The sequence below is a fragment of the Streptomyces sp. NPDC059443 genome, assembly GCF_042750105.1.
Taxonomy (GTDB): Bacteria; Actinomycetota; Actinomycetes; order Streptomycetales; family Streptomycetaceae; genus Streptomyces.
Genome location: NZ_JBHYVM010000027.1, coordinates 57,672 through 112,031, shown reverse-complemented (window position 1 = coordinate 112,031; position 54,360 = coordinate 57,672). Strand labels below are relative to the sequence as shown.

At 71.1% G+C, this 54,360-nt stretch carries 60 protein-coding genes and 1 tRNA gene (2 of these 61 running past the window's edge); 24 read left to right on the top strand and 37 right to left on the bottom strand.

Annotated features, from left to right (window positions below):
• On the bottom strand, positions 1-459 hold the 5' portion of the coding sequence (locus ACFXDJ_RS24825) for a hypothetical protein (protein ID WP_384653546.1). Its footprint begins 318 nt before the window's first position; only the first 459 of its 777 coding nucleotides appear in the window; its start codon is at positions 457-459; its stop codon lies off the left edge, out of view.
• Between the two features lie 515 nt (positions 460-974).
• Positions 975-2,030, bottom strand: coding sequence for an ROK family protein (locus ACFXDJ_RS24820; protein ID WP_384653544.1), 1,056 nt, complete (start codon positions 2,028-2,030; stop codon positions 975-977).
• A gap of 97 nt (positions 2,031-2,127) precedes the next feature.
• Between ACFXDJ_RS24820 and ACFXDJ_RS24815 the strand changes: the two genes are divergently transcribed.
• Positions 2,128-3,225 carry a Gfo/Idh/MocA family oxidoreductase gene (locus ACFXDJ_RS24815; RefSeq protein WP_384653542.1) on the top strand — a complete coding sequence of 366 codons (1,098 nt, stop codon included), beginning with the start codon at positions 2,128-2,130 and terminating at the stop codon, positions 3,223-3,225.
• Positions 3,226-3,459: 234 nt separating this feature from the next.
• On the opposite strand, the gene ACFXDJ_RS24810 is transcribed toward ACFXDJ_RS24815, so the two are convergent.
• From ACFXDJ_RS24810 to ACFXDJ_RS24785, 6 genes are all read right to left on the bottom strand, one after another.
• A complete protein-coding gene (locus ACFXDJ_RS24810; protein WP_384653540.1) occupies positions 3,460-4,317 on the bottom strand; it encodes a fumarylacetoacetate hydrolase family protein in 858 nt (285 codons plus the stop codon).
• Positions 4,318-4,439: 122 nt separating this feature from the next.
• On the bottom strand, positions 4,440-5,189 hold the full coding sequence (locus ACFXDJ_RS24805) for a YidC/Oxa1 family membrane protein insertase (protein ID WP_384653538.1): 750 nt from the start codon (positions 5,187-5,189) through the stop codon (positions 4,440-4,442).
• 124 nt (positions 5,190-5,313) lie between these two features.
• Complete coding sequence (locus tag ACFXDJ_RS24800) at positions 5,314-5,637, bottom strand: DUF6412 domain-containing protein (RefSeq protein WP_384653567.1); 324 nt, start codon at positions 5,635-5,637, stop codon at positions 5,314-5,316.
• Between the two features lie 97 nt (positions 5,638-5,734).
• Positions 5,735-7,264, bottom strand: a complete 1,530-nt coding sequence (locus ACFXDJ_RS24795) for a sodium:solute symporter (RefSeq protein ID WP_384653565.1) — start codon at positions 7,262-7,264, stop codon at positions 5,735-5,737.
• Positions 7,265-7,302: 38 nt separating this feature from the next.
• Positions 7,303-7,500, bottom strand: a complete 198-nt coding sequence (locus ACFXDJ_RS24790; protein WP_384653536.1) for a DUF3311 domain-containing protein — start codon at positions 7,498-7,500, stop codon at positions 7,303-7,305.
• Positions 7,501-7,532: 32 nt separating this feature from the next.
• Complete coding sequence (locus ACFXDJ_RS24785) at positions 7,533-8,378, bottom strand: class E sortase (protein ID WP_384653534.1); 846 nt, start codon at positions 8,376-8,378, stop codon at positions 7,533-7,535.
• A gap of 56 nt (positions 8,379-8,434) precedes the next feature.
• On the opposite strand from ACFXDJ_RS24785, the gene ACFXDJ_RS24780 reads away from it, so the two are divergent.
• Positions 8,435-9,439, top strand: coding sequence for an SEC-C metal-binding domain-containing protein (locus ACFXDJ_RS24780; RefSeq protein WP_384653532.1), 1,005 nt, complete (start codon positions 8,435-8,437; stop codon positions 9,437-9,439).
• Positions 9,440-9,496: 57 nt separating this feature from the next.
• Here the strand turns inward: ACFXDJ_RS24780 and ACFXDJ_RS24775 are convergent, their stop codons facing one another.
• Together ACFXDJ_RS24775 and ACFXDJ_RS24770 are read right to left on the bottom strand one after the other, a co-directional pair.
• Entirely contained in the window at positions 9,497-10,552 is a 1,056-nt protein-coding gene (locus tag ACFXDJ_RS24775) for a hypothetical protein (RefSeq protein WP_384653530.1), read from the bottom strand.
• Positions 10,553-10,635: 83 nt separating this feature from the next.
• Positions 10,636-11,178: a GNAT family N-acetyltransferase gene (locus ACFXDJ_RS24770; RefSeq protein ID WP_384653528.1), complete on the bottom strand. Its 543-nt coding sequence runs from the start codon at positions 11,176-11,178 to the stop codon at positions 10,636-10,638.
• Between the two features lie 223 nt (positions 11,179-11,401).
• Here ACFXDJ_RS24770 and ACFXDJ_RS24765 point away from each other — a divergent pair, with 223 nt between their 5' ends.
• Both ACFXDJ_RS24765 and ACFXDJ_RS24760 read left to right on the top strand, forming a co-directional pair.
• Positions 11,402-11,578, top strand: coding sequence for a hypothetical protein (locus tag ACFXDJ_RS24765; RefSeq protein ID WP_384653526.1), 177 nt, complete (start codon positions 11,402-11,404; stop codon positions 11,576-11,578).
• A 75-nt stretch (positions 11,579-11,653) separates the two neighbouring features.
• A complete protein-coding gene (locus ACFXDJ_RS24760) occupies positions 11,654-11,953 on the top strand; it encodes a hypothetical protein (RefSeq protein ID WP_384850294.1) in 300 nt (99 codons plus the stop codon).
• Between the two features lie 58 nt (positions 11,954-12,011).
• Here the strand turns inward: ACFXDJ_RS24760 and ACFXDJ_RS24755 are convergent, their stop codons facing one another.
• The 5 genes from ACFXDJ_RS24755 to ACFXDJ_RS24735 all read right to left on the bottom strand — a co-directional run bounded on the left by ACFXDJ_RS24755 (position 12,012) and on the right by ACFXDJ_RS24735 (position 17,055).
• The gene (locus tag ACFXDJ_RS24755) at positions 12,012-13,319 is read right to left on the bottom strand and encodes a DUF445 domain-containing protein (RefSeq protein WP_384653522.1); all 1,308 of its coding nucleotides are present in this window, start codon (positions 13,317-13,319) and stop codon (positions 12,012-12,014) included.
• Between the two features lie 139 nt (positions 13,320-13,458).
• Complete coding sequence (locus tag ACFXDJ_RS24750; RefSeq protein WP_384653520.1) at positions 13,459-14,184, bottom strand: DUF1707 domain-containing protein; 726 nt, start codon at positions 14,182-14,184, stop codon at positions 13,459-13,461.
• A 74-nt stretch (positions 14,185-14,258) separates the two neighbouring features.
• On the bottom strand, positions 14,259-15,269 hold the full coding sequence (locus ACFXDJ_RS24745) for an ATP-binding cassette domain-containing protein (protein WP_384653518.1): 1,011 nt from the start codon (positions 15,267-15,269) through the stop codon (positions 14,259-14,261).
• 12 nt (positions 15,270-15,281) lie between these two features.
• Entirely contained in the window at positions 15,282-16,052 is a 771-nt protein-coding gene (locus tag ACFXDJ_RS24740) for an ABC transporter permease (RefSeq protein WP_384653564.1), read from the bottom strand.
• Between the two features lie 163 nt (positions 16,053-16,215).
• On the bottom strand, positions 16,216-17,055 hold the full coding sequence (locus tag ACFXDJ_RS24735; protein ID WP_384653516.1) for an ABC transporter permease: 840 nt from the start codon (positions 17,053-17,055) through the stop codon (positions 16,216-16,218).
• Between the two features lie 185 nt (positions 17,056-17,240).
• Here ACFXDJ_RS24735 and ACFXDJ_RS24730 point away from each other — a divergent pair, with 185 nt between their 5' ends.
• A complete protein-coding gene (locus ACFXDJ_RS24730) occupies positions 17,241-19,772 on the top strand; it encodes a transglycosylase domain-containing protein (protein ID WP_384653514.1) in 2,532 nt (843 codons plus the stop codon).
• Positions 19,773-19,832: 60 nt separating this feature from the next.
• On the opposite strand, the gene ACFXDJ_RS24725 is transcribed toward ACFXDJ_RS24730, so the two are convergent.
• The 3 genes from ACFXDJ_RS24725 to ACFXDJ_RS24715 form a co-directional block, all read right to left on the bottom strand.
• Positions 19,833-20,153 (bottom strand): DMT family transporter, encoded by a 321-nt coding sequence (locus tag ACFXDJ_RS24725; protein WP_384655923.1) that lies wholly within the window; start codon positions 20,151-20,153, stop codon positions 19,833-19,835.
• Between the two features lie 180 nt (positions 20,154-20,333).
• Positions 20,334-20,678: a GroES family chaperonin gene (locus tag ACFXDJ_RS24720; RefSeq protein ID WP_384655926.1), complete on the bottom strand. Its 345-nt coding sequence runs from the start codon at positions 20,676-20,678 to the stop codon at positions 20,334-20,336.
• A gap of 70 nt (positions 20,679-20,748) precedes the next feature.
• Positions 20,749-21,066, bottom strand: coding sequence for a DUF3618 domain-containing protein (locus tag ACFXDJ_RS24715; protein WP_384655980.1), 318 nt, complete (start codon positions 21,064-21,066; stop codon positions 20,749-20,751).
• Positions 21,067-21,190: 124 nt separating this feature from the next.
• On the opposite strand from ACFXDJ_RS24715, the gene bcp reads away from it, so the two are divergent.
• The 3 genes from bcp (at position 21,191) to ACFXDJ_RS24700 (ending at position 22,188) form a co-directional block, all read left to right on the top strand.
• Positions 21,191-21,658 carry a thioredoxin-dependent thiol peroxidase gene (gene bcp, locus ACFXDJ_RS24710; RefSeq protein ID WP_384655929.1) on the top strand — a complete coding sequence of 156 codons (468 nt, stop codon included), beginning with the start codon at positions 21,191-21,193 and terminating at the stop codon, positions 21,656-21,658.
• Positions 21,659-21,891: 233 nt separating this feature from the next.
• On the top strand, positions 21,892-22,056 hold the full coding sequence (locus ACFXDJ_RS24705; protein WP_384850304.1) for an HNH endonuclease: 165 nt from the start codon (positions 21,892-21,894) through the stop codon (positions 22,054-22,056).
• A 48-nt stretch (positions 22,057-22,104) separates the two neighbouring features.
• A tRNA-Leu gene (locus ACFXDJ_RS24700) sits at positions 22,105-22,188 on the top strand.
• A gap of 63 nt (positions 22,189-22,251) precedes the next feature.
• On the opposite strand, the gene rdgB is transcribed toward ACFXDJ_RS24700, so the two are convergent.
• The 4 genes from rdgB to ACFXDJ_RS24680 all read right to left on the bottom strand — a co-directional run bounded on the left by rdgB (position 22,252) and on the right by ACFXDJ_RS24680 (position 24,627).
• Positions 22,252-22,896, bottom strand: a complete 645-nt coding sequence (gene rdgB / locus ACFXDJ_RS24695) for an RdgB/HAM1 family non-canonical purine NTP pyrophosphatase (protein WP_384655932.1) — start codon at positions 22,894-22,896, stop codon at positions 22,252-22,254.
• Positions 22,897-22,971: 75 nt separating this feature from the next.
• The gene (locus tag ACFXDJ_RS24690) at positions 22,972-23,358 is read right to left on the bottom strand and encodes a hypothetical protein (protein ID WP_384655935.1); all 387 of its coding nucleotides are present in this window, start codon (positions 23,356-23,358) and stop codon (positions 22,972-22,974) included.
• 108 nt (positions 23,359-23,466) lie between these two features.
• Positions 23,467-24,198, bottom strand: coding sequence for a ribonuclease PH (gene rph, locus ACFXDJ_RS24685; RefSeq protein ID WP_384655938.1), 732 nt, complete (start codon positions 24,196-24,198; stop codon positions 23,467-23,469).
• Positions 24,199-24,327: 129 nt separating this feature from the next.
• Positions 24,328-24,627 (bottom strand): glucose PTS transporter subunit EIIB, encoded by a 300-nt coding sequence (locus ACFXDJ_RS24680; RefSeq protein ID WP_384850301.1) that lies wholly within the window; start codon positions 24,625-24,627, stop codon positions 24,328-24,330.
• Positions 24,628-24,839: 212 nt separating this feature from the next.
• On the opposite strand from ACFXDJ_RS24680, the gene ACFXDJ_RS24675 reads away from it, so the two are divergent.
• The 5 genes from ACFXDJ_RS24675 to ACFXDJ_RS24655 all read left to right on the top strand — a co-directional run bounded on the left by ACFXDJ_RS24675 (position 24,840) and on the right by ACFXDJ_RS24655 (position 31,689).
• Positions 24,840-26,141, top strand: coding sequence for a PTS transporter subunit EIIC (locus ACFXDJ_RS24675; protein WP_384655941.1), 1,302 nt, complete (start codon positions 24,840-24,842; stop codon positions 26,139-26,141).
• A 365-nt stretch (positions 26,142-26,506) separates the two neighbouring features.
• A complete protein-coding gene (locus ACFXDJ_RS24670) occupies positions 26,507-27,775 on the top strand; it encodes a PTS transporter subunit EIIC (RefSeq protein WP_384655943.1) in 1,269 nt (422 codons plus the stop codon).
• A gap of 191 nt (positions 27,776-27,966) precedes the next feature.
• Positions 27,967-28,176 carry a hypothetical protein gene (locus ACFXDJ_RS24665; protein ID WP_384655946.1) on the top strand — a complete coding sequence of 70 codons (210 nt, stop codon included), beginning with the start codon at positions 27,967-27,969 and terminating at the stop codon, positions 28,174-28,176.
• 73 nt (positions 28,177-28,249) lie between these two features.
• Entirely contained in the window at positions 28,250-30,370 is a 2,121-nt protein-coding gene (locus ACFXDJ_RS24660) for a peptidase domain-containing ABC transporter (protein WP_384655949.1), read from the top strand.
• The gene (locus tag ACFXDJ_RS24655; protein WP_384655951.1) at positions 30,367-31,689 is read left to right on the top strand and encodes a glycosyltransferase; all 1,323 of its coding nucleotides are present in this window, start codon (positions 30,367-30,369) and stop codon (positions 31,687-31,689) included. Before ACFXDJ_RS24660 ends, ACFXDJ_RS24655 begins: the two co-directional genes overlap by 4 nt.
• Here the strand turns inward: ACFXDJ_RS24655 and ACFXDJ_RS24650 are convergent.
• Entirely contained in the window at positions 31,677-32,429 is a 753-nt protein-coding gene (locus ACFXDJ_RS24650) for an MBL fold metallo-hydrolase (protein ID WP_384655954.1), read from the bottom strand. The genes ACFXDJ_RS24655 and ACFXDJ_RS24650 overlap by 13 nt on opposite strands.
• 239 nt (positions 32,430-32,668) lie before the next feature.
• Here ACFXDJ_RS24650 and ACFXDJ_RS24645 point away from each other — a divergent pair, with 239 nt between their 5' ends.
• Positions 32,669-33,064, top strand: coding sequence for a hypothetical protein (locus ACFXDJ_RS24645; RefSeq protein ID WP_384655956.1), 396 nt, complete (start codon positions 32,669-32,671; stop codon positions 33,062-33,064).
• Complete coding sequence (locus tag ACFXDJ_RS24640) at positions 33,028-33,396, top strand: DUF488 domain-containing protein (protein WP_384655959.1); 369 nt, start codon at positions 33,028-33,030, stop codon at positions 33,394-33,396. The genes ACFXDJ_RS24645 and ACFXDJ_RS24640 overlap by 37 nt, the downstream gene beginning before the upstream one ends.
• Positions 33,397-33,568: 172 nt before the next feature.
• Here the strand turns inward: ACFXDJ_RS24640 and ACFXDJ_RS24635 are convergent, their stop codons facing one another.
• From ACFXDJ_RS24635 to clpS, 7 genes are all read right to left on the bottom strand, one after another.
• A complete protein-coding gene (locus tag ACFXDJ_RS24635; protein ID WP_384655962.1) occupies positions 33,569-34,519 on the bottom strand; it encodes a PLP-dependent cysteine synthase family protein in 951 nt (316 codons plus the stop codon).
• Complete coding sequence (locus ACFXDJ_RS24630) at positions 34,519-34,806, bottom strand: MoaD/ThiS family protein (protein WP_384655965.1); 288 nt, start codon at positions 34,804-34,806, stop codon at positions 34,519-34,521. Before ACFXDJ_RS24630 ends, ACFXDJ_RS24635 begins: the two co-directional genes overlap by 1 nt.
• Before the next feature lie 100 nt (positions 34,807-34,906).
• Positions 34,907-35,014, bottom strand: coding sequence for a putative leader peptide (locus tag ACFXDJ_RS24625; RefSeq protein WP_311736929.1), 108 nt, complete (start codon positions 35,012-35,014; stop codon positions 34,907-34,909).
• An 88-nt stretch (positions 35,015-35,102) separates the two neighbouring features.
• The gene (locus ACFXDJ_RS24620; protein ID WP_384655969.1) at positions 35,103-35,525 is read right to left on the bottom strand and encodes a Mov34/MPN/PAD-1 family protein; all 423 of its coding nucleotides are present in this window, start codon (positions 35,523-35,525) and stop codon (positions 35,103-35,105) included.
• A 145-nt stretch (positions 35,526-35,670) separates the two neighbouring features.
• Positions 35,671-37,119, bottom strand: coding sequence for an amino acid permease (locus tag ACFXDJ_RS24615; protein WP_384655972.1), 1,449 nt, complete (start codon positions 37,117-37,119; stop codon positions 35,671-35,673).
• A 341-nt stretch (positions 37,120-37,460) separates the two neighbouring features.
• On the bottom strand, positions 37,461-38,075 hold the full coding sequence (locus tag ACFXDJ_RS24610; protein ID WP_384655974.1) for a DUF2017 domain-containing protein: 615 nt from the start codon (positions 38,073-38,075) through the stop codon (positions 37,461-37,463).
• Positions 38,075-38,389 carry an ATP-dependent Clp protease adapter ClpS gene (clpS, locus tag ACFXDJ_RS24605; protein WP_330296593.1) on the bottom strand — a complete coding sequence of 105 codons (315 nt, stop codon included), beginning with the start codon at positions 38,387-38,389 and terminating at the stop codon, positions 38,075-38,077. Before clpS ends, ACFXDJ_RS24610 begins: the two co-directional genes overlap by 1 nt.
• Positions 38,390-38,470: 81 nt before the next feature.
• On the opposite strand from clpS, the gene ACFXDJ_RS24600 reads away from it, so the two are divergent.
• Both ACFXDJ_RS24600 and ACFXDJ_RS24595 read left to right on the top strand, forming a co-directional pair.
• Complete coding sequence (locus ACFXDJ_RS24600) at positions 38,471-39,799, top strand: nicotinate phosphoribosyltransferase (protein WP_384655977.1); 1,329 nt, start codon at positions 38,471-38,473, stop codon at positions 39,797-39,799.
• Positions 39,800-39,960: 161 nt separating this feature from the next.
• On the top strand, positions 39,961-40,560 hold the full coding sequence (locus tag ACFXDJ_RS24595) for a nicotinamidase (protein WP_384651732.1): 600 nt from the start codon (positions 39,961-39,963) through the stop codon (positions 40,558-40,560).
• A gap of 21 nt (positions 40,561-40,581) precedes the next feature.
• Here ACFXDJ_RS24595 and ACFXDJ_RS24590 read toward each other — a convergent pair whose 3' ends face one another.
• Both ACFXDJ_RS24590 and ACFXDJ_RS24585 read right to left on the bottom strand, forming a co-directional pair.
• Entirely contained in the window at positions 40,582-40,881 is a 300-nt protein-coding gene (locus tag ACFXDJ_RS24590) for a hypothetical protein (protein ID WP_330296596.1), read from the bottom strand.
• Positions 40,882-40,993: 112 nt separating this feature from the next.
• Positions 40,994-43,345, bottom strand: coding sequence for an immune inhibitor A domain-containing protein (locus ACFXDJ_RS24585; protein WP_384651786.1), 2,352 nt, complete (start codon positions 43,343-43,345; stop codon positions 40,994-40,996).
• Between the two features lie 439 nt (positions 43,346-43,784).
• Between ACFXDJ_RS24585 and ACFXDJ_RS24580 the strand changes: the two genes are divergently transcribed.
• Complete coding sequence (locus ACFXDJ_RS24580; RefSeq protein WP_384651734.1) at positions 43,785-44,078, top strand: hypothetical protein; 294 nt, start codon at positions 43,785-43,787, stop codon at positions 44,076-44,078.
• A gap of 117 nt (positions 44,079-44,195) precedes the next feature.
• On the opposite strand, the gene ACFXDJ_RS24575 is transcribed toward ACFXDJ_RS24580, so the two are convergent.
• Together ACFXDJ_RS24575 and ACFXDJ_RS24570 are read right to left on the bottom strand one after the other, a co-directional pair.
• The gene (locus ACFXDJ_RS24575) at positions 44,196-44,942 is read right to left on the bottom strand and encodes an RDD family protein (protein WP_384651736.1); all 747 of its coding nucleotides are present in this window, start codon (positions 44,940-44,942) and stop codon (positions 44,196-44,198) included.
• 167 nt (positions 44,943-45,109) lie between these two features.
• Entirely contained in the window at positions 45,110-46,228 is a 1,119-nt protein-coding gene (locus ACFXDJ_RS24570; RefSeq protein ID WP_384850291.1) for an RDD family protein, read from the bottom strand.
• 278 nt (positions 46,229-46,506) lie between these two features.
• Here ACFXDJ_RS24570 and ACFXDJ_RS24565 point away from each other — a divergent pair, with 278 nt between their 5' ends.
• The gene (locus ACFXDJ_RS24565) at positions 46,507-46,983 is read left to right on the top strand and encodes an SsgA family sporulation/cell division regulator (RefSeq protein ID WP_384651740.1); all 477 of its coding nucleotides are present in this window, start codon (positions 46,507-46,509) and stop codon (positions 46,981-46,983) included.
• A 56-nt stretch (positions 46,984-47,039) separates the two neighbouring features.
• Here ACFXDJ_RS24565 and ACFXDJ_RS24560 read toward each other — a convergent pair whose 3' ends face one another.
• Positions 47,040-48,446, bottom strand: coding sequence for an FAD-binding oxidoreductase (locus ACFXDJ_RS24560; protein WP_384651742.1), 1,407 nt, complete (start codon positions 48,444-48,446; stop codon positions 47,040-47,042).
• 96 nt (positions 48,447-48,542) lie between these two features.
• Between ACFXDJ_RS24560 and ACFXDJ_RS24555 the strand changes: the two genes are divergently transcribed.
• A complete protein-coding gene (locus ACFXDJ_RS24555; protein WP_384651743.1) occupies positions 48,543-50,147 on the top strand; it encodes a tetratricopeptide repeat protein in 1,605 nt (534 codons plus the stop codon).
• A gap of 44 nt (positions 50,148-50,191) precedes the next feature.
• On the opposite strand, the gene hppD is transcribed toward ACFXDJ_RS24555, so the two are convergent.
• A complete protein-coding gene (hppD, locus tag ACFXDJ_RS24550) occupies positions 50,192-51,343 on the bottom strand; it encodes a 4-hydroxyphenylpyruvate dioxygenase (RefSeq protein ID WP_384651745.1) in 1,152 nt (383 codons plus the stop codon).
• A gap of 122 nt (positions 51,344-51,465) precedes the next feature.
• Between hppD and ACFXDJ_RS24545 the strand changes: the two genes are divergently transcribed.
• The 4 genes from ACFXDJ_RS24545 to ACFXDJ_RS24530 all read left to right on the top strand — a co-directional run bounded on the left by ACFXDJ_RS24545 (position 51,466) and on the right by ACFXDJ_RS24530 (position 54,250).
• Positions 51,466-51,936, top strand: a complete 471-nt coding sequence (locus tag ACFXDJ_RS24545) for an Lrp/AsnC family transcriptional regulator (protein ID WP_384651747.1) — start codon at positions 51,466-51,468, stop codon at positions 51,934-51,936.
• 104 nt (positions 51,937-52,040) lie between these two features.
• On the top strand, positions 52,041-52,661 hold the full coding sequence (locus ACFXDJ_RS24540) for an ArsR/SmtB family transcription factor (RefSeq protein ID WP_384651749.1): 621 nt from the start codon (positions 52,041-52,043) through the stop codon (positions 52,659-52,661).
• 36 nt (positions 52,662-52,697) lie between these two features.
• Positions 52,698-52,961, top strand: a complete 264-nt coding sequence (locus tag ACFXDJ_RS24535; protein WP_384651751.1) for a hypothetical protein — start codon at positions 52,698-52,700, stop codon at positions 52,959-52,961.
• The gene (locus tag ACFXDJ_RS24530) at positions 52,958-54,250 is read left to right on the top strand and encodes an MFS transporter (protein WP_384651752.1); all 1,293 of its coding nucleotides are present in this window, start codon (positions 52,958-52,960) and stop codon (positions 54,248-54,250) included. The genes ACFXDJ_RS24535 and ACFXDJ_RS24530 overlap by 4 nt, the downstream gene beginning before the upstream one ends.
• Here ACFXDJ_RS24530 and ACFXDJ_RS24525 read toward each other — a convergent pair.
• Positions 54,180-54,360 carry the 3' end of a S16 family serine protease gene (locus ACFXDJ_RS24525; RefSeq protein WP_384651754.1) on the bottom strand. It continues 617 nt past the right edge of the window, so 181 of the gene's 798 nt are visible here — the last part of the coding sequence; its start codon lies beyond the right edge, outside the window; the stop codon is at positions 54,180-54,182. The two genes, ACFXDJ_RS24530 and ACFXDJ_RS24525, sit on opposite strands and share 71 nt — an antisense overlap.

Sequence of the window (54,360 nt, the reverse complement as noted above, 5' to 3'; positions counted from 1 at the left end):
TCCGCCGGGGCCGACGGTGAATCCGGAGAAGGCGTTGCCGCCGTCGAAGACGGCGATGACCTCGTCCCGGTCGGTGTGCTCCAGGCTGACGGGGAAGGTGCCGGCGGTCGTGCCGGGGGCGTCGAACTCCATCCGGAAATGGGCCGGTCGCAGGGCGCGGGCCTTGTCGGTGAACACGACGACGGGGTGGATGGCCGTGCACTCGCCGCCGGTGGTGTTGGTGAGGTCGAGGTACCAGGTCTGCGCGTCGCCGCCGGTGCGGTACACGGCCGGGCCGCCGCGGATGCGCGCGCCGATGGGGAACTGCGTGCTCTTCCCGTCGCCGCAGCTGGCCTCGACGCGCGAGGGCAGCGCGGGGGCGGGCCGGGCCCCACCGCCGGTGCCGACGTCCGAGGCCGCGGTGGGGGCGGTGACGGCGACGAGGACGGCGGACAGGGCAAGGGCTTTGCGCAGTCGCATGGAAGACCCTCGCTACTCACCGACGGACGGATGGACGGACGGACGGGTGGACGAACAGGACGCTAATCGGACGAGGCGACAATCACCCCGGCCCTGCCCGCACCCTCCCACGCCCCTACAACCCCCTGTCCGCCGCCGCGCGCGCCCCCTCCCGCTTTCCCCCCATTCGGCGGACACCCGACACCCGGAACGGAGCCAAAGCGACACGGGCGGCGCGTGCGGGGCGGGGGCTGGGGCGGAGCCGGGCCGGGGGGCGGGCGTAGCCCAGCCCGACGGATCCGGGCGCGGCCCGGACTGGCGGGGCTGGGGCTTCGGGCGCAGCCCGGGCCAGTGTCTGGGCGCAGCCCAGCCCTACGGGTCCGGGCGCAGCCCAGGACGGCGGGACGGGGCGCAGCCCGGGCTGGCGGGTCCGGGCAGAGCCCGGGGAACGGTGGAAGGGTGGGTAGGGGACACGCCCCGCAGGGCCGACCAGCCGCAGCCGGCCGGCACCGGCACCGGCACCGGCACCGGCCGACTCAGCCCCCGCGCCCGAACAGCGGCGCCAGCACCAGCTCCGCAGCCCCCTCCGCCACGCCGACCTGCGCGAGGTCCACCCTCACGCCCCCGGCCCCGGCAACGGACCGCGCAGCCACCACCCCCCGGACCCCGTCGAGGAACACGCCCGGCGCAGCCGCGACCACCCGTCCCCCCAGCAGCACCCGGTCCACATCGAGCAGCGCCACCAGGTTCGCCGCCGCCTCACCCACGATCCGCGCCGCCTCCTCCAGCCGGCCGCCCGCCACCGCGTCCAGGCACAGCACCTCCGCGCACCCGTACCCCCCGCACCGGCACGGCGGGCCGTCCAGCCGCAGCACCTGGTGCCCGAACTCCCCCGCCGCCGAACGCCGTCCCCGGTACACCTCGCCGCCTCCGAGCAGCCGGAGCCCGGCCCCGAGTCCGGTGCCGACGTGCACGTAGGCCACCGCTTCTCCGAAAGCCGCCCCCGCCACCCCCGCGTTCGTGTCCTTGTCCACCCGCACCGGGACCCCGAGCCGCCCCTCCAGCGCCTCCCGCAACGGGAACCCCTCCCATTCCGGGAACCCCGTCACCCGCCCCAGCACCCCGGTCCGCCAGTCCAGCGGCCCCGGCGCGGCCACGCCGACGCCGAGGACCGGCCGGTCGACCCCGACGCCCTCACCGCGTACCCGCGCGACCGCCCGTACGGCCTCCTCCACCACCGCCTCCGGACCGGCCCCGAAGTCCAGCGGGCTCCGGCCGTCGGCGACGACGCGGCCCGCGAGGTCCACCCGTACCGCCGTGAGCTCGTCGCGGTCCAGATGCACCCCGACCGCGTACCGCGCCTCCCGGACCAGCCTCAGCAGCGTGCGCGGCTTGCCGCCCGTGGACGCCTCGCGCCCCGCGTCGGCCACCAGGCCCGATTCCCGGAGCCGCGCCGTGATCTTGCCGACGGCCTGCGGGGTGAGTCCCGTACGGTCGGCGAGGTCGCCGCGGCCGAGCCCGGCGGGGCCGGCTCCGCGCAGGAGGTCCAGTACCAGCGCGTCGTTGTGCCCGCGCAGCACTGGCAGATTCACGCCGCTCCCATTGCTCCTGTTACCCCTGTTACCCCTGTCCACCTGCCCATTGTCCACCCTCCTTGCACTTACGAAACACTGTTGCCAAAGTATTGGCATGAACGACACCACCCCAGCCACCCCCGCCACCCCTCTCCGCGTCGGACTCGTCGGCTACGGACTGGCCGGTTCCGTCTTCCACGCCCCGCTCGTCTCCGCGACCGACGGCCTCGTCCTCGACACCGTCGTCACCTCCGACCCGGGCCGCGCGGCCCAGGCGCGCGAGGCCTACCCGGACGTCCGCATCGCCGCCACCGCCACCGAGCTGCTCGGACAGAGCCCCGCCCCCGGCCTCGTCGTCATCGCCTCCCCGAACAAGACGCACGTCCCGCTCGCCACCGCCGCCCTCACCGCCGGCATCCCGGTGGTCGTGGACAAGCCGCTCGCCGCCACCGCCGCCGAGGCCCGCGAGCTGGCCGCGCTCGCCGACCGGACCGGGACCTTCCTGTCGGTCTTCCAGAACCGCCGCTGGGACAACGACTTCCTCACCCTGCGCCGCCTCCTCGCCGACGGCGAACTCGGCGAGATCCAGCGCTTCGAGTCCCGTTTCGAGCGCTGGCGCCCGCAGCTCAAGGGCGGCTGGCGGGAGTCCGGCGCCCCGGAGGAGATCGGCGGGCTGCTGTACGACCTCGGCAGCCATGTCGTGGACCAGGCACTGGTGCTGTTCGGCCCGGCGGTACGGGTCTACGCGGAGGCCGACGTCCGCCGCCCCGGCGCCGAGGCGGACGACGACACCTTCATCGCGCTCACCCACGCGAGCGGGGTCCGCTCCCACCTGTACGTCAGCGCCACCACCGCCCAGCTGGGGCCGCGGTTCCGCGTGCTCGGTTCCCGCGCGGGCTACGTCAAGTACGGCCTGGACCCCCAGGAGGGCGCCCTGCGCGAAGGTCTGCGCCCCGGCGACCCCGACCGGCCGTGGGGCGAGGAGCCCGAGCACCTGTGGGGCCGGCTGGGATCCGGAGAGTCGCCCCTGACCGGCGGCGGGATCCCGGTCACCACCACACCGGGCGACTACCCGGCGTACTACGCGGCGGTAGCCGCGGCGCTGCGCGACGGCGGCCCTGCCCCGGTCACGGCCCTGGAGGCCGCGCACTGCCTGGACGTACTGGAGGCGGCGCGCAGGTCTTCGCGGGACGGGGTGACCGTCGACCTGTGATTCGCGCATGTGAAGGACATGGCCGCCGAGGAAGAGGCCGACAGCCGGACGACGGCAGGGGCGACGGCGAAAACGAGGGCGCGGGCGAGGACGGCGGCGCGGCCACCAAGCCGATCGCGGGCGCGGGGCTGGTGCCGGCCAGCCGGCGTCGCCGGATGGCGTCCGGGGTCTGACGGGAAAGGGGCGGCGCCGTCGACGACGGCACCGCCCCTCCTGTGGAGCTACCCGCTGGAGCTACGCGCTCTTGAACTCCTGGCGCTGACGGCCGAGACCCTCGATCTCCACCTCGACCACGTCACCGGCCCGCAGGAACGGCTTCGGCTCCGGCTGGCCCGCGGCCACACCGGCCGGGGTGCCGGTGACGAGGACGTCGCCCGGGTACAGGGTCATGAACTGGCTGACGTAGCGGACGACCTCGCCGACCGGGAAGATCTGGTCCGAGGTGTGGCCGTCCTGCTTGAGCTCGCCGTTGACCCACAGCTTCACGTCCAGGACCTGCGGGTCCGGGATCTCGTCGGCGGTGACCAGCCAGGGGCCGAGCGGCGTGAAGGTCTCGCAGTTCTTGCCCTTGTCCCAGGTACCGCCGCGCTCGATCTGGAACGCGCGCTCCGTCACATCGTTGACCAGCACGTACCCGCCGACGTGCGCGAGGCCCTCCTCGGCGGAGGCCAGGTAGCGGGCGGTGCTGCCGATGACGACGCCGAGCTCGGCCTCCCAGTCGGTCTTGACGCTCTCGCGCGGGATCAGCACGGTGTCGTCGGGGCCGACCACGGTGTCGGGGGCCTTGAGGAACAGGATCGGCTCGGCCGGCGCCTCGGCGCCGACCTCGGCCGCGTGCCCGTGGTAGTTCAGGCCGATGCCCACGACCTTGCCTATGCGGCCGACCGCGGACCCGATGCGCAGGCCTTCGGCGTCGAGCAAGGGGAGGTCCCCGGCCGCGGCCGCTTCCCGTACTCGCGACAGCGCGGAGTCGTCGGCGAGCAGGGCGCCGTCCACATCCGTGATCAGGCCGGACAGGTCCCGCAGGGTCCCGTCCTGGTCGAGCAGCGCGGGGCGCTCCGACCCGACGGGTCCTACACGCAGCAGCTTCATGGGCATTCTCCCGTGGTCGTGGGTGGTCGACCCATGGGCATGCCCCGGGCCGGACGATGGGTTGCGGCCATCGGAGGATTGGTCGATCCTCCAAGAAGTCCGCCCAATCCGCAAGACCCTGTTCACAGACTGGAACGGACCCCTCCGGCGAGCTCCCGTCCGGCACGCCCGGCACGCTCCTTGCGGTACTGGAGCCAGGCCCGCTCGGCCACCGACCAGGCGGTCGTGGTGACCAGGTACAGCCCGGCGGCCAGCGGCACCACGGCAGCCGTGATCAGCGTCCCGAACGACAGCAGGGGCAGTACGCCGCCCAGCTTGCGCATGACCTCCTGCTGCTCGGCACTCACCCCGGCGACCGCCCCGCCGGCCCCGGCGACCGCACCCTTGCCCTTGCCCTTGCCCTTGCCCGCGCCCTCGGCGGCGGCCACCGCTGTCGCTGCCGCGGCCGCCGTCAGCGCCGCGGCCCTGCGTCCGCGCACCGCGCTCCACGCGGCCACCACCGCGATGGCCGCGAACAGCCCGAGGAACACCAGCCCCCGCGCCCCGAACACGCCGCCGTCCCCGAGCGCGTCGCCCCACCGGTCCCCCAGGGGCGCGGCGAGCAGCCGGTGACCGAGCAGCTCGTTGGCGGCCCCGCCGATCTGCGCCGAGGAGAAGGCCCGGTACATCACGAAGAACACCGGCAGCTGGAGCAGCACCGGCAGGCAGCCGGCCACCGGGGTCGCCCCGCGGAAGGCGGCCCGGCTGAGCGGGTGCAGCGCGAGCCGCACGAGCACGGTGAACAGCACGATCGCGGCAGCGGTCGCGGAATCGGCCAGCACCGGCTCCAGGAGCCGGCCCAGCAGGGCTACAAGATGGGTGAATACGGACACGTGGGCCCTCCGAGGGGTCTCGTCGAACGTCGAAAGAGGTGCATTTCGGCGTGACGACCCGCGAGGGGCGACAACGGTGAAGTGATCAGTGACCAGCGATCAGTGATCGGAAGGAGCTGCGCCCCTACGCGGCCGTCGGGACGAGACGGCCGGGTGCCCTGGGCCGCGACCGGCCCGAGGCGTCGGGATCGCGCTGCGGCAGGAACGCCGTGCGCTGCTCGCGATCACGGATCGCGGTGCGTATTCGGTTCGGCGGCACGGCCCGGACCAGCCGGGCGGCCAGAGCCGAGGCGCCCACGGCCAGGGTGGCGGTGAGGACGACCACCACCGCTCCGAGCCCGCCCTCAGCGGCGAACAGCCCGAGGAACCCACCGAGCAGCACGAGCGGCAGCAACACGGACAACAGCCGGGCGGGCAGCGAAGGAGCCTGGGGCAGCGGGAACGGCATGCTGCGGCGACGGCGAAGACTGCTGCGCCCTGCCATGCGCCCCCCTCCCACTCCCGCGCACGAACTCCCGTACGACGTCCGGTACTCGAAAACGATACTAACCTCGGCCGCCCACAACCCGCAGGGGCTGTGGATCACGGGCGAGCACCTCCTCGTCCGGCCGCCCGTCCTCCGTCTCCCCCGCAACCCCCGCGCCTCCCGCGCCTCCCGGCCCGAGCCAGGCCACCATCAGCGCCACCGCCAGGTTCACGCCGAGCGCGACCATGCCCGCGTTCACGCCCCACACCGGGTCGTTGCCCGTGAAGACCAGCCCACAGACCACCCCGACCCCCGCGACCAGCCCACCCACCGCCGCGGTCAGCGTGAACCTGCGCCACACCAGCCCCAGCAGCAGCATCGGTACCAGTTGCGCCATGCCCTCGTAGGAGATGAGCGAGAGCCTCACCAGCGTGTTCGGCGCGGTGTACGTCATGACCAGCGCGATCGTCCCGGCCGCCACCACCACCAGCTGCGAGGCGAGCTTCTGCCGCTCGCCCGAGCTCCAGCGCGGCACGAGCGAGAGCACGCTCCGCCCCCACATCGTGCCGATGACCAGCATGAACACCGCCATCGGCACGATCGAAGACAGCGCTGCCGCCACCCCGATCACACCCACCGCCCACGCCGGCAGCGAGTCCACGACCAGCTTGAACAGCGCGAGGTTCGAATCGGCGCCCGCCAGCCCCGGTACGACGAACAGCGCGGCCATGCCCAGCAGCATCGGCACGAAGAGCAGCACGTTGTAGGCGGGCAGCAGGATCGCGTTGCGGCGCAGCGCGTCGGCGTTCCGCGCACCCAGGTAACCGGCCACGGTGGTCGGGAAGATGACCACGGTCAGCGCGTTCAGCACCGAGGTGGACGCGAACCACGCCACCCCCAGCTTCCCGCGCCCGACCTCGCCGCCCCCGCCGCTCCCGCCGCTCCCGGCTCCGGGAAGCGTCAGCCACTGCGGCCGCTGCGCCGCCAGCCGGTCGAAGAGTTCCCCGTAGCCGCCGAAATAGTGGAGGGGCACGTACACCGCGAGGAAGGCGAGCGTGCCGATGACCAGCACGTCCTTGAGCACCGACACCCACGCGCTGCCGCGCAGTCCGCTGACGACGACGAAGCCGGTGGTGACGGCGAAGGCGATGAAGTAGGCCCACTCCAGGGACACCGTCCCGTACGTCACCGTCGAGACCACCACGCCCATTCCGGTGATCTGGAGCTGGATGTAGGGGAGCAGGAAGACGGTGGCGAGGATCGCGACGGCCGCGCCCAGCCAGGGGCGCCCGTAACGGTGGGCCACCATGTCGGTGATGCCGACGAGGCCGTGGCGGCGCGCGTAGTCCCACAGCACGGGCCCGACGACGTACCCGATCGCGTACCCGCAGGACATGTACGCGACCACGTACATCACGGGGGCGCCGTAGTTGTAGCCCCAGCCGGCCGCGCCGAGGTAACTGAAGCTCGTATACCCCTCCCCCGCCATCAGAACCCAGATGAAGACGGTCCCCAGCGAGCGTCCGCCCACCGACCACTCGGCGAGCCCGCCGCCGCCCCCGCCCCGCCCGCGCACCGCGAGCAGTCCCAGCGCGACGGTCGCCACCATGAACACGGCGAAGACGGAGGTCGCGACGGCCGCCGCGCTCACCGGTGATCACCGCGCCAGGTCAGCCAGACGGCGAGCGGGGTCACCAGGGTCGACCCGATGAACCAGAGGAGCAGGAACGGTACGCCGCCGGGCGCCGGCTCCACCCGGTTCACGAAGGGCAGCGCCCCGACGAACATCACGAACGGCACGGCGAGCCACAGCAACTGAGGACGTTTCACCCATTTCACACGCACCGCCCCACACTAAGGCGCACGCGCCGTGCTCATCAGCGCTTGAGCGTCCCCCACACCACGAGCCGGTACTTGGAGGTGTACTCGGGCGTGCAGGTGGTGAGCGTGATGTACGCACCGGGCTCGCTGTAGCCGGCCTCCGGATCCACGGTGCTGCGCGGGACGGGCGCGATCACCCCGGTGTCGTGCTCGGTCGTCTGACTCAGCGTCTTCCCCACGAGGTACACGTACCGGCGCCCCTTCACATCGACGATCAGCTCGTCGCCGGCCTTCAGCCGGTTGATGTAACGGAAGGGCTCCCCGTGCGTATTGCGGTGCCCTGCGAGCGCGAAGTTCCCCTCCGCCCCGGGCTGCGCGGTCCCCACGTAGTGGCCGGCGTACCCCTTGTCCAGGACGGACCGCTTGTCGACCCCCTGGGCGACGGGCACGACGACGCCGAGGCGCGGGATGCGCAGGACCCCGTACGCGCCCTCCTGCGGCGGCGACTTGCCGACGGAGCCGGACCCGGAACCCGAGCCTGGACCGGACCCGGACCCGGAGGCGCGGGCCGTCGCCGTCCCGTCGCTCCCCTCCGAGGCGGCGGAATCCTCTCCGGGGGCGGCCACGGGGTCGGACCCCGGATCGTCGGACGTGCCGGTGGCCCCGGAGTCCGCCCCAGGGGCACCCCACTCCCCCTCCAACTCCGCGACCCGCTCGTGCGCGGCGGTCAGGGCCTGCCGGTTGGTCCACCACACCTGGTGCACCACCAGCAACAACACCACCATGCCTACCGTGACGGCCAGTTCACCCGCCGCCCACAGCACCCCCGCGAGACCGACCCGGCGCGCATGCCAGGCCCGCCGGCCCTTCCCCTGCACCACGACCCGCACGCGATCTCGCACGGGCGGCACCTTAAGTCCTCCCCCGTCAACTGACCAGCAGCAGTACGGTGTGAACCATGCGCCCCGACACGCCTGCCGAGCACATCGCCGAAGCCGAGCGCCTCATCCGCACGGCGACCCGCTACCCCGAGGACCAGGAGCCGTTGCTCCTCCAGGCCGCGGCCCACCTCGAACTGGCCGACGCACGCGACCGGGCAAGCGCGCTCTACGACCAACTCCTCGCCGCTTCCCCCACCAGTCCACACCTGGTCAAGGCCCTGCAGGCGGCCAACCTATGGGAGTACGGTCACGAGCCCGAGGCCCGCGCCCTGATCTCCGGCATCCGCGCCGCCGCCCCCGAGGACCCCGCGCCCTGGGAGGTCATCGCCGAAACCCTCGAAGCCCACGACGAGTTGCAGGCCTCGCACGACTGCTTCACCGAGGCCGCCACCCTCCTCATCCCGGACAACGCCCCCCTCACCCAGGCGACGACCGCGCTCCTCACCGGACGCCACCGCGTACGCCGCCTCCTGGGGCTCCCGCACGACGACTGGGACATGGTCGCGGACACCCGTCACATCGGCCCGATCCCGCTGGACGAACTCCACGACCCCAAGCGCATCTGGGCCCTCGGCTCCGACGACCCCGCCGAACTGCGCGCCGAGATCGCCCGCCTGCGCGCCGAACTCGGCGACCGCCGCGCCGCGCTCTCCCGCCCGTTCCCGGTGGCGATCCTCCACTGGCCGGCGCGCGAGCTGGCGGAGCTCCTCACCTCGTACCCCACCCTGGCGGCGGAGTACCCCTCCCACGACGCCCACCTGGCCGAGGTCGAAGCCTCCCTCCGCGCCCTGGCCGCCTCGGGCACGACGAACCTGGGCATCGTCACGGCAAGCGTCCCCTCGTACGAAGCCTTCGCAGCCTCGGAGAAAACCTCCCCGTCCTCCCCGTCCCTCCTGGCCGAATACGCCACCACCCTGGCCGCCCGAGGCAAAGCCGCCCCCTGGCCCCCGACGGGCACAACCCCGTGCTGGTGCACCTCGGGCCGGCCTTACGGGGAGTGCCACGGGGCCCCTACCCCGTGATCACGACCGGTCGCTCGGCTGGCCGACGTGGGGTGGGTACGCATTCTCGGCGGCTTCTCAATGGCCGAACGGAAGCGGGAGCTGTTGGTGGCCGCGGGCCAGGGCCGTGGGTGGGGTGGGGCGGGTGGTGGCCAGGGTGAGGAAGGCTCGGAGGGCTGCGATTACTTCTGTTGGGGTGTCTCGGATCATTGAGGGCGTCGCGCTGACCACCAGGATGCCGTGGGATTCCAGGCGGAGGCGGCGGCGGAGGGTGGCGTGCCAGGAGTCGCGGGTGTAGTGGTACTCCGCCGAGTCGATCTCCAGAGCCACGCCCTCGTCGGGCCAGTACGCGTCCGGGGTCGCCAGGAAGGTGCCGTCCGGGGTGTGGAGGCGGGCGTTCCACAAGGGGGTCGGGAGGTCCGTGGCCGAGAGGGTGTCGCGGGCCTGGGCCTCGGCTACCGAGCGGACTCCGGCGAGGAGCTCAGCCGCCGCCGCGCGGATCGCGGGGCGGGTGAGGAGGCGGGCCGCACGGAGTTCGGTGTGCAGGTCGTGCGGGTGGCACCAGCCGGACTGGACGACATGGGCCAGGACCGACCTGATCTGGTCCGCCGGCCGGTCGGACCGGGCCGCGAAGTCGGCGGCCGCGCGGACCGGGCGGGTGCTCGGGATGCCCGAGACGGTGATGGTCCGGGGCCAGCGGGCGGTCGGGAAGGGGCGTACTTCCGGGGATCCCGCGAGCCGGCGCGGGGCGCGGATCAGGACGTCTGCAGGGGTGTACGGGGCTTCGCGGATGCCGAGGAGGGCGAGCGCCGCGCCGCCGGTGAGGGCGGCCGTGTCGCCGGAGAGCGGGTCGGAGCCGGGCTCGGCGGCGTAGAGGACGGCGGCGAGGGCGCGTTGGCGGCGGTCCGGGGGACCGGTCTGGAGGAGGTAGACCCGGGGCAGCAGGCGCTGCCAGGGCCCGCCGGGGCGGGTGCGGGAGGTGATCGTGCCCGACGGGATGCCGGCCTTGGTGGTGAGCTGGTGGCGCGTGGCGAGGTTGAGCTGCCGGCGGACAGTGGGGGTGGAGGTTGGGGTGGGGGTCGAGGTGGTCCGTGCGGAGCGGGTTGAGTGAGCGGTGCGTGTGATCAGGGTCATGGCCGCGGTATGCCCCGCCTCGGCGGCCCGAACGCGCTGTCAGGCGGTGTTTCGGGAACCGCGCCCCACTTGCCCGAGACTGCCTACGCCGCCCGGTTCGGGTGGTCCGGGGAGAGGAAGACGATCACGCCCGTCTCCGTGCCGGGCAAGGGGGCGACCTCGTGCCAGCCCAGGCGGCGGTACGTGGCCACCGTGCTCCTGGCGAGGCGGCTGGTCAGCAGCCAGGCACGGCGGTCCGGGGCGTCGGTGGTGATCTCGGTGAGGAGGGCGCGACCGGTGCCACGGCCGCGCGCGTAGGGGCGTACGGCCAGTTCGTCTATCTCCAGGGCTCCGGTGAGGAACTCCTTCACCCGGGCCGGGCCGAGCTGCGCGGCGACCTGGGCGTACGCGCGGTTCTTCGGGAAGGCCGCCGGGGTGATCCAGCCGGTCGCGAACCCGTCGATGCCGGTGGCGGACTGGGAGAAGGCCGTACGGAAACCACGGCGCCGGGCGTCGGCCGGGAGGCGGGCGGCGAACTGGCGAATGGTTTCTTCGTCTTCGTTCCACGGCGGAGCGGAGAAGACGTCGGCGTAGGCGTCGACCAGTTCGTCCGCGAGGTCGAGGACGGCCTGTCCGTAGCAGATCACGATGTCCTTGCTCCTGATGTTGATGTGGGGGCGGTGGGGTGGGCGTGGGGCTGCGGGGGCCTGGAGGGGTACCGGGGGCTGAGGTGGTTTGCCCCTTTGGGTGGGAGATTGAATTTATGCCCATCCGGTTCCCTGGGCAGACATCGCACGGATCCGGCGAGTGTGCGACAAATCCCCTCCCCACCCTCCGTGTCGGGGGCGGGGCGGCCGCGTTGAGCAGCGCGTGGACAGACTGCTTCGGGTCGCCGGCGGGTGCGGACTCGCGTTTCTTCTCGTCCTGGGCGTGGTGGCGGCGCTGCCGCGCGGTGTGCGGGACGCGGTTCCCAACGTGGTGATCGGCGGGGCGGTTCTCGTGCTGGGGGCGCTGGGCGCCCGGCGTGCGGCCAAGGCGTCGCGTTAGCCTCGTAGCGCATGGTTCGTAGGACGAGCGTGCGGGTCGATGAGCGTACTGGCTGATGACGTGAAGGAGTTGGGCATGGCACGGGTACCGAGTTCCGTAGTGGCGGCCGCCGGTCTGGTCGGCGGGTACGCCGTCGCCCGGTGGACCAAGAAGCGGCCGCTCGGCGGTGTCGTGCTCGGCGCCGCCGGGGTCGTCGCCGGGCGGGAGTGGCACAAGCGCGGCGGGGTCCCCGCCGCGGCAGGGCTCGGCGCGCTGTACCTCGCAGGGTTCGCGGGCGCGCACCCGCTGGCGAAGAAGGTCGGCGCCTGGCCGGCCGTCTTCGGAGCCGCGGGAGTCGTGGCCGCGGCCTCCTGGGCCGTCGCCGACCGCGGCTGATCGCCACCGACCACCCCGTCGGCCGGGACCGGCCCCGAAAGGGCCGGCTCGGCCCCGCCTACGCCCCGAACGCGCGCGACACGCTGTAGATCAACAGCCCGGCGAGCGCGCCCACCACCGTGCCGTTGATGCGGATGAACTGGAGGTCGCGGCCGATGTGGGCCTCGATCTTGCGCGAGGTGTGCTCCGCGTCCCAGCCCGCCACGGTGTCCGTGATCAGCGAGGTGATCTCGGTCCGGTAGGTGGTGACCACGTACACCACCGCCCCCTCGATCCATCCCTCCACCTTGTCCTGGAGCCGGCCGTCCGTGGCCAGCCGGGCCCCCAGCGACATCAGCGAGGACCGTACGCGCAGCCGAAGCTCGCTGCGCTCGTCCTCCGCCGCCGAGATGATCATCGAGCGGACCGCGGTCCACGCGGAGGCGATCACGTCCTGCACCTCGCCCCGCGCCAGGATCTCCGACTTGAGGCGCTCGACCCGGGCCCGGGTCTCCGTGTCCGACTGGAGGTCGGCCGCGAAGTCCCGGAGGAAACGGTCCACCGCCCCCCGCGCCGGGTGCTCCGGCATGTCCCGCATCTCCTGGACGAAGCGCAGCAGCTCCTTGTAGACGCGGTCGCCGATCTTGCGGTCCACGAACCGCGGGGTCCATCCCGGCGCCCCGCCCTGGACCGCGGCCTCCACCGAGTCGGCGTGCGTGACCAGCCAGTCGTGCGCCTTGGCGCAGAGCAGGTCCACGGCCCGGTGGTGCCCGCCGTCCGCGACGACCTTCTCCAGCGTCTTGCCGAGCCCCGGCGCGATCTCCGCCGTCTCCGCGCGCCGCGTGATCGCCTCGCCCACCACCGCCTGCACATCGGAGTCCCGCAGCACCGTCAGCGCGCCGCGCAGCGCGGCGGCCAGCTCCGCCGTGACCCGGTCCGCGTGCGCGGGCTCGGCCAGCCAGGCGCCGAGCCGGCCGCCGATGCCGAGCGCGTGGAGCCTCGTACGGACCACGTCGGCGGAGAGGAAGTTCTCCCCGACGAACTCGCCGAGGGAGACCCCGAGCTGGTCCTTCTTGGTCGGGATGATCGCGGTGTGCGGGATCGGCAGCCCCAGCGGGCGGCGGAACAGCGCGGTGACGGCGAACCAGTCCGCGAGCGCGCCGACCATGCCCGCCTCGGCCGCGGCCGCGACGTAGCCCGCCCAGCCGCCCGCGCCGGCGTGCTGCGCCCCCTTCGCAGCCACGTAGACCAGCGCCACCAGGACCAGCAGACCGGTGGCGATCCGCTTCATCTGCCGGACCCCGCGGCGGCGCTCCTCGTCCGCCTCGCTGAAGACGAACCCGCCTCGTGCCGTCGCCGTCTTCTTCGTGCTGCTGCCCTGCTCCACGTGCTCCTGCCTTCCCCCGGGCGCCGGTTTTGTCTGCATAGCATCCGACTCCCGAGGCGCCCTGGGAGTTCCCGGCGCGCCGTGCCACTTCCGGAGCCCCGGGTACTCCAGGTGCCCCTACGTGGCCGAGGAGCGGGCCCTACAGCTCCTTGCGCGGCTCCGACGTCCCCATCGGCTTCCCCTTCTTCGGCGGCTTGACCTTGACACCCACCCCGCCCCAGAAGGCGAGGCCCGTCACGACCACCCGCGGAGCCCCCGGGGTCGGCGGCCCGTAGTTGTCGCGCCGGTCGAAGCCGCCCATCACGCCGATGCCCCGTACGTCGACCTCCACGCCGGGCGGCACGATGATCTGCATGCCGCCCATGATGGCCACGCAGTTGATCACGACCTCGCGCTCCGCGAAGTTCGCCTCGCGCAGGTCGATCTCACCGCCGCCCCAGAACGCCAGCGCGTGGAACCGGGCGGGCACGGTCCAGTTGCCCTTGCGCTGGAAGCCCCCCATGATCCCGACGGCCATGGCGGGCCCGCCCGCCGGGCCGCCGCCCCCGATCCGGGCCGCCCAGGCGGAGTCCGACCCCGCGGGCACGGCCTTGGTCAGGCCGACCGGAGCGGATGCCACCGGGGCCGCGACGCCGGCGCCGGGCAGGTCCCGGGTGAGGGGCTCCAGCTCCGCGTACGTACGGGACTTGTACGTCGCCTCCAGCCGCTCCTCGAACTCGTCCATGTCGAGCCGGCCCTCGGCGACGGCGTCCCGCAGCCGCTCCACCACCCGGTCCCGGTCGGCGTCCGACGCCCTCAGCTCCGGCAGGGGACTCCCCTGCGAGGTGTTCTCAGGCATCGACTTCTCCGGCCGCTCGTCACTCATGAGGAGCAGCCTATGCAGTCATCCATGAGAGTTGTATGACTTGGCCCCTCCTCCAACTCAGGGTTGTCCCTGATTTATCCCCGCCCCGCGTACATCCGCGCGATCACGTCCTCGATGTCCGGCTCCCGCACCGACAGGTCCAGCAGCGGGTACTCCGCCGCCACCGCCGCCACCAGCGGGGCCGCCGACGCCTGGGCCGGGAACGCCAGCCACTGCCGCGGCCCCTCCACCTTCACCACCCGCGCCCCCGCCACCTCGATCGGCGGAAGCTCCCGCTCCAGGTCCACCACCAGCGTCCGCTCGCTCTCCCCCGCCCCGCCCGCCGTGTGCAGCCCGCCCAGCGACCCGTCGTACATCAGCCGCCCGTGGTCGATCACCATCACCCGCTCGCACAGCTGCTCGATGTCCTGGAGGTCGTGCGTGGTCAGCAGCACCGTGGTCCCGAGCTCCTCGTTCAGCTGCCGCAGGAAGCCCCGTACCTTCGCCTTGCTCACCACGTCGAGCCCGATCGTCGGCTCGTCCAGGTACAGCACGTCCGGGTCGTGCAGCAGCGCCGCCGCGATGTCCCCGCGCATCCGCTGCCCCAGCGAGAGCTGCCGTACCGGTACGTCGAGCAGCTCGGCCAGGTCAAGCCGGTCCACGCAGCGTTCCAGGTTCTCCGCGAACCGCGCCGCCGGGATCCGGTACATCCGCCGCATCAGCCCGTACGAGTCCTTCAGCGGCAGGTCCCACCACAGCGTCGTGCGTTGCCCGAACACCACCCCGATGCGGTGCGCGAGGCGCATCCGCTCCCGCGCCGGGTCGATGCCGGCGACCCGCAGCCGGCCGCCGCTCGGGGTGAGGATGCCGGTCAGCATCTTGATCGTGGTCGACTTGCCGGCCCCGTTGGGCCCGATGTAGCCGACCACCTCTCCGCGCGCGATCCGGAAGCTGATCCCGTCCACGGCTCTGACCTGCCGTTTCTCCCGGCGCATCAGGCCCGTCCGGCGTCGTACGTCGAAGACCTTCTCGACCCCGTCCAGCTCGATCAACGCGTCCCCGGTCAACGCGTCCCCGGTCAACGCGCCCTCGGTCATCGCATCCATGTCCACAGCCACTCAGCTCCCCGTGCTCCGGTACGAACGAACCCCCGCGCGCCAGGCCAGCGACGCGGGCACGAACACCGCGAACGCCACCAGCGGGCTCGCGTACGCCGCCCACCCGGGCAGCCCCAGCGGATCGGGCCGGCCCAGGACGTGCAGCGCCGGCAACCAGTTGACGAAGGCCAGCGGCACGATGAAGGTCACCCCGCGCAGCAGGTCCTTCGCGAAGACCGTCGGCGGGTACTGGAGCATCGTGCAGCCGCCGTACGTGAAGGAGTTCTGCACCTCCGCCGCGTCCCCGGCGACGAACTGGAACGCCGCGCCGGCCACCATCACCGCCCCGAAGATCGCCGCCCCGGCCGTGATCATCACGGGCACCAGCAGCACCTTCCCGACCGTCCACTCCACCTGCGGACCCAGGTCCGAGACCGCCCACCCCAGTACCGCGAGCCCCTGCCCGATCCGCCCCAGCCTGCGCAGCGCGAAGCGGTCGGCCGCGACCTGGGCCAGCACCGGGACCGGGCGTACGAGCATGGTGTCGAGGGAGCCGTCGCGGATCCGGGCGCCGATCCGGTCGGTGTTGCCGAGGAGCAGGTCGGCCAGGCCCAGGGAGGCCGAGCAGGACCCGTAGAGCAGGGCGATCTCGGGGAGGGTGAAGCCGCCCAGCTCGTCCACGTGCGAGAACATGATGTAGATCGCGACGAAGTCGAGGAGGGTGATCGCCGCGTTCCCGAAGGTGGAGAGGAAGAACGACGTGCGGTACGTCATCGTCGACCGGATCCACATCGCCGCGATCAGCCCGTAGCCGCGCAGCCCTTCCAGGGCCCGGTTCCGTTTCGGTACGAAGAGCGGCCCTTCCCGGTTCCGCGCCCCTCGCCCGTCAGCCACGTACGCCGCGTACGCCCCGCCCTCCCCGTCCGCCACCAGCGCCGTCTCGGCCGCCGTCCGCTCAGCCACCCTGGACCACCACCTTCCGCGTCGCGGCCGACTGCAGCAGCCGGCCCAGTCCCAGCAGGGCCAGCGCCCACGCCACCTGGAAGCCGAGCGCTCCGGCCGCCGCCCCGGCCCCCGCGCCCTTGCCCAGCAGGACGTCCAGGGGCACCTGGAGCATCGCCGACCAGGGCAGGACGCGGACGAACTCCCCGAAGCCGCCCGGGAACACGCTCAGCGGCAGCAGCATCCCGGAGAAGAAGATCGCGACGACCGTGGCCATCATGTTGATCCCGGCCCCGTCCATCAGCCAGAACGCCGCCAGCCCCAGCAGGTAGCGCAACGCGAAGCTCACCACCAGTCCGAGGAACACCGAGACCAGGAACAGCAGCCAGCGCACCGGGTCGGCGGGCAGCGCGAGGTCGAAGGCGAGCGAGCCGGCCACCAGCGGCACTACGCCGCGGCCCACGAGTTGAAACCCCGCCCGGCCCAGGTCGCCCGCGAACCACCACATCTGGAGGTCGGCCGGGCGGTACAGGTCGACGGCGATGTCACCCGTACGGACGCGTTCCTGGATCTCCTCCTGGAAGCCGCCTCCCATCAGCGCGGCGGCGGCGAGCAGCCCCTGGGTGACCCAGATGAAAGTCAGGGCCTGGGACTGGTCGTAGCCGCCGAGTCCGGGCCGTTCGTCCCAGAGCGCCACGTACGTGTAGGCGAGGATGAAACCGAACACGGTGTTGGTGAACACCCCGGCCGCGGTGGCCGTCCCGTAGGTGGCGTACCGGCGGAAACCCCCGGCCGCGACCGCCCCGTAGAGCCCCGCTCGCTGAGCCGCTCGCCGAGCCGTTCTCTGCCGCACCCCGTCCCTCCGTTTCCCACGTCGTCGCTGCGTCGTTCCTACGTCGGCCAAAGCGCGCGAGCTTAGTGCGGAGGGGCGATCCATGCGAACGGTTTACGCCCGTCCGAAGCGGAATCGGCGGCCATCGGGTAGACAGCATGAGGTACAGATGTGGATATTTCGTATGGCGTCGAGGAGTCCCGGAGATGAGCGACCCGTCACCACCGCCCGGCTGGACCCCTCGCGATCCGGACACCCCCGAGGAACCCCAGGCCACCGGTGCGGACGCGGCCTCGCCGCCCGGGCCTGAAATGACGGCCGAGGAAGCCGAGAAGGCGGCGAAGGAGCGGGCCGAGGCGGAGGCCAAAGCAGAGGACAAAGCAGAGGCCAAGACGGAGGCCGCGGCGGCGAAACAGGGCAAGGGGACCAAGCGGGCCAAGCGCAAGCGCACCGGCTGGCGCCGGATCTTCCCCACCTGGCGCATGGTGCTGGGCGGCCTCCTGCTGCTCGCCCTGCTGCTCGGCGGCGCCCTCGTGGCCGGGTACCTGCTGGTCCACATCCCGCCCGCCAACGCGGCGGCCGTCGCCCAGTCCAACGTCTACCTCTACACCGACGGTTCCCAGCTCGCCCGCGACGGCGAGGTCAACCGCGTCAACGTGCCGCTCTCACAGATCCCCCGGACCGTCCAGGAAGCCGCACTGGCCGCGGAGGACCGCGACTTCTACTCCGAACGGGCGGTGGACCCGGCCGCGATGCTCCGCGCCGCCTGGAACACGGCGACCGGCAAGGGCACCCAGTCCGGCTCCACCATCACCCAGCAGTACGTCAAGAACTACTACCTGGGCCAGGAACAGACGATCAAGCGCAAGGTGAAGGAGTTCTTCATCGCGATCAAACTCGGTCGCGAGAAGTCGAAGGACTACATCCTTGAGGGCTATCTGAACACCAGTTACTTCGGCCGCAACGCCTACGGCATCCAGGCAGCCGCCCAGGCCTACTACGGCAAGGACGTCAACAAACTCACCACCGCCGAGGGCGCCTACCTCGCCACCCTCCTCAACTCCCCCAGCGCCTTCGACGTCGTCTCCCACCCCCAGGGCCGCCCGCGCGCCCTCGCCCGCTGGAACTACGTGCTCGACGGCATGGTCAAGAAGGGCTGGCTGACGGACGCCGAACGCGCGACCGCCAAGTTCCCCGAGCCCGGCAAGGTCCGCCCGGCCGCGGGCCTCTCCGGACAGCGCGGCTACCTCGTCGAGGCCATCAAGGACTACATCGTCGAGAACAAGATCCTCGACGACAAGACCCTCGCCGAGGGCGGCTACCGCATCACCACGACCATCGACAAGCGCCGCCAAACCGCCGTCGTCGACGCCGTCAACGACAAGATGGTCAGCAAGCTCGAACCCGACCAGCGCAAGGCCGACCGCCTCGTACGCACCGGCGCCGTCTCCATCGACCCCGCCACCGGCAAGGTCGTCGCCATGTACGGGGGCATCGACTACACCAAGCAGTTCGTCAACAACGCCACCCGGCACGACTACCAAGTGGCGTCCACCTTCAAGCCGTTCGTCTTCGCCTCCGCCGTGCAGAACAACTCCCGCACCCAGGACGGCCGCACGATCACCCCGTACACGATCTACAACGGCGACAACAAGCGGCGCGTCGTCGGCACCCGGATCCCCTACGCCCCGGAGAACGAGGGGCAGGTCAGCTACGGCAACATCACCGTGAACACCGCCACCGACCTCTCCGTCAACGCCGTCTTCGCCCAGATGGTCGTCGACGTGGGCACCGACAAGGTCAAGCAGACCGCCATCGCCCTCGGCATCCCCGAGAACACCCCGAACTTCGACGCGGGTCCGGCCATGGCGCTCGGCACCATGCAGGCCAGCGTCCTGGACATGACCCAGGCCTACGCGACCCTCGCCGACCACGGCCGCCACACCCCGCACACCTTCGTGGAGAAGATCACCAAGGCGGGGGACACCGTCCCGCTCCCGCACCGCAACCAGACCCAGGCCGTCAGCCGCGAAGCCGCCGACACGACCACGTCCATGCTGGTCAGCGTCGTGGACAACGGCACCGGCACGGCCGCCCTCGCCGCCGGCCACCCCGCCGCGGGCAAGACCGGGACCGGCGAACTGGACCGCTCGGCCTGGTTCGCCGCGTACACCCCGGACCTGGTCACCGTCGTCTCGATGATGGGCCAGGACCCGGACACCGGCTCCCTGGAATCCCTCTACGGGGCCCTGGGCGAGGCCCGCATCGGAGGCGGCGGCTACCCGGCCCGGATCTGGGCGCAGTACACGAAGACGGCCCTGGCGGACAGCGACCCCGTCGACTTCGACCTGGAGCTCATGCAGGGCGCGAGCCAGCCCCCGCCGCCCTCACCCGTGAACCCGAATCCCAACGAGTCGCAGCAGGAAACCCCGGGCGAACGCCCCTCGGGCCCGCCGGTCCGCCCGACGCGGACGCCGCCGACGGGCGGTCAGACGAACGGGGGCCAGACGAACGGCGGTCAGACCAACGGCGGTCAGACGACAGGCGGTCAGACGAACGGGGGCCAGACCACCGGCGGACAGACGACAGGCGGCCAGACGGACGGCGGCCAAACCACCGGGGGCCAGACCACCGGCGGGCAGACCACCGGTGGCCAGACGGACGGCGGCGCCACGGCCGGCAACCAGGGCGCCACCACCGGGGGCCTGCGCCGCCCGCCGGCGGACCTGCTGGAATAACGCCCACCGGGGTGGCACCCATCAGATGGATGCCACCCCGGACCTCGGGGAGCGCCTCGCTCAGTGACCGGAGGTCACCTTGAGCCCCACCACGGCGACCAGCAGCAGAGCGATGAAGAAGATCCGGGAGGCGGTGACGGGCTCCCCCAGCACCACCATGCCGAGCACCGCGGCCCCGGCCGCGCCGATGCCGACCCACACGCCGTACGCCGTACCGATGGGCAAGGTCTTGGCGGCGATCGACAGCAGCACCATGCTCGCCACGATGCCGGCGCCCGTGAAGACGCTCGGCCAGAGACGGGTGAATCCTTCGGTGAACTTCATGCCGATCGACCAGCCGACTTCGATGAAACCAGCGACGAGAAGCAGAACCCAGGCCATGACAGGCACCTCCGGGACGAGAGCGGAACGGGGGTGCGTCGTCTTGTCATCCGCCATCGCTGGCGGCTACCCGGTACGGCGCGTCTCGTCGGGGGTTCCCCACCACCGTAGCAAAACCGCACGAAAATGGCCGGTGACGGTGGTCACCGGCCATCTCGCTCGCATGTATGTCGTGCGGGGCTAGAGGTACAGCCCCGTGGAGTCCTCAGACCCCTCCAGCCGCTCGGCGGCCACGGCGTGCAGGTCCCGCTCGCGCATCAGCACGTACGTGGCCCCGCGCACCTCCACCTCGGCCCGGTCCTCGGGGTCGTAGAGCACCCGGTCCCCCGGCTCGACGGTCCGTACGTTCTGACCCGTAGCGACCACGACCGCCCAGGCCAGCCGCTTGCCCACCGCGGCCGTCGCGGGAATCAGGATGCCGCCGCCGGAGCGCCGCTCGCCCTCGGGCGAGTCGGACTTCACGAGCACGCGGTCGTGGAGCATGCGGATGGGCAGCTTGTCGTGGGTGGTGGTGTTCTCGCTCACGCCCCGAACCTACCCGCCCACACCCGCACCGCGCTCGGCCGGGTCACGAGCCCTGTCCCGAACCCCGCCATCAGCGCTTGCGGCGCGCCGTCAGCACGAGCAGCCCCACGACACCGATCGCGACCAGCGCGACCGGGACGATCCGCTCGACGCGCGGGGCGCCGTCCTCGTGCCGCAGCCCGTCGCGGGCGTCGGTGACGAGACGGTTCACCGTCGCCACGGCGCGCCCGGCGGTGTGGTCCACCACGCCGACGGCCCTGGCCTTCGCGTCCCCGATGATCGTCTTGGGATGCATGCGAACGCCGATCTCGTCGAGCGTCTCGGCGAGCTGCTCGCGGCGGCGGACGATGTCCGCCTCGATCTGTGCGGGGGTCCTGGCTTCCGGCACCGCGCTGCCTCCGTCGTCGTGGTCGTGACCGGGTCGGTCGTATGGAGGGGTGTAGCCCACCATGAACAGTCTGTCAGCAGCTTAGTCTCGGACCGTACCGATCCCCTCCCGAGGAGACTGTTAGATGAGCGAGCGACTTGAGCCGGGCGACATCGCCCCCGCCTTCACCCTGCCCGACGCGGACGGCAACGAGGTCTCGCTCGCCGACCACAAGGGCCGCAAGGTCATCGTGTACTTCTACCCGGCCGCGCTGACGCCGGGCTGCACGAAGCAGGCCTGCGACTTCACCGACAACCTGGCGGTGCTGGCCACGGCCGGCTACGACGTCATCGGCGTCTCCCCGGACAAGCCGGAGAAGCTGGCGAAGTTCCGCGAGCAGGAGCACCTGAAGGTCACCCTGGTCGGCGACCCCTCGAAGGAGGTCCTGGCGGCCTACGGGGCGTTCGGCGAGAAGAAGCTGTACGGCAAGACGGTCACCGGCGTCATCCGCTCCACGGTCGTCGTCGACGAGGAGGGCAAGATCGAGCACGCCTTCTACAACGTCAAGGCCACGGGCCACGTAGCCAAGATCATCAAGGACCTGGGCATCTGACGCCGCCCTCCCCTTCCCAGCGGCCCGCACCCATCCGGCGCGGGCCGCTCGCTTTATCCGACGAAATCCCCGTAACCGTCCCGACCATCGACCCGTCACTCCGCACGAGGGCCGCACATGCGACCGAAACGGAGGGGCCATGACCGACCCGTACGACCGTGACGCCCCGACCGCTGCCGTCTCCAGCTCAAAGGGCTGGGCCGACCTGACGCAACGTCTCCACCTCAAAGCGGCTGGGCCAGCCGATCACCCTCCACATCGACCACGCCAGTGGGGACCGGCTCGACAATCGGCGCGAAAACCTCCGCTACCTCTGCCCCAATTGCCACAGCCTGACCGACACGTGGCGCCGCAAGGGCCGCCCCAAGTCCTTCGCCTCCCCGACCTACGCCCCGTAGACTAGGCACAGCCCAGTCAGGAGTAATGTCCGAATTGGTCTTAATGTCGCGGTTGTGGTGGAATTGGCAGTCACGCTTGGTTTAGGTCCAAGTGGGTTAATACCCGTGGGGGTTCGAGTCCCCCCAACCGCACGTTCACGCCGAAGGCCCCGTACGCAGTTGCCGCGTACGGGGCCTTCGGCGTACAGATGGACCTCAGCCCAGCAGCTCCCGGATCACCGGGACCAGGGCGCGGAAGGCCTGGCCCCGGTGGGAGATGGCGTTCTTTTCCGACGGGGTGAGTTCCGCGCAGGTGCGCGACTCGCCGAGGGGTTCGAGGATCGGGTCGTAGCCGAAGCCGCCCGTGCCCGACGGGGTGTGGCGGAGGGTGCCGAGGAGGCGGCCTTCGACCACGCGTTCCGTGCCGTCCGGGAGGGCGAGGGCGGCCGCGCAGAAGAAGTGGGCTCCGCGGTGGGCGTCGTCGATGTCCGAGAGCTGGGCCAGCAGGAGGTCCAGGTTGGCCCGGTCGTCGCCGTGGGCGCCGGCCCAGCGGGCCGAGAAGATGCCGGGGGCTCCGTTCAGGACGTCCACGCAGAGGCCGGAGTCGTCGGCGACCGCCGGGAGGCCGGTGGCCTTGGCCAGGGCGTGGGCCTTGAGGAGGGCGTTCTCGGCGAAGGTGACGCCGGTTTCCTTGACGTCCGGGATCTCCGGGTACGCGTCCGCGCCGACCAGCTCGTGCGGCAGGCCGGCGGCGGAGAGGATGGCGTGGAGCTCCGTGACCTTGCCCGCGTTGCGCGTGGCGAGGACGAGCCGGGTGGGAGCGGGGGCGGGCGTGTGGGTGGGGGTGGGCGTCGAGGTCATGGCGCCATTATCCCGGGGTGGGCCGGGTCCCCACCGGCCGTCCCGCCGGCCCCGCGCTATCCCGACGTTCCCGTGCTAGCCCGGCGTGCAGACCTTCGAGATCTCCTTCGCGGCGTCCGCGACCGGCGTGATGTCCGGGGTGGAGTTGCCGTTCTTGAGTGAGGTACGGACGTTCTGCACGGCCGTGTTCATCGAGCTGATGGCCTTGCTCAGATCGGCGTTGTCCGTCTGGTCGCCGACCTTCTTGAGGTTCGCCTCGATCTGGTTGAGCGCGTTCTGTGCGTCCTGCGGGCTGTTGCCGGCCTGCGAGACGGCCTGCTGGAGGTCGTTCGCCCCGTCCGTGATGGCGACCGCCGTGCTCGCGCAGTCCATCGCCGTCGAGATCGCGTCGCAGGAGGTGATCGCGGGTACGGCGAGGGCCGCGGTCAGGGCAATGGCTGCCAGGCGGTGCTTCGGCTTCACTTCGACCCCCAGAAGATTCGGATGCGTGGACGGGCGCACGGCTTTGACACCGTGCGCCCGTACAGCAGGAGACGCGCGCGGGCTCCGCGCGGTTGCCGCCGACCTAGCTCAGAGCGAGAGCTCCAGGGCGCTCAGCTGGAGGGCCTCCAGGTCGGCGCAGCCGCCGGCGGCCAGGTCGAGGAGGGCGTTGAGCTCCTTGCGGTCGAAGGGCTCGCCCTCGGCCGTGCCCTGGACCTCGACGAAGCGGCCGTCGCCGGTGCAGACCACGTTCATGTCGGTCTCGGCGCGCACGTCCTCCTCGTAGCAGAGGTCGAGGAGCGGGACGCCGTCGACGATGCCCACGCTGACGGCGGCGACGGTGCCGGTCAGGGGCTTGCGGCCGGCCTTGATGAGCTTCTTGCCCTGGCCCCAGGAGATCGCGTCGGCCAGGGCCACGTAGGCCCCGGTGATGGCGGCGGTCCGGGTGCCTCCGTCGGCCTGGAGGACGTCGCAGTCCAGGACGATGGTGTTCTCGCCCAGTGCCTTGTAGTCGATGACGGCGCGCAGCGAACGGCCGATCAGGCGGGAGATCTCGTGGGTCCGGCCGCCGATCTTGCCGCGGACGGATTCGCGGTCGCCGCGCGTGTTGGTGGCGCGGGGCAGCATCGAGTACTCGGATGTGACCCAGCCTTCGCCGCTGCCCTTGCGCCAGCGCGGGACGCCTTCGCTGAAGGAGGCGGTGCAGAAGACCTTGGTGTCGCCGAAGGAGACGAGGACGGAGCCTTCGGCGTGCTTGCTCCATCCGCGTTCGATGGTGACCGGGCGGAGCTGTTCGGGCGTACGGCCGTCGATACGAGACATGGCACCGAGCCTAGTCGGTGCGGGGGTGCGAAAAGACCCCGTCCGGGTGCGTCCGGTCGGGGTCCCGTCGGGGTCTCTTCGTCCGCCCCTTCGGGCGGAAGTGCGCGTGTGCGAGCCGGTGGGCTCAGCTCACATCATGTCTTCGATGTCGGCGGCGATCGGGTCGGCGTCGGTGCCGATGACGACCTGGATCGCGGTGCCCATCTTGACGACGCCGTGGGCGCCGGCGGCCTTCAGCGCGGCCTCGTCGACCTTGCTCGGGTCGATGACCTCGGTGCGCAGGCGGGTGATGCAGCCTTCGACCTCTTCGATGTTCTCGATGCCGCCGAGCCCGGCGACGATCTTCTCAGCCTTGGTGGCCATGTGTTTCTCCCTGAGTTTTACGAAGAACGAGTCTCGGCGGCCACCGTTGCCTGTTGGCCGGCGAATGGTGCGGCTGACCAGCCAGCGTGGTCCGCTTTGTCACGGTAGCCCACGATTGGCCCATCTATGCGAGCGCGTGCCCGCCATCTGCCCAATGATGACGATCAGCATCAACCTGCCCTACGGGCGGGTGAAATGCGATCGCACCACAAGTGGTCTACACCAGTGTGCCGCAAGTGGGGCGACTGCCAAAAACGGGCCGGTCAGGGAGGACGCGGATGAGCGCGAGCAGCGCCGCAGCAGTGCCACAGCCAAAGTGGTGGAACGGGATGTTCCAAGGGCTCCAGAAGATGGGCCGGAGCCTCCAGCTGCCGATCGCAGTCCTGCCCGCGGCGGGCATCCTCAACCGGCTGGGACAGCCGGACGTGTTCGGCGCCGACGGCCTGAACTGGACCAGCGTCGCCAAGGTCATGGCGGGCGCGGGCGGGGCGCTGCTCGACGCGGACCTCGGCCTGCCGCTGCTGTTCTGCATCGGCGTCGCGATCGGCATGGCCAAGAAGGCGGACGGGTCCACGGCGCTCGCCGCCGTCGCCGGCTTCCTCGTCTACCGGGGCGTGCTGCACGCCTTCCCCAAGCACTGCCCCGAGGGAACCAAGGACGTCAAGGGCGCCTGCCTGGCGGCGGGCGACACCTTCGTCGGGTACACGTACCAGAATCCGGGGGTCTTCGGCGGCATCATCATGGGCATGCTGGCCGCCTGGTTCTGGCAGCGCTACCACCGGGTAAAGCTGGTCGACTGGTTGGGCTTCTTCAACGGGCGCCGACTCGTCCCGATCATCATGTCGTTCGTCGCGATCGCCTTCGCGGCGCTGTGCCTGTGGATCTGGCCGCCGATCGGCAGCGCGCTGGAGAGCTTCTCGGACTGGCTGGTGGGTCTGGGGTCCCTGGGGGCGGGAATCTTCGGCGTCGCGAACCGCGCGCTGCTGGTGATCGGCCTGCACCAGTTCCTGAACGTGCCGGTGTGGTTCCAGTTCGGCAGCTACACCAAGCCGGACGGGGCGACGGTCCACGGTGACATCAACATGTTCCTGGCGGGCGACCCGAACGCCGGGCAGTTCACGACCGGCTTCTTCCCGATCATGATGTTCGCCCTGCCGGCGGCGGCGTTGGCGATCACGCACTGCGCGAAGCCGGCGCGGCGCAAGACGGTCGGCGGTCTGATGCTGTCGGTCGGCCTGACCTCGTTCGTCACCGGCATCACCGAGCCGCTGGAGTACTCGTTCCTCTTCCTGGCCCCGGCGCTCTACGCGGTCCACGCGGTGCTGACGGGCGTGTCGATGGCGGTGACGTGGGCCTTCGGGGTCAAGGACGGCTTCAGTTTCTCGGCCGGCCTGATCGACTACGTCATCAACTGGAGCCTGGCGACGAAGCCCTGGCTGATCATTCCGATCGGGCTGTGCTTCGCGGCGCTCTACTACGCCATCTTCCGGTTCGCGATCACCAAGTGGGACATCAAGACTCCCGGCCGGGAGTCGGACGAGGAGATCGCGGCGATGGAGGCGGAGAACATCAAGGCGTGACGCGGGGAGCGCGGCCCCGGGGACGGGACAGGACGTAAGACCCGCCCGGGGCCGGGGCGAACGCCCCTCCGGGACGAGCCGAACGCACCGCCCCGGGGCGCCACAAGCCCTGCTCAGAGCGGCATTCCGGCACACAAGGCCTTCGGACCCACAGGGTCCGAAGGCCTTTGTCGTGTATGCCCGACTGTGTCCTCCACCACGGAAATCATGGGTTCCTTACGCGGACCTCACCGTGCTACAACTGGTCTACACCACTGAGTGGTGTAGACCACGTAGGCCTTTCGGCCCCGCGGTCCCCCGTTCCGAGACGCCGCCGAACCCCCTTTTCCATGCCTTGGCAGCGCCTTGTCCACTGGAGGATGACCATGTCCACAGCTACCGCTGCGGAAAGCAAGAAGGGCGCTGGCGTGATGGCCGTCATGCAGCGCATCGGCCGGAGCCTCATGCTCCCCGTCGCGGTGCTGCCGGCCGGCGCACTCCTGCTGCGCCTGGGCGCGGGCGACATGCTCGGGAAGGACACCTTCCCGACCTTCGTGAACAAGATCGCCGGCTACATGGCCGCCGGTGGTGGCGCGATCCTCGACAACATGGCGCTGCTGTTCGCCGTCGGCATCGCGATCGGCTTCGCCAAGAAGTCCGACGGTTCGACCGCTCTCGCGGCCGTCACCGGTTACCTGGTCTTCCAGAAGGTGCTCGCCACCTTCACGGACAGCAACCTGCCGAAGGTCGAGAAGGTCGTCGACCACAAGGTCGCCCTGGTCGACGCGACCGTCAACGCCGGTGTCCTCGGCGGCGTCGTGATGGGCATCATCACCGCCCTGCTGTACCAGAAGTTCTACCGGACCAAGCTGCCCGACTGGGCGGGCTTCTTCGGCGGCCGCCGCCTCGTCCCGATCCTCTCTGCCTTCGCGGGTCTGGTCACCGGCATCGTCTTCGGCCTCATCTGGCCGGTCCTCGGTACGGGTCTGCACAGCTTCGGCGAGTGGCTGACCGGCTCCGGCGCCGTCGGCGCGGGCATCTTCGGTGTCGCCAACCGCGCGCTGATCCCGATCGGCATGCATCACCTCCTGAACTCCTTCCCGTGGTTCCAGGCCGGCTCCTTCGACACCCCGACCGGCGCCGTCCACGGCGACATCAGCCGCTTCCTCGCCGGTGACCCGAGCGCCGGACAGTTCATGACCGGCTTCTTCCCGATCATGATGTTCGCCCTCCCGGCCGCCTGCCTCGCGATCGTCCACTGCGCCCGCCCCGAGCGCCGCAAGGTCGTCGGCGGCATGATGTTCTCCCTCGCGCTCACCGCCTTCGTGACCGGTGTGACCGAGCCCATCGAGTTCACCTTCATGTTCATCGCCCCGGTCCTCTACGCGATCCACGCGGTCCTGACCGGTGTCTCCCTGGCGCTGACCTGGGCCCTGGGCATGCGGGACGGCTTCGGCTTCTCCGCCGGCGCGGTCGACTTCGTCCTGAACCTCGGCATCGCGAAGAACCCGTGGGGCCTGGCCGGCATCGGCCTCTGCTTCGCGGTCGTCTACTACTTCGTCTTCCGCTTCGCCATCACCAAGTGGAACCTGCCGACGCCGGGCCGCGAGTCCGACGAGGAGCTCGCCGAGATCCTGAAGGCCGAGGCCAAGTAGGGGACGCCCCAACACAATTCCAAGGGTGTGCACACCGGATGCGGTGTGCACACCCTTTGGCGCGCCCTTTTGTTTCCCCGTCGCCGCTCGATTCGAATACGCCGACCCGGCATTGCATCAAGATCATCAACTGTCGTAGGGTGATTCCCGGGCCCAAGCATTGACGACCACGCATCATTCGAGGGGAAACCATGAGTCTGTCGAGCCTTCGCAGCATGAACTTCGCCCAGCTGACCGACGACGAGGCATCTGCCGCCTCCGGCGCCGGTAATCCCAGCCGCGCCCAGTGCGCCGCCATTTACCTGCAGTCGTTCAACCCGATGCCGTGTGGCGGCTCGCCGACCGACTACTACAAGCTCTGGAAGTCGCTCGGCTGCGACAAGCTGTACGGCCGTCCCTAATTGTGGACAAGGGTGCCTGCCCTCTCGTGACGAGAGGGCAGGCACCCGCTTTTTCGGGGGAGGTTCACGACCGGTGAAATGGCAGAGATATCACACGCATCAGGACGGGGAGACCGACTGCGGACCCGCGAGCGTGCGCACCGTCCTGCGCAGGCACGGCGTCTTCATCGACCAAGCCATCCTGCGGGAGTCGGTCGGACTCGGCGACGACGGATCGAGCCTCCTGCAACTCCGCGGCGTACTGGCCGGATACGGCATCGACACGGAACTCCTGAGACTCGACACCCCCGCGCTCGCGACGGCGGTCCGCGTCGCGGGTCCCGCCATCGTCCTCCTCGACGACGACGGCTTCCGCCACTTCGTCGTCGTCCACGCGATCGACGCCCGAGGAGACTTCCAGGTCAGCGACCCGCTCTTCCACCGCGTGAGCACCATCTCCGCGGCGTTGATGACGCAGCTGCGGCGCGAGGAGACCCTGGTCACCGAACGGCCCCCGACCCGCGGTCTCGCGCGTGCCGCGTGGACCGGGCGATTCGGATCGTCCACCCTCCTGCGGCAGGCCGCCGGCACCCACAAGCGCGCGCTCCTCGCCATCCTGGCGGCCACCGTAGTCGTGTCCACACTGGCACTGGCGATCAGCCTGTTCGTCCAGTTGGCGGTGGACGAGGTGGTGAAGGGGTCCGCGCCCAGCTCCCTGGCCCTGCTGTCCCTGTCCTTCCTGACCGTGGCGATCGCCGCCACCTGCCTCCAGTACGCCCGCGGGCGGCTGGTCGTCACGCTGAGCCAGCGGATGCAACGGCAGCTCTCCCACGCGTACGTCTCGAAGCTCTTCCGCCTGCCCTGGTCCTTCTTCCGCACCCGGAGAACGGGAGATCTGGCCGGACGTCTGGACGACGTCCAGGAGATACAGACGCTGGTGACGAGCACCACGATCGGCGCGACGGTGGACCTCTTCGTCGTGCTCACCGTCGGCGGCTACCTGCTCTACGTCGAACCGGTCTTCTTCCTCCTGCTCCTCGGGCCGGCGGCGGTGAACGTGGGCAGCTCCCTGATCCTGTACCCGTCGATCCGCGAAGCCGCGGAGGAATCCCTACAAAGGGACGCGACGCTGAAGTCCGAGGCCGTGAACCTGATCCGCGGGGTCAGTGAGATCCAGGCGTACGGCCGACGCGACTACGCGACCAGCCGGATATCCAGCCTCCTCGACCGCAGAATCGTGGCGGAACAACGGCTCGGCCGACTGGAAAACACCAACCTGGTCATAAAACTGGGTACCCAGTCCATCTCGACCATCCTCATCACATGGCTCGCCCTGACATTCATGAATTCCGGCTCACTCACCGTCGGGCAGGTTTTCGGATATCTGACCATGGCCGGATATTTCCTCGGCGCAATGGAATCAATGGCGTCCTTGCAGGTGACCCTGCAAAGAACCTCGGCGGCACTCGGGCGGTACCGGGACATCTCGCTCCAGCGCGATGACGAGAAACTCGACCGGGCCGAAGGGGAGATGCCGGACACGGCGGTCACCGCGTGCGACATCGACATCGAGCGCCTTTCCTTCAAACCTTCCCGCAGGGAGGACTTCATCCTGAAGGAACTCAGCCTGCGGATTGCGTTCGGCAGCAGCACGCTGATCCACGGGGCCAACGGGGCGGGCAAGAGCACGCTCCTGCGCTTCATGTCGGGTCTCCAGGACGACTACACCGGTACGGTGCGCCTCGGCGGGGTCGAGGTCAGGGAACTGCCCGACAGCGTCGTGCGCCGCAAGATCCTCTACGTCCCCGAGGCCCCCACCGTCCTGACCGCCGCCTTGCGGGAGAACCTCGCGTTCGGCGGGTCCCACACTGACGACGAGATCTTCGCGGCCTGCCGCGTCGCCTGCTTCGACGAGGTCCTGCGCACGCTCCCGCAAGGACTGGACACCGCGCTGCGCGAGGACGGCACCGAGCTGTCCCGGGGCGAGCTGCAACGGATGTCGCTCGCCCGCGCCGTGCTGCACGACCCCGCCGTGTTCCTCTTCGACGAGAGCTTCGGCGGCATCGACGACGAGACGTTCACGCGGATCTGGGCCAATCTGTCGGACCTGGCGGCCACCAAGATCGTCGTGGCCCACGGAGCCGTCCGCGACGCCTCGTTCGACCAGCGTGTCGCTCTGGACGCGGCTTCCCTCACCCACGGAGAACTCGTATGAACCTGGGCGCTGTGCTGGAACAGCTGGCACTCTCCGGGCCGTCGCCGCTTGCCGCCGATGCGTCCCTCGTACGGGCCCTGAGCCCCGACCTGGCGGAGACCACGGTTCCGTTCGGTTCGTGGGCCGAACTGCTCGGTTCCTACTCCGCCTTCACGGCACGGCCGGTCACGGCCGCCGTCCTCGCCCGGGACGAAGAGGACCAGATCTCCGCCTGTCTGCGCTCACTGTCGGCGGACGCCGATCACGTGCTCCTCGTGGACACCGGATCCACCGATCGTACGGTCGCCCGGGCCCGCGAGGCCCTACCCGCGGTCGAGGTCGTCGAATCGCCCTGGCGGGACGACTTCGCGTACCACCGCAATCTGGCACTGGCGCGGGGCACGCAGGGGTGGACCCTCTTCATCGACGCGGACGAGACGATCGCCGCCCCTGACAGGGGAGACCTGCGGCGTGTCCTGCGCGTGCTGGACTACCTCGTGCCGGAAGCCGCATTCGTCGTCTCACCCACGATCGTGGACGCCGACGGCCGCACCTACACCGACAACCACCGGATCCTGCGCGGTGGGACCCCCATCGCGTTCCGGGGACGCATCCACGAACGCCCCTACGACCACGAGGGCACGACGCCGCCGCGCGCCTACCTCGGTGTCCGTCTCGATCACACGGGCTACACCCCGCAGGAGATGGCGCGGAAGGACAAGGTGCGGCGCAACGGGCGCCTCCTGGAGCTGTGCCGGGCGGCCGAACCCGACAACCCCAAGTGGCTGTACTACCTGGTGCGCGACACCATGGACCTCGACGCCGTTCCGGCCGATCAGCTGCGGCGTCTCTACGAAGACCTGGCGTCGGCCGTGGCCCGCGCCCGCGCCTCGGGAGCCGGCGACTACGCCACGGAGCGCCTGACGGACACCTCGGCGCTGCTGTGCGAGCTGGCGCTGCGCTTCGGTGGCGCCGATGAGGTGCGGCGGCAGGCGGGAAGCCTCGACGCGGCGGGCAGGAAGGTCGAGGCGGCCTACTACACCGGCCTCATAGATGCCGGCCGGCTGCTGGGACGGCTGTCCTCCCTGGTCGACGAGATCGACGCGGTCCGTACCTGGGAAACGCAGGACAACCGCCACCTGATGGGCAGGCTGTACGAGCTGCAAGCCACCCTGGCCCTGGCCTGCGGGCGGTACGGCGACTTCGGTCCCGCGCGCGCGGCAGCCGAGGAACGTGGGGCGGGCCGGGGGTTGGAGCCGGACCTGGAACAGCTACGGCTCCTGCTCTCCGCGACCGCCGACACCACGGGGCGCTCGACGCGCCCCGGTCAGACCTCGTAGACCGCGCCCGTGTACGCCAGGTCCACCGGGCCGTCGTAGACCGCGCGGGCGTCGGCAAGGTTGCGCTGCGCGTCCGTCCACGGCGGGATGTGCGTCAGGACCAGCCGGCCGACCCGGCCGCCGCGGGCGAACTCGCCGGCCTCGCGGCCGTTGAGGTGGAGGTCCGGGATGTCCTCCTTGCCGTGCGTGAAGGAGGCCTCGCAGAGGAAGAGGTCGGTGTCCTCGGTGAGCAGCGCCAGCTCGGGGCAGGCGCCGGTGTCACCGGAGTACGTGAGGGAGCGGCCGCCGTGCTCGACGCGGATGCCGTAGGACTCCACCGGGTGACAGACCTTCTCGGTGCGGACCTGGAACGGGCCGATCTCGAAACTGCCGGACTTCAGGGTCCGGAAGTCGAAGACCTCGCTCATGGAGCGCTCGTCGGGGACGTCCTCGTAGGCCGTGGACAGCCGCTTCTCGGTGCCCTCGGGGCCGTAGACGGGGATGGCGCCGCAGCGGCCGCCCTCGTGCCGGTAGAAGCGGGCGACGAAGTACGCGCACATGTCGATGCAGTGGTCGGCGTGCAGATGGCTCAGGAAGATCGCGTCGAGGTCGTAGAGCCCGATGTGCCGCTGTAGCTCGCCGAGGGCGCCGTTGCCCATGTCGAGGAGCAGCCGGAAGCCGTCGGCCTCGACGAGGTAGCTCGAACAGGCCGATTCCGCGGACGGGAACGAACCCGAACAGCCGACGACGGTGAGCTTCATGGAGCGTGAACCTCCGTGGACGGTCCGTGGACGGAATGCGGGCCGTGCGTGGGTCGAGCGTAAGGCGCGAAACCTCCGGTCGCTCCTCCGCGGCGGGCCGTTGTGGGGGGAATCACCTGTGCTGTCACCCGGGGGAGCGACGGGGCGGATGCGGGTTGCCGTCCGGCCGTCGCGTGGCAGGGGTGTGGCCGTCGTGTGGCTGCCGCGCCGGGTGCGGGGGGCGCGGCTACGGTCGGAGTATGGACACGTCCTGGTGGCCCGCGGTCGCCGCGGTGGTGGTCGTGGTCCTGCTGGTACTGATCCCCCGGCGGGCACGGCACGCCCCGCAGCCGCCGCACGGCCCGGGGGCACCGCCGCGGCCGGTCCCCGGTGAGCTGTGGTCCCTGACGGACGGGCGGCCCTGCCTGGTGCTGGGCGTACGGGCCCACTGGGCGCGGATCGCACGGATCACCGGGAAGTACGACGACCGGCGCGCCGGGGTGATCCCGCTGCCGCCGGGCGTGGTGGGGGCGCGGGGCGGGTTCCTGGAGGCGGACCGGGTGACGGAGGTGTCGGTATGGGAGTTCGCGCGGCGGCTGGGGACGGTGGACCCGGCGGTGTGGGACGAGGTGAAGGGACTCGGGTCGTCCGGCTGAAGCGGGTCTACGAGGCCGCGGAGCCGGGGGTGGACGGCGTACGGGTCCTCGTGGACCGGCTGTGGCCGCGCGGGCTGTCGAAGGAGGCGGCGGGGGTGGACGACTGGGCGAAGGGCGTCGCCCCGTCCAACGAGCTGCGGAAGTGGTTCCACGGGGGTGGGTCCGTGGAGGAGTTCCGGGCCCGGTACGAGGCGGAGCTGAGCGCTCCGGAGGCGGTGGCGGAGATCGCACGGCTGCGGGGCCTTGCGGGGGCCGGGCCGGTCACTTTGCTGACCGCGGTCAAGGACCCGGCGGAGAGCCACGCCGGTGTGCTGGCCGCACTGCTGTCCTGACCCTGGGCCGGGGTCGGGCTGCCGCTGCGCGGGGCCTGTCCCCTACCCGCCCTTCCACCGTTCCCTGGGGCTCCGCCCCAGACCCCGCGCCTCAAACTCCCCCAGACTTCGTCCGGGGGGACCCCCGGGCGAGGCTGGAAAATCCAGCCCCGCCGACGGGTCGCCCCGCGGGCTACGCCCAGAGCTGGCCCTGGAGGACCTCGATGGCTTCCTCCGTCGTGGCGGCCGTGTAGACGCCCGTCGAGAGGTACTTCCAGCCGCCGTCGGCCACGACGAAGACGATGTCGGCCGATTCGCCCGCCGCCACCGCCTTGCGGCCCACGCCGATCGCCGCGTGCAGGGCCGCGCCCGTGGAGACGCCCGCGAAGATGCCCTCCAGCTGGAGGAGCTCACGGGTGCGGGTGACCGCGTCCGCCGAGCCCACCGAGAAGCGGGTCGTCAGGACCGAGGGGTCGTACAGCTCGGGGACGAAGCCCTCGTCGAGGTTGCGCAGGCCGTAGACGAGGTCGTCGTAGCGGGGTTCCGCGGCCACGATCTTGACGCCCGGCACGTGCTCGCGCAGGTAGCGGCCGACGCCCATCAGGGTGCCGGTCGTGCCCAGGCCCGCCACGAAGTGGGTGATGGAGGGGAGGTCGGCCAGGATCTCCGGGCCGGTCGTCGCGTAGTGGGCGCCCGCGTTGTCGGGGTTGCCGTACTGGTAGAGCATCACCCAGTCCGGGTGCTCCGCCGCCAGCTCCTTCGCGACGCGGACGGCCGTGTTCGAGCCGCCCGCCGCCGGCGAAGGGATGATCTCGGCTCCCCACATGGCCAGCAGGTCTCGCCGCTCCTGCGAGGTGTTCTCCGGCATCACGCACACGATCCGGTAGCCCTTGAGCTTCGCCGCCATCGCCAGGGAGATGCCGGTGTTGCCGGAGGTGGGCTCCAGGATCGTGCAGCCGGGGAACAGCCGGCCGTCCTTCTCGGCCTGCTCGACCATGTGGAGCGCCGGGCGGTCCTTGATCGAGCCGGTCGGGTTGCGGTCCTCCAGCTTGGCCCAGATCCGTACGTCGTCGGAGGGCGAGAGCCGGGGCAGCCGTACGAGCGGCGTGTTGCCGACCGCGGCCAGTGGGGAGTCGTAGCGCATTACTTCGATCCGCCGGCTACGGCCGGGAGGATGGTGACGTTGTCGCCGTCCTTGAGCGCGGTGGAGATGCCGTCGAGGAAGCGGACGTCCTCGTCGTTGAGGTAGACGTTGACGAAGCGGCGCAGCTCGCCGCCCTTCGCCTCGTCGACGATGCGCTCCTGGATGCCCTTGTGACGGGTCTCCAGGTCCGCGAGGAGCTCGGACAGGGTCGCGCCCTCACCCGAGACGGCCTTCTCGCCGCCGGTGTAGGTGCGGAGGATGGTGGGGATGCGGACCTCGATGGCCATGGCAGGCTCCAGTCAGGATGGTGAGGGAAGAGGAAGGAAGGCGGAGGGTCGAGCGGCGCGCGGGCGTGAGCGGTGCGGGCCCCGGTACGGGGTTCCGGGCTCAGGCGGCGGGACAGATGGCGCTGGCGAGGCGGCACAGGTCGACGTGCAGCCGCGCCACAAGCAGCAGCCTGCCGGGCGTCTCGATGCTCACGTCGTGGGAAACCATGCGGTCATGTTAACGATTCCCGGTCCCTGGTTTGGAGTGTGATTCCGCATCGTGGACGGATACCGCTCACATGTTGGACAGTCGCGGTTCAGTAACCCGCGACGACCTGCACTTCTTCCTCCGTGATCACGCCTCCGACGATCCGGTACGACCGGAACTGGAACTCCCCGAGGCCGTCCTTGTCCGCCGTGGAGACCAGCACGTAGTGCGCGCCGGGCTCGTTCGCATAGGTGACGTCCGTGCGCGAGGGGTAAGCCTCGGTCGCGGTGTGCGAGTGGTAGACGATGACGGGCTCCTCGTCCCGGTCGTCGAGCTCGCGGTAGAGCTTCAGCAGGTCCTTCGAGTCGAACTCGTAGAACGTGGGCGACCGGGCCGCGTTCAGCATCGGGACGAACCGCTCCGGGCGGTCCGTGCCCGCCGGGCCGGCCACCACTCCGCACGCCTCGTCGGGGTGGTCCTGACGGGCGTGCGCGACGATCTGGTCGTACAGGGCCTGGGTGAGGGTCAGCATGTTCGACAGGATAAGCAGACGGGCCCTCCCGTACCGAGGAGTGGTACGGGAGGGCCCGAATGGTGGACACGAGGCCCGAAGGGGCGTGGTTCCCGGCCGTGACAGGCGGCCGGGACTCACGGTTCATGGGGTGCCCCCGAAGGGGCTACGAGGCCTTCGTGAAGGCCGTGCCGCGCGGGTCGCGGGACTTCAGGACCAGGTACGAGACGCCCAGCAGCAGGGCCCACAGCGGGGCGCAGTAGAGCGAGACGCGGGCGTCCTTGTCGATGCCCATCATCACGATGACCATGCCGATGAAGGCCAGCGCGAAGTAGCTGGTGTACGGGGCTCCGGGCGCCCGGAACGGCGACTTCGGAAGGTCGCCGCGGTCGGAGGCGGCCCGGTAGCGGATCTGGCAGACCAGGATCATGATCCAGGCCCACATGCCGGAGATGGTGGCGAAGGAGACGACGTAGTCGAAGGCCTTGCCGGGGGCCCTGTAGTTGATCCAGACGCCGACCAGCATCAGCGCGGCGGAGAAGGTGGTGCCGGCGAGCGGGGTGCCGCTCTTGGTGAGCTTGGTGAAGACCTTCGGGCCCTGGCCGTTGAGCGCGAGGTCGCGCAGCATGCGGCCGGTGGAGTACATGCCCGAGTTGCAGGAGGACAGGGCGGCGGTGAGGACGACGAAGTTGACGATCGCCGCGCCGATGCCCAGGCCCATCTTCTCGAAGGCGGCGACGAAGGGGCTGACGCCCGGCTGGAACTCGTGCCACGGGACGACCGACAGGATCATGACCAGGGCGCCGACGTAGAAGACGGCGATGCGCCACGGCACGGTGTTGATGGCCTTGGGCAGGGTCTTCTCGGGGTCCTTGGACTCGCCGGCGGTGACGCCGACCAGCTCGACCGCGAGGAAGGCGAACATCACGATCTGCAGGGTCATCAGCGTGCCGCCGAGGCCCTTGGGGAAGAAGCCGCCGTCGTTCCACAGGTTCGAGACGGTCGCCGTGTCCGCGGCGTCGGAGAAGCCGATCGTGAGGATGCCGGCGCAGATCAGGATCATGCCGACGATGGCGGTGACCTTGACCATGGAGAACCAGAACTCCAGCTCGCCGAAGAGCTTCACGGAGATCAGGTTGGCGCCGTAGAGGACGAAGGTGAAGATCAGCGCGTACGCCCACTGCGGGAAGCTGTCGTGGGTCCAGTACGCCATGTACTGCGCGGCCGCGGTGACCTCGACGATGCCGGTGACCACCCAGAAGAGCCAGTAGGTCCAGCCGGTCACATAACCCCAGAAGGGGCCGAGGAACTCCCGGGCGTAGTCCGAGAAGGAGCCGGAGACGGGGCGGTACATGAGCAGCTCGCCCAGGGCCCGCATGATGAAGAAGATGACCAGGCCGGCGATGGCGTAGGCCAGGATCAGGCTCGGTCCGGCCTTGGAGATGGCCTTGCCGGCGCCCAGGAAGAGGCCGGTGCCGATGGCGCCGCCGATCGCGATCATCTGGATCTGGCGGGCGCCCAGCGCGCGGTGGTAACCCTCGCCGCCGCCCTCGGCCCCGCCGCCCTGTCCGGGCGTCTTGTCGTGCTGCTGCTCGTCGACCTGTACGGAGGTCATGTCTTGGTGCGCCTTTCTCCACGCCGGTCCGCGCCTTCACTGGCTGCGGATCGGGTCCTCGATCCCCCCGGATACGGATGGAGTTGCACGCCGGCGGTCAGCCGGTTCAAGCAGGCCGGGGGACATGGGTGGCGCCCCGTCGGCGGTCGTGAAGATTTATCACGGGCTTACGGGTGACCGAGGGGTGAAAGTGTGACGCATGACGCAAAAAAATCGGGACAAAGGTCGCGGAGCAGATCAGACCACCGCATCGCGGTGATCTGATCGTTATCCGGATTTGAGCGTCCGCTGAGCGACCGGACCCGAGGGGCGAATGCCCCGGAGGGTTTCCTTGAGGATCCTCAGAGGGTTTCGGTGAGGGTCTCGATCAGGGTCTCCTGGAGACCGCCGAGCCACAGGTAGGCCATCACCATCGGCTTGCGCGGATCGTCGTCCGGGAGCCGGAAGAGGACGGCGCTCTCGTCGTCCTCGGTGATGTCGAGCCGGGCCGCGATGGTGAGCCGCAGGTCGTTGAGGGCGCCGAGCCAGCGCAGCCGCAGCTCGCCGGTCAGCTCCAGGACGGCCGCCCCGTCGCCGGCCGGGGTGAGCCCGTCGAGGCTGCGTACGACGGCCAGCGCGTCCTCCCGCTTGCGGGTGCGCAGGTCGTTCTCGGTGAAGCGGCGGAATTCGGCCGAGTGGGCCCGCAGCTCCTCCGTGTCGGCGCCGGGCGGGGTCTCCGGGCCGCCGTAGGCGTCGGGGAAGAGCCGGGCCAGGGCCGGGTCGGACGGGGGCTCGGTGGGGCCGTCGGAGGCCGCGAAGAGCACGGCGAGCGGGTCGGCGTCCGGCTCGGGCTCCGGGTCGCCGGGGCCGATGAGCTCCAGCAGCTGCACGGCGAGGGAGCGCAGGATCGAGATCTCGATCTCGTCCAGCGCGATGGCGGCGCCGCCGCCCTTCAGGGACTCGAACACGCCGCCCATCAGTTGCGGTCCTGGGACATGGTCGCCCAGAGGCCGTACCCGTGCAGGGCCTGCACGTCGCGTTCCATCTCCTCGCGGGTGCCGCTGGAGACGACCGCCCGGCCCTTGTGGTGGACGTCGAGCATCAGCTTGTTCGCCTTGTCCTTGGAGTAGCCGAAGTACGCCTGGAACACGTACGTCACGTAGCTCATGAGGTTCACCGGGTCGTTGTGCACCAGGGTCACCCAGGGGACGTCGGGTTCCGGGACCGCGAAGGTCTCTTCGGCCGATTCGGTGCGTTCGATCTCAACAGGAGCAACACTCACTTGTCCCATGCTGCCACTGCGGAGGGCCGGTCGCACAAACGGGCCCCTACATCTCGTCAATCTGACGAGATGTGCGCTAGCATCCGACGCATGAACCCTGCGGACCTGGGCCTGCCGGTGGACGTGCCGTCGACAGCGCTCTTCACGGACCATTACGAGCTCACGATGTTGCAGGCCGCCCTGGCCAACGGCACCGCCGACCGGCGCTCGGTCTTCGAGGTCTTCACCCGGCGGCTGCCCGAGGGGCGGCGCTACGGCGTGGTCGCGGGAACCGGCCGGGTGCTCGACGCGGTGGAGAACTTCCGCTTCGACGGCGCCGTACTGGAGTTCCTGCGCGAGCGGGCCGTCGTCGACACCCGGACCCTGGACTGGCTGGCCTCGTACCGCTTCTCGGGCGACATCTGGGGCTATCCGGAGGGCGAGGTCTACTTCCCCGGCTCGCCGGTCCTGCGCGTCGAGGGCAGCTTCGCCGAGTGCGTGCTGCTGGAGACGGTGATCCTCTCGATCCTCAACCACGACTCGGCGATCGCCGCGGCCGCCTCCCGGATGGCCACGGCGGCCGGCGGCCGGCCGCTGGTCGAAATGGGCGCGCGGCGCACGCACGAGCTGGCGGCGGTCGCCTCGGCGCGGGCCGCGTACGTCGGCGGCTTCACCTCGACCTCGGACCTGGCGGCCGGGTTCCGCTACGGGATCCCGACGGTCGGCACCAGCGCGCACGCCTTCACCCTGCTCCACGACGACGAGCGCGGTGCCTTCACGGCGCAGGTCGCCTCGCTGGGAAGCGGGACCACCCTGCTGGTGGACACCTACGACGTGGCCGAGGCGGTCCGCACGGCCGTGGAGGTCGCCGGGACCGGGCTGGGCGCGGTCCGGATCGACTCCGGGGACCTGCTGCTCGTCGCCCACCGGGTGCGCCAGCAGCTGGACGAGCTCGGGGCGACGGCGACGAAGATCGTGGTGACCTCGGACCTGGACGAGTACGCGATCGCCTCGCTCGCGGCGGCCCCCGTGGACGCCTACGGGGTCGGCACCCAGCTGGTGACGGGCAGCGGGCACCCGACGTGCTCGATGGTCTACAAGCTGGTGGCGCGGGCCACCTCCGCCGACGTGAAGGCGCCGCTCGCGTCGGTCGCGAAGAAGTCCTCGGGCGGGAAGACCTCCATCGGGGGCCGCAAGTGGGCGGCCCGGCGGACCGACTCCGAGGGGGTCGCGGAGGCGGAGGTCCTGGGAACCGGGCCGGTGCCGGCCGCGCTGGCGGACTCGCAGCTCCTGGTCCAGCTGGTGAAGGCGGGCGAGGTGGTGGCCCGCGAGCCGCTGGAGGCCGCCCGCGACCGCCACCGCGAGGCCCTGGCGGGCCTCCCCCTCTCGGCCACGCAGCTCTCGCGCGGCGAGGCCGTGATCCCGACCGAGTACGCGTAGCGGGCCCGTCTGGGCCGGGGCCCCTGGGGCTCCGCCCCAGACCCCGCGCCTCAAACGCCGGCGAGGCTGAGATTGCCCCCAGTTTCGGGAAGGGGCGGGGTGGGGGAAGAGCCCCCGCAGGGTCCCAGTCGCACCACACACCAAGCCGAAGGGCACCGGACATGCACCGCGCACTGATCGTCGTCGACGTACAGAACGACTTCTGCGAAGGCGGCAGCCTCGCGGTCACCGGCGGAGCCGACGTGGCCGCCGCCATCACCGAGCTCATCGGGCAGGCCACCGCCGGATACCGGCACGTCGTCGCCACGCGGGACCACCACGTCGACCCCGGGCCGCACTTCGCGCGCCCCCCGGCGCAGCCGGACTTCGAGACCTCCTGGCCCGTCCACTGCGTCGCCGGGACCGAGGGCGTGGGCTTCCACCCGAACTTCGCGCCGGCCGTCACCTCGGGGGCCGTGGCCGCCGTGTTCGACAAGGGGGCGTACGAGGCTGCGTACAGCGGCTTCGAGGGGGCCGACGAGAACGGCCGCGGGCTCACGGAGTGGCTGCGGGACCGCCAGGTCACCGAGGTCGACGTGGTGGGCATCGCCACCGACCACTGCGTCAAGGCCACCGCCCTGGACGCGGCCCGCGCGGGATTCCGTACGCACGTCCTGCTGGACCTGACGGCGGGCGTGGCCCCGCACACCACCGCCCGCGCCCTGGACGAGCTCCGCGAGGCCGGGGTCGAGCTGAGCGGCACCCCCGTGGTGGCCGGCTGAGCGGGGCCGCCCGGCTCCCCGTCAGCCCAGCAGTGCCCTGATCGGGTGCCACAGCTCCTGCGCCCGGTCCGGCGCGCCGCGCCAGAGCAGGCCGTCGGGGTGGTGCAGGACGGCGGTGATCTCGTCCGGGGTCGGGGGCTGGGCGTTGCCCCGCAGGTAGACGGCGCGCATGCCGAGGTTCCGCAGCCTGGTCAGGGCGCGGGCCCGGTTCGCCGCGTGCACCAGCACGCGGACGTTTCCGCCCTCTCCGGACGGTCTGGGCAGCGTGAGCGCGACGACCACGCTGCCGCCGGGCAATCTGACGAAACCTCCACCGGGCATGTCTTCATCTCCCCCGTCAATAAGAAACTCGCAACACGCATCTAAACGCGATCGGCCGCCGCCCGCTAGAGGGGCGACGGCCGATCATGCTTTGACCTGCGGTTTTACCGAATTACTTAACGGCGGGGCCGACCTCGACCGTCATCTGGAGACCGTCGCGCGGCTCCTTGACGATCTTGATCTTGGTGTTGGTGTCAGTGACCTTCACCGAACCGGTCGGGTTCTCGTCGTAGTAGTACTTGCCCTTGTGGTCGTCGAAGACCTTGTTGGCCGGCTTCGACTTCAGGAACAGCGCCTCGCCCTTGTTGTGCAGGGTGAAGGCATCCGTCGGGTACGCGCTGAACGGCGCGTCGTACGGCTGGATCTTGTTCCGCAGCAGGGTGCCGTCCGCCCACTTCATGGGCTTGGCGTTGGCGTCGATCGGAAGGATCAGACCGGAGCCCGGGTGGACGCTGGTGTTGTTGTCCTTCTGGGAGGTGTCCCAGAGCCAGATCAGCAGACCGTCCTGGTACGCGTAGTGCTCGACCCAGTTCGGCTTCGTGTTGGTGAAGCCGAAGTTGTACGGGCCCACCTTGAGGGTGGAGTCGTACGAGACGTAGCGGCGGTTCTCCGCCAGGTAGTACTGCGCGTACTCCTTGGTGAAGCCGGCGCCGATGCGCGAGAAGCCCTTGCCGGTCCAGCCGTTGTCGCCGTTCTCGGCGCCGTCGGTGAACAGGGTCGTGCCGTCCGCGGTGATGCTGAGGGCGTCGGCCGTGAAGCCCTTGCCGCCCGCGCCGCCGTCCGTCTGGTAGCGGAAGCGGAGGTCGATCTTCTTGCCCGCGTAGGCGTCGAGCGGGAAGGCCAGGGACTTCCAGGCGGCCGAGGCGCCGGTCAGCGCCGGGCTGCCCGAGGCGTCGTCCGGGATGACCGCGCCGTCGGCGGTGCCGTGGAGGGCGGTCCAGCTGGCGCCGCCGTCGGTGGACACCTCGGTGTACAGGAAGTCGTAGTCCTGCTCGATGTCCCACCAGCCCTTGAGGGCCAGGGAGGCGGACTTCTTGCCGGTCAGGTCGACCGACCGGGTCAGGGTGTTCTTGAGGTCGTCACCCATGTTGCTCCACCACTGCGAGGAACCCTCGGCGGGAGCGACGACATCGGTCTTGACCTGCTTCTTCGGCAGGTCGACGAGGAGCGCCTGCTTGTCCTTGGTGTTGTACTCCGAGACGCCCAGCTTGTGGGTGGACTTCGTCGCGGCCGTGGCCTTGTCGTAGTTCAGCCAGCCCAGCTGGAGCTTGTCCCAGGCGGTCATGTCGCCCGGGAGGTTGCCGATGGAGTCCTTGCCGTCGCCGAGCCAGGAGCCGGCCGACATCAGGGACCAGAAGCCGACCGAGTTCTCGCCGCCACCCGTGGTGTCGTAGAGGTCCGGGAGGCCGAGGTCGTGGCCGTACTCGTGCGCGAAGACGCCGAGGCCGCCGTTCTCGGGCTGCATCGTGTAGTCGCCGACCCAGATGCCGGTGTTGCCGATCTGGGTGCCGCCGGCCTTGTTGTTCGCCGGGCCGGTCTTGCCCGCGTCGGTGCCGTAGGCGTACCAGCGGTGCGCCCACAGGGCGTCCGCGCCCTGCACGCCGCCGCCGGCCGACTCGTCCTCGCCCGCGTGGACGATCTGGAAGTGGTCGATGTAGCCGTCGGGCTCGTTGAAGTTGCCGTTGTGGTTGTAGTCGTTGCGGTCCCACTGGTCGTACTGGGACAGCGTCGCCTTGATCTCGGCGTCGGTCTTGCCGGCCTTCTTCTGCGCGTCGGCCCAGGCGTTCACGCCGTCCCTGACGGTGTCCCAGACGTTGTTGCAGTTCTTCTGGCCGCAGTAGTTCGAGCCGTAACGGGCCTCGTTGTACGGGATCTTGACCCAGTCGGTGACGACACCGTCGACCGAGTAGCGGCCCGAGGAGGTCTTCTCGTAGTAGGTCTTCAGCGAATTCTTGCCCTTGCCGGTACCGAAGTACAGGTCCTGGAAGTAGTCACGGCTGAAGTCCTTGCGCCACGCGGTGCTGTTGTTCGTCGCGCGGTCGGGCTGGGCGATCTGGTTGTGCGCCGGCCCCGGGGTGCCGCCGTACTTGACGACCGGGGGCTTGGGGCCGCCCGGGCCGTCCGGGTCGTACATGGTGGTGTTGTCCACCTGGTCGCCGAAGTCGACGAGGATCGTGAAGATCTTGTCGGTCTTCTCGCGGCCGAGCTCCACGTACTTCTTGTCGTCGAGCTTGACCACCTGGGAGGCGCCCCGCTGTTCGACCTGCTTCTTGCCGGAGAGCACCTGCTCCAGGGCGGCCTTCCTGGCCTTCGCCTGCTCGGCGCTGAACGGGCCCGGCAGGTTGTGGTCGACCTGCTCCTTGGCGGAGGAGGTCGGGTCCTGACGGCTCGTGGCGGGCGCGGACGGATGCGGGTCCGCCTGGGCTATCGAGAAGGCCGCGCCGGTGGCTGCGGTCACAGCCAGGGTCGCGCCGACTGCGGCGGCGCGAAGCGCTCGTCTCCTCGCGGAATTGCTGGTCACTTGACGTCGTTCCCCTCCCGCGGCCGCGACGTAGTGCGGAACGTCTCCATAGGAGCGGGGGGTTCCGTGCGGCGCGCGTCTCAAGTGACGACATTTGACCGGAGAGTCGCAAGAAAAGACAGACCTTGACTTGTTCCTTACAACTGCACTATGCGGTCACGGAGTTCCGCTATGCGGACGTACCCCGGCCATATGGGACGAACGGCGCTTCCCGGCCTTGAGTCCGGCCGGAGAATGAGCCCCGTGCGCCCCCTGTGCTCCGCAGCTGTGGGTTAGGTCGCGCTTACCGGCAGTGCGGCTCGGGCATCCACCGTCGTAGAGTCACTTGACGCCCGACCAGGTTGAGCCGACTCCCCCTCCCGCTTCGAGGACGGATATCGCCATGCCGCGTCCGACTGCCGCACAGCTCACCTACGGGTCCGCCACCGTCATCGTCTCGACGATCGCCATGCTGCTGCTCTCGCAGACGAGCACGGGACTCGGCGTCGCGGTCATTTCCGCCGCCGCCCTCGCCCTCGGGCTCCTCGTCGCACTCACCGTGCCGATCCCGCGTCGGCGCGGACGGCACGCGGCGCCGGCCCGTACGAAAACCGCCTCGCCGGTGCCCGACACCGTGCCGGAGGACGTGGCGGCCGCCGCTGCCGCCACCGCTGCCGAACATCCCGTGCACCACTGAGCCGTTGGGCACGGCGACCCGCCGGGCACAGCGCGGCGCGGGCGGCCTCCCACTGGGGAGACCGCCCGCGCGCTGAGCTGCGTACGCCTGTTGACCGCTGCTGCCGGAAGAGACGGCCTAGCCCGCCTGGACCACCACGGTCTTGCCCACCTTGTCGTGCAGACCCTGCTTGTAGGGCTTGTCCACGAGCATCGAGATGACGAGCGCGATCGGCCACAGGCAGAAGCAGCAGATCAGCGTCGGCAGCCAGAGCACGGCCGCACGGGACAGCGCGGCGTTGGACTGCGGGACGCTGCCGTCGTTGAGCATCGCGACGCGCAGGCCCATCCACTTCTTGCCGAGGGTCTGGCCGTTCTTCTTCGTGAACCACCAGTCGTAGCCGAGGTACGCGGCGATCGAGATCAAGGTCATGATCAGGCCGCTACCGCTGTAGGACTTGGTGATGACCTCGGAGACGTCCTCGCCGTTGCTCGTGTCGACCGTGTAGCGCTTCGTGCCGAAGGCCAGCTGGATCAGGAACAGCGGCACGGCGACGATCACCAGGTCGACGATGCGGGCGGCGAGCCGCTTTCCGAAGTCGGCCAGCGGGGGCATCCCGGCGAGCGGGTCGGGCATGCCGCCGCCACCGCCGTACGGGTCTCCACCGCCGCCGTAGGGGGGCGGCGGGGGCGGGTACCCGCCGCCGGGGGGAGGCGGATACCCTCCGCCGCCGCCGCCGGGCGGGGGCGGCGGGGGAAAGCCGGACCCGCCGGGGGGCGGTGAGCCGTACGGCGAACCACCCGACGGGGGCGTCGGCTCCTGGGGCTTCTTGAGGAACGGGTCGTCCTCGGGCGGCTGGCCGGGCGGCGGCTGATCGGTGCTCATGGCCCGAGTCGAACCCGGCCCGGCCCGGCCCGCAACGGGGGCGCGGCCATTCGGGGGACGCCCCTGCGCCCGGGCGGCCCACCGGGGCCCGGCGGCAGTCCGGCGACGACCCGGCGACGGCCCGGCGACGACCCGGCGACGACCCGGCGACGACCCGGCGACAGGCTCTAGCGGGCCACGTACGTGCGTGCCACACGGTCGTGGAGGGTCCGGCGCCGCGGGCGGTCCCCCAGGGCCCACACGGCCCCGGGGAGCCCCAGGAAGGCGTACACGAGCCAGCGGCGCAGGGCCGCGCCGAGGCGGGGCGGACGCAGGGTGGCGGCGGCCAGGACGCGCACGCCGAGGAGCTTCTTGCCCGGGGTCCGACCCCAACGGGCGGTGGGCAGGGCCTCGTAGAGGATGCCGAAGACGAGGACGGCCCCGAGTACGAGTCCCAGCCCGCCCGCGATGGTGCCGTCGAACAGCCACACGGTGGTGGTCCGCCCGCTCAGCCGGGCGGCGTCCACCTTGCCCTGGAGGTGCGCGGTCGCCCCGGGTACGAGGGGCAGCGCCACCCCGGTCGCGACGCCCGCGTACACGAGGGTGTCCAGCAGCCGGGCCGCGGCCCGGCGCCCGAACCCGGCGGGGCGCACGGACCGCTCCGCCATCCGCTCGAACACGGCCCGCGGGGTGGGAGGCCTCGGTGTGGCGGGCTGCGCGACGGGCACGGGGGCCGGGGCGGGTACGGGGGCCGGGGCGGGGGCCGGGGCGGCGTGGGGGGCCGCGCTGGCCGGTGAGCGGGCCGACAGGATCCCGATGCCCTCGGGGGCGGCGGGGCCGGACGCCCGCGCGGGTACCGGCACCGGCACCGGCGCGGGAGCCGGCGCGGCCGCGGGCACCGGGACGGGGGCGGGGGCGGGGGCGGGCACATGGGAGGGGACGGGGACTGGCGTGCGGGCCAGCGAGATCCCCGCCGGGCGGACGGCGGCGGGTTCGTTGCCCCAGGACACCCGATGGTCGCGCGGCCCGCCGAAGCCGGACTGGTGGAAGGGGTCGGCCTGCCACACCACGGGCTCCGGCGCGGGTTCCGGCTCCGGTTCGGGCCATCGCTCGGGCTCGCGCAGCGCCTCCGTGACACCGGTCTCGTCGAGGAACACCGGACCCGTCTCGTCGGCCGCGACCGCGGGGCGGCTCGTACCGGGAACCCAGTTCAGGCCGTTCCAGAACCTGACGTACCCGGGGATGGACGGATCGGGGTAGTAGCCCTCGCGGGCCGCGTGCTCGCCGTCACCAGGGGAGGCCGTCAATGTCCCCAACTCCGATCGTGGCTTGAGGCTTGTGCAGGGGTGGACCATAGCCAAGAACCGCCCCCCGACAGGTCCGGTAACGGGAGAATCCAAGCCTTTGAGCGAACGCGGTCTCGTACGCACGATTTCGGTCACCCGACAGAATTCGGCCAATCCCCACATCGCCTCGCGAAGTCGCGTCATACCCGGGCACTTCGGCGCTCTCTCCGGGTGTGGGGCGGGAATCCCGGCCCCACTCACCGGCAGAAGCACGTACACCGCACCGAAGTGAGGCCGTCATGCACCACCCCGTCATCGAACGCGAGCTGGAACTGAAGCTGGTCCTCTCCCCCGAGCGCAGCATCCCCGTCGCCGCGCGGCTCCTCTACCTCACGGACGACCCGTACGCCGTCCACATCACCTTCCACACCGGTTCCAGCACCCCGGTCAACTGGACCTTCGCCCGCGAGCTGCTGGTCGAGGGGGTGTTCCGCCCGTGCGGCCACGGAGACGTCCGGATCTGGCCCACGAAGGTCGAGAACAAGGCCGTCCTGTGCATGGCGCTCAGCTCCCCCGACGGCGACGCCCTGCTGGAGGCGCCCGCCGCGTCCGTGTCCGCCTGGCTGGAGCGCACCCTGCGGATCGTGCCGCCCGGCACCGAGGCCGAGCGGCTCGGCCTCGACGACGCGCTGGCCGAGCTGCTCGCCCCGACTCCGGCCGACGAACTGTGGATGCGCGACCCGTGGCCGTCGGACGAGTCCTCGGACGGGGAGTGAGGGCGCGGGGGGCCGCCCGCGCACGCAGCCCCGTAGGGCCGGAACAGCCGGGAAGGTCAGAACAGCTTGCCCGGATTGAGCAGTCCCTCCGGGTCGAAGGCGTGCTTGACGGCGCGCTGCATCTCCAGGCCCACCGGGCCGAGTTCGCGGGCGAGCCATTCCTTCTTCAGGACGCCGACCCCGTGTTCCCCCGTGATGGTCCCGCCCAGCGCGAGGCCCAGCGCCATGATCTCGTCGAAGGAGGCACGGGCCCGCCGGGTCTCGTCCTCGTCGGCCGGGTCGAAGCAGACGACGGGGTGGGTGTTGCCGTCGCCGGCGTGCGCGCAGACCCCGATGAGCAGGTCGTGGTCGCGCGCGATGGCCGCGGTGCCGTCGAGCATCTCGGCGAGCCGGGTGCGCGGTACGCACACGTCGTCGATCATCGTCGCGGGCCGCAGGGCCTCCAGCGCGGTCAGGGACATCCGCCGGGCCTGGAGCAGCAGTTCGGACTCGGCCTCGTCCTCGGCCGGTACGACGGCGCTCGCCCCGGCGGCGGTGCACAGCTCGCCCACGGCCGCCAGGTCGGCCGGCGCGTGCGGGGTGTCGAAGGCGGCGAGGAGGAGGGCCTCGGTGGTTTCGGGCAGGCCCATCCGGCCCAGCGCGTTGACGGCGCGGACGGTCGTACGGTCCATCAGCTCCAGCAGCGAGGGCGTCAGCCCCGCCTCCATGACGGCGCAGACGGCTTCGCAGGCGGCCGCGGCCGAGGGGAACTCGGCGGCCAGCGCGAGCTGGCGGGGCGGTGCGGGGCGCAGGGCGAGGACGGCCTTGACGACCACGCCGAGGCTGCCTTCGGAGCCGACGAACAGGCGGGTGAGGTCGTACCCGGCGACGCCCTTGGCGGTCCGCCGGCCGGTGCGCATGAGCCTGCCGTCGGCGAGGACCACGTCGAGGCCGAGCACGTACTCGGCGGTGACCCCGTACTTGACGCAGCACAGGCCGCCGGAGGCGGTGCCGATGTTCCCGCCGATGGTGCACTGCTCCCAGCTGGAGGGGTCCGGCGGGTAGTAGAGGCCGCGCTCGGCGACGGCGCGGGAGAGGACCGCGTTGACGACCCCGGGCTCGACGACGGCGATCCGGTCGACAGTGTCGATCTCCAGGATCCGGTCCATCTTCACGAGGGACAGCACGATGCAGCCGTCGGAGGCGTTGGCCGCGCCCGACAGGCCCGTGCGGGCACCCTGCGGGACCACGGGGACGCGCAGCGCGTGGGCGGTGCGCAGGACGTGCTGGACCTGTTCGGCGGTGCGGGGCAGAACGACCGCGGCCGGGGTGCCGGCGGCGCAGAAGCTCGCCATGTCGGTGGCGTAGGAGGCGGTCACCTGGGGGTCGGTGAGCAGCGCCCCGGGAGGGAGGCCTTCGAGGAGCAGCGCGTGGAGCCGCCCATGGGGCGATGCGTGGAGCTTGGCGGAATCTTCCTCATCCATGGGGCCAGCGTGACAGTCGGGGCCATCGGTGTGAACACGCCCACGACGCTCTTCGGACACCTCCGCGAGCTCTTCATATTGACGCACAGTGACCCCATGGATCCCATGCGTCAGGAAGCGCGGCCCGAGACGGCGCCGCCCGAGAAGGTGTCGTCCGAGGAGCGGCTCCGCGAGGAGCCGCGGCCGCGGCGTGCGGAGTCTCGGCCCCCTGCCCCGCCCGTGAACCTGACCGGCCGCAAGACCCTGGTGGCGGCGGCGGTCGCGGTGGTCCTGATCGCCGGAGCCCTGCTGATCCGGCCGGCCCGCGGGGGCGACGACGCGCGCCCGCCGGCGCCCGGCGAGCGGGCCCGCGCGGCCGTCGGGATGGGCGCACCCGCGGCGGCGGTGGACCTGTCGGCGCTGGTCGCGGACCGGGAGAAGTGGCTCGCGGGCCACGCCGACGACGACGCCTCGTGGGCGGTGCTCGGGTCGGCGTACCTGGAGCAGGCGCGCAGGACGGCCGATCCGGCCTGGTACCCGAAGGCGGAGAAGGCGCTGAAGCGGTCGCTGGAGGTGCGCCCGGCCGAGAAGGGGAACTTCGACGCGATGACGGGCATGGGCGCGCTGGCCAACGCCCGGCGGGACTACGGGACCGGGAAGCGCTGGGGCGAGCTCGTACGGGCGCAGGCGCCGAAGCGGTGGACGGCGTACCCGGTGCTCGTGGACGCGTACGCCGGGCTCGGCGACTACAAGGCGGCCGAGAAGGCGATGGAGCGCCTGGTGGACATGCGGCCGGGGCTGGCGGCGTTCGTCCGGGCCTCGCAGGTCTACCGGGACCGGGGCTGGCGCGAGGACGCGACCATGTCCATGGAGCACGCGGGCGGCGCGGCGAAGGCCCCGCCGGAGAAGGCCTACGTGCTGTTCCGGCTCGGGGAGCTGGCCTGGGAGCGCGGCGACGAGGCGGAGGCGCTGCGGCAGTACGAGGCGGCGCTGCGCACCGATCCGGCGCAGGCCGACGCGCTGGGCGGGCGGGCGCGGGTGCTGGCCGCGCTGGGGCGGGGCGGGGAGGCGGTACGGGACTACCGGCTCGCGCTGGGCCGGGCACCGCTGCCGAGGCTGTCGCTGGAGCTGGGCGAGCTGCTGGAGTCGCTGGGGCGGGGCGACGAGGCGCGGTCGGTGTACGAGGGCCTCGCCGCGCGGGCCGGCCGGAGCGGCGCGGGCGGTGGCCCGGACGGCGGGGTCAACGAGGAGCTGGTCCTCGGCCAGTTCGAGGCGGACCACGGCGAACCGGCGGCGGCGGTGCGGCGCCTGACCGCGGAATGGGCCCGGCACAAGAACCTGCAGGTGGCGGACGCGCTGGGCTGGGCGCTGCACAAGGCGGGCGACGACACGGCTGCGCTGGAGTACGCGAAGCAGGCCACGGACAAGGGGCTGCGGCTCGCGGAGTTCTCGTACCACCGGGCGATGATCGAGCGGGGCCTGGGCGACGAGGCCGGAGCGCGGCGCCACCTCCAGGAGGCACTGCGGACCAACCCGCGGTTCTCGCCGGTGCGGGGGCCGCTGGCGAAGGACGCCCTGGCGTCGATCGGCCAGCCCCCGGCGGGCGGTCCGGAGAACATGCAGCCCACCACCCCGTGGGTGGCCCCGGAGCTCCCGAAGGCGAAGCCGAAGCCGGGGGCGAAGCCGGGAGCGAGCCCTAGCCCGAGCCCTTCGGGGCGGTGACCGCGGCGGGGCCGGAAAATCCAGCCCCGCCGGAGCCGCGCGACCTACAGGTTGCCCCGCTTCTCCTGCTCCCGCTCGATCGCCTCGAACAGGGCCTTGAAGTTGCCCTTGCCGAAGCCCATCGAGCCGTGGCGCTCGATCATCTCGAAGAAGACCGTCGGGCGGTCCTGCACCGGCTTCGTGAAGATCTGGAGCAGGTAGCCGTCCTCGTCGCGGTCGACGAGGATCTTCAGCTCGCGCAGGGTCTCGACCGGTACCCGGGTCTCGCCCGCCCAGTCGCCGAGCGTGTCGTAGTACGAGTCGGGGGTGTCCAGGAAGGTCACGCCCGCCGCGCGCATCGCGCGCACGGTGGAGACGATGTCGTTGGTCGCGAGGGCGATGTGCTGGACGCCGGCGCCGCCGTAGAACTCCAGGTACTCGTCGATCTGCGACTTCTTCTTCGCGATCGCCGGCTCGTTGATCGGGAACTTGACCTTGAGCGTGCCGTCCGCGACCACCTTCGACATCAGCGCCGAGTACTCGGTCGCGATGTCGTCGCCCACGAACTCCTTCATGTTCGTGAAGCCCATGACCTTGTTGTAGAAGGCCACCCACTCGTTCATCCGGCCGAGCTCGACGTTGCCCACGCAGTGGTCGATGGCCTGGAAGGTCCGCTTGGCCGGGGGCTCCACCATCGGCTCGACGGCGACGTAGCCCGGCAGGTACGGGCCGGTGTAGTCGACGCGCTCGACCAGGGTGTGGCGGGTCTGGCCGTAGGTGGCGATGGCGGCGAGCACCACCGTGCCGTTCTCGTCCTTGACCTCGTACGGCTCGTCCAGACCGCGGGCGCCGTGCTCGACGGCGTACGCGTACGCCGCCCGTGCGTCCGGCACCTCGATCGCGAGGTCGACGACCCCGTCGCCGTGGTCGGCGACGTGCTCGGCGAGGAAGCGGCCACGGTCGGTGGACGCCTTGATGACCGAGGTGAGGACGAAGCGCGCGGCGCCGTTGGTCAGGACGTAGCTCGCCGTCTCGCGGGTGCCGTTCTCCGGTCCGGAGTAGGCCACGAGCTTCATGCCGAAGGCCGTCGAGTAGTAGTGCGCGGCCTGTTTGGCGTTGCCTACGGCGAAGACGACCGCGTCCATGCCCTTGACCGGGAAGGGGTCGGCCTTGCGCGCGGTGTGCGGGACGGTGTCGAGAGGCTGGGTCTCAGTCATGAGCGCAGAGTCCCGCCGTTCCACAAGATGCGCAATAGTTTCCATTTCTGCTGTACAAGCTGCACAGTCAGAGCCCAGGATGGCTGGAATATCTGCGCACTATGACCACCCCGGAGGCTCCTGTGGGAATCGATGAACTCGACGGCCGGCTCATCGTGCTGCTCGCCCGGGAGCCCCGCATAGGGGTCCTGGAGGTCTCGCGCCGGCTCGGCGTGGCCCGCGGCACCGCGCAGGCCCGCCTGGACCGGCTCCAGGCGAACGGGGTCATCCGCGGCTTCGGCCCGCAGGTGGATCCGGCGGCCCTGGGGTACCCGGTGACCGCCTTCGCCACGCTGGAGATCAAGCAGGGGCAAGGGGCCGACGTACGGGCGCACTTGGACGGGGTGCCGGAGGTGCTGGAGCTGCACACCACGACCGGGCACGGAGACATGCTGTGCCGGCTCGTGGCTCGCTCCAACGCGGATCTCCAGCGGGTGATCGACCGGGTCGTGGGGTTCGACGGCATCGTGAGGGCTTCGACCGCGATCGTCATGGAGAATCCCGTCCCCTTGAGGATCATCCCCCTGGTCGAGCAGGCGGCCGAGGACGACTGACCCGGCCGACCGCGGGCGGCCCGCCGGGGAGGACTCCGAAGTTCCAAAGAAAGGGTTGCAAAGAAACCCTTGCATAGACTTCTTTGCAACCCTATCGTTGAGGCATGCCCGAGAAGAACGCCGAGTCCGCCGAATCCGCCGAATCCGAAAAGTCGACCCCCCAACCCCAGGTCCGCACCCTCGACGCCCAGTCCCTGCGCGGCCTGGCCCACCCGCTGCGCATCCGCCTGCTCGGCGCCCTGCGCCACGACGGTCCGGCCACGGCTTCCCAACTCGCGGAGCGGCTCGGCGAGTCCAGCGGGGCCACCAGCTACCACCTGCGCCAGCTGGCCGCGCACGGGTTCGTCGAAGACGCGCCCGAACACGGCAAGGGCCGCGAGCGCTGGTGGCGGACCGCCCAGGACGCAACCGCGTTCGACGAGGCGCTGGTCTTCGACGAGGACCCGGCCACGCGCGGCGCGGCCGAAGTCTTCCTGTCCGAGATCCTGAAGATCCACACGCAGGAGGCGGGCAACTGGCTGAGCCAGACCCACGACTGGTCGCTGGACTGGCGCCGGGGCTCCGACCTCAGCGACTTCACCCTGCAGCTCACCCCCGGGCAGAGCCATGAGCTGATCCTCAAAATGCACGACCTGATCAACAGCTACCGCGACCTGCCGCCGGAAGAGGGCACGGAAACGGTCCGCTTCCACACGCACGCGTTCCCCCGCCGCACCGGCGAGTGAGCGAACCGACCGAACCGCACCCGAGGGAGTCCTTCCATGTACGCCTTCACCCACTTCGAGACCCACTCCGCGCTCCACGCCACCCGCACCGCCGAGGCCACCGCCTGGCGCCTCGGACGCACGGCGGCCCTGGCGGCCCCGGCCGCCCCCTCCGCTCTCTCCGCCCCCTCGGCGCCCGCCCTGCGCGACCGGGTCGGTGAGGCCCTGATCGGCGCCGGGATCCGCCTGATACGCCCCGCCCACCTGCACGCCCGCATCACCCGGATCCCGCACCCGTACCCGTACGGCGGGACGGCATGAGCCGCCGCCCCTTCGCCGCCGTTCTCGCCGCCAACACCATTTCGATCGCGGGCAGTTCACTCACCCTGATCGGCGTCCCGTGGTTCGTGCTCCAGACCACGGACAGCGCCGGCCGGGCCGGGATCGTCGCCTTCTGCGCCACCCTGCCCGTGATCGTGGCGGCCCTCGTCGGCGGTCCGGTCATCGACCGGCTCGGCCGCCGCCGGGTCTCCGCCGCCTCCGACCTGATCTGCGGACTGGCCGTCGGCGCGATACCCCTGCTGCACTACGCCGGGCTCCTGGAGTTCTGGATGCTGTGCGCGCTGATGGCCGTCTGCGGGCTCGTGCACACCCCAGGACTGACCGCGCGCTACGTCCTGCTCCCCCACCTCGCCGAGCACTCCGGCACCACCGTCGCCCGCGCCGCCAGCCTCTACGACGCCGTCTCGCGCGGGGCCCGCATGATCGGGGCCGCGCTGGCCGGCGTACTGATCGGCACGCTCGGCGCCGAGTCCGTCCTGCTGCTCGACGCGGCCACCTTCGGGATATCGGCGCTGCTGGTCGCCGCGTTCCTGCGGGGGGTCCCGGCCGCCGAGCCGCAGCGCGCCGCCGGGAAGGTGTCGCTCGCCGGGTACCGGGTCGAACTCGGCGAGGGCTGGCGGTTCCTGACCCGTACTCGGCTACTGCTGGGCATCACCGTGATGGTGATGATGACCAACGGGCTCGACCAGGGCTGGTCCTCGGTGCTGCTGCCCGTGCACGGCCGCGAAGCCCCCGGCGGCGCCACCACGCTGGGCCTGATGATCGCGTTGTTCGGCGGCTTCGCGCTGCTGGGGGCCCTGCTCTACGGAGCGTGGGGCGAGCGGTTCCCCCGTAGGACCGTGTTCGCGGCGGCCTTCCTCATATGCGGGACCCCCCGCTACCTCGTCGCCGCCTTCACCGACACCCCGCTGCCGCTCGCGGTGACGATGGCACTGTCGGGGCTGGGCGCCGGCATGCTCAACCCGATCCTGACCACGGTGATGCTGGAGAGGGTGCCGGAGACCCTGCGCAGCCGGGTCGCGGGGGTGACCACGGCCGGCTGCGAGCTGACGATGCCGCTGGGCGGGCTGGCCGCGGGGCTGCTCGTCGACGGTTTCGGGGTGACCCGGGCGCTGCTGTGGTTCGGCGGCGTCTACCTGCTCGCCACCCTCTCCCCGCTGGTGTTCCCGGCCTGGCGCTCGATGGAGGCCCCGCGGGTCAGCAGGACGGAACCGACTCGTCCTTCTGCAGGGCCCGCAGAGCGTTCACCGCATCCGTCAGCGAGGTGACGGGGACCAGCCGGAGCCCCTCGGGGAGTTCGGACCGGGCGTCCGAGCACTCCGCCGCCGGTACGAGGAACACGCTCGCCCCGTCGCGCCGCGCGGCCTGAGTCTTCAGG

Coding starts and splice junctions, on each gene's coding strand:
- ACFXDJ_RS24610 (WP_384655974.1), bottom strand. CDS start 38,075: ATGGGCGGCGTGTTCGAGTCCCTGAAGGGCGGCGGCGCCGCCATCGCG.
- ACFXDJ_RS24535 (WP_384651751.1), top strand. CDS start 52,698: ATGTACGCCTTCACCCACTTCGAGACCCACTCCGCGCTCCACGCCACC.
- ACFXDJ_RS24745 (WP_384653518.1), bottom strand. CDS start 15,269: ATGGATGCGATGACCGAGGGCGCGTTGACCGGGGACGCGTTGACCGGG.
- ACFXDJ_RS24580 (WP_384651734.1), top strand. CDS start 43,785: ATGCCGCGTCCGACTGCCGCACAGCTCACCTACGGGTCCGCCACCGTC.
- ACFXDJ_RS24800 (WP_384653567.1), bottom strand. CDS start 5,637: ATGCCGTTCCCGCTGCCCCAGGCTCCTTCGCTGCCCGCCCGGCTGTTG.
- hppD (WP_384651745.1), bottom strand. CDS start 51,343: ATGACTGAGACCCAGCCTCTCGACACCGTCCCGCACACCGCGCGCAAG.
- ACFXDJ_RS24795 (WP_384653565.1), bottom strand. CDS start 7,264: ATGGTGGCGACCGTCGCGCTGGGACTGCTCGCGGTGCGCGGGCGGGGC.
- ACFXDJ_RS24630 (WP_384655965.1), bottom strand. CDS start 34,806: ATGGCCATCGAGGTCCGCATCCCCACCATCCTCCGCACCTACACCGGC.
- ACFXDJ_RS24730 (WP_384653514.1), top strand. CDS start 17,241: ATGAGCGACCCGTCACCACCGCCCGGCTGGACCCCTCGCGATCCGGAC.
- ACFXDJ_RS24665 (WP_384655946.1), top strand. CDS start 27,967: ATGAGTCTGTCGAGCCTTCGCAGCATGAACTTCGCCCAGCTGACCGAC.
- ACFXDJ_RS24600 (WP_384655977.1), top strand. CDS start 38,471: ATGAACCCTGCGGACCTGGGCCTGCCGGTGGACGTGCCGTCGACAGCG.
- ACFXDJ_RS24740 (WP_384653564.1), bottom strand. CDS start 16,052: ATGTGGATCCGGTCGACGATGACGTACCGCACGTCGTTCTTCCTCTCC.
- ACFXDJ_RS24750 (WP_384653520.1), bottom strand. CDS start 14,184: ATGAGTGACGAGCGGCCGGAGAAGTCGATGCCTGAGAACACCTCGCAG.
- ACFXDJ_RS24530 (WP_384651752.1), top strand. CDS start 52,958: ATGAGCCGCCGCCCCTTCGCCGCCGTTCTCGCCGCCAACACCATTTCG.
- ACFXDJ_RS24575 (WP_384651736.1), bottom strand. CDS start 44,942: ATGAGCACCGATCAGCCGCCGCCCGGCCAGCCGCCCGAGGACGACCCG.
- ACFXDJ_RS24555 (WP_384651743.1), top strand. CDS start 48,543: ATGGATCCCATGCGTCAGGAAGCGCGGCCCGAGACGGCGCCGCCCGAG.
- ACFXDJ_RS24590 (WP_330296596.1), bottom strand. CDS start 40,881: ATGCCCGGTGGAGGTTTCGTCAGATTGCCCGGCGGCAGCGTGGTCGTC.
- ACFXDJ_RS24815 (WP_384653542.1), top strand. CDS start 2,128: ATGAACGACACCACCCCAGCCACCCCCGCCACCCCTCTCCGCGTCGGA.
- ACFXDJ_RS24775 (WP_384653530.1), bottom strand. CDS start 10,552: ATGACCCTGATCACACGCACCGCTCACTCAACCCGCTCCGCACGGACC.
- ACFXDJ_RS24655 (WP_384655951.1), top strand. CDS start 30,367: ATGAACCTGGGCGCTGTGCTGGAACAGCTGGCACTCTCCGGGCCGTCG.
- ACFXDJ_RS24725 (WP_384655923.1), bottom strand. CDS start 20,153: ATGGCCTGGGTTCTGCTTCTCGTCGCTGGTTTCATCGAAGTCGGCTGG.
- ACFXDJ_RS24810 (WP_384653540.1), bottom strand. CDS start 4,317: ATGAAGCTGCTGCGTGTAGGACCCGTCGGGTCGGAGCGCCCCGCGCTG.
- ACFXDJ_RS24540 (WP_384651749.1), top strand. CDS start 52,041: ATGCCCGAGAAGAACGCCGAGTCCGCCGAATCCGCCGAATCCGAAAAG.
- ACFXDJ_RS24595 (WP_384651732.1), top strand. CDS start 39,961: ATGCACCGCGCACTGATCGTCGTCGACGTACAGAACGACTTCTGCGAA.
- ACFXDJ_RS24620 (WP_384655969.1), bottom strand. CDS start 35,525: ATGCTGACCCTCACCCAGGCCCTGTACGACCAGATCGTCGCGCACGCC.
- ACFXDJ_RS24560 (WP_384651742.1), bottom strand. CDS start 48,446: ATGGATGAGGAAGATTCCGCCAAGCTCCACGCATCGCCCCATGGGCGG.
- ACFXDJ_RS24625 (WP_311736929.1), bottom strand. CDS start 35,014: ATGGTTTCCCACGACGTGAGCATCGAGACGCCCGGCAGGCTGCTGCTT.
- rdgB (WP_384655932.1), bottom strand. CDS start 22,896: ATGACCTCGACGCCCACCCCCACCCACACGCCCGCCCCCGCTCCCACC.
- rph (WP_384655938.1), bottom strand. CDS start 24,198: ATGTCTCGTATCGACGGCCGTACGCCCGAACAGCTCCGCCCGGTCACC.
- clpS (WP_330296593.1), bottom strand. CDS start 38,389: ATGGGACAAGTGAGTGTTGCTCCTGTTGAGATCGAACGCACCGAATCG.
- ACFXDJ_RS24615 (WP_384655972.1), bottom strand. CDS start 37,119: ATGACCTCCGTACAGGTCGACGAGCAGCAGCACGACAAGACGCCCGGA.
- ACFXDJ_RS24670 (WP_384655943.1), top strand. CDS start 26,507: ATGTCCACAGCTACCGCTGCGGAAAGCAAGAAGGGCGCTGGCGTGATG.
- ACFXDJ_RS24635 (WP_384655962.1), bottom strand. CDS start 34,519: ATGCGCTACGACTCCCCACTGGCCGCGGTCGGCAACACGCCGCTCGTA.
- ACFXDJ_RS24650 (WP_384655954.1), bottom strand. CDS start 32,429: ATGAAGCTCACCGTCGTCGGCTGTTCGGGTTCGTTCCCGTCCGCGGAA.
- ACFXDJ_RS24780 (WP_384653532.1), top strand. CDS start 8,435: ATGCGCCCCGACACGCCTGCCGAGCACATCGCCGAAGCCGAGCGCCTC.
- ACFXDJ_RS24645 (WP_384655956.1), top strand. CDS start 32,669: ATGGACACGTCCTGGTGGCCCGCGGTCGCCGCGGTGGTGGTCGTGGTC.
- ACFXDJ_RS24675 (WP_384655941.1), top strand. CDS start 24,840: ATGAGCGCGAGCAGCGCCGCAGCAGTGCCACAGCCAAAGTGGTGGAAC.
- bcp (WP_384655929.1), top strand. CDS start 21,191: ATGAGCGAGCGACTTGAGCCGGGCGACATCGCCCCCGCCTTCACCCTG.
- ACFXDJ_RS24565 (WP_384651740.1), top strand. CDS start 46,507: ATGCACCACCCCGTCATCGAACGCGAGCTGGAACTGAAGCTGGTCCTC.
- ACFXDJ_RS24760 (WP_384850294.1), top strand. CDS start 11,654: ATGGCACGGGTACCGAGTTCCGTAGTGGCGGCCGCCGGTCTGGTCGGC.